49 protein-coding genes and 1 riboswitch (1 of these 50 running past the window's edge) are annotated in these 57,248 nt (G+C 72.4%); of the genes, 29 read left to right on the top strand and 20 right to left on the bottom strand.

Going from position 1 to position 57,248, the window contains the following annotated elements:
- Both ACWEGE_RS39015 and ACWEGE_RS39010 read right to left on the bottom strand, forming a co-directional pair.
- On the bottom strand, positions 1-1,195 hold the 5' portion of the coding sequence (locus ACWEGE_RS39015) for an ABC transporter ATP-binding protein (protein ID WP_449665508.1). The gene continues 539 nt to the left of window position 1, outside the view; 1,195 of the gene's 1,734 nt are visible here — the first part of the coding sequence; it begins with the start codon at positions 1,193-1,195; the stop codon falls past the left edge of the window.
- Positions 1,189-1,854: a TetR/AcrR family transcriptional regulator gene (locus ACWEGE_RS39010; RefSeq protein WP_449665507.1), complete on the bottom strand. Its 666-nt coding sequence runs from the start codon at positions 1,852-1,854 to the stop codon at positions 1,189-1,191. Before ACWEGE_RS39010 ends, ACWEGE_RS39015 begins: the two co-directional genes overlap by 7 nt.
- Before the next feature lie 372 nt (positions 1,855-2,226).
- On the opposite strand from ACWEGE_RS39010, the gene ACWEGE_RS39005 reads away from it, so the two are divergent.
- The 7 genes from ACWEGE_RS39005 (at position 2,227) to ACWEGE_RS38975 (ending at position 7,456) form a co-directional block, all read left to right on the top strand.
- Positions 2,227-3,468, top strand: a complete 1,242-nt coding sequence (locus ACWEGE_RS39005; protein ID WP_449665506.1) for a sensor histidine kinase — start codon at positions 2,227-2,229, stop codon at positions 3,466-3,468.
- Positions 3,465-3,902, top strand: coding sequence for a roadblock/LC7 domain-containing protein (locus ACWEGE_RS39000; protein WP_449665505.1), 438 nt, complete (start codon positions 3,465-3,467; stop codon positions 3,900-3,902). Before ACWEGE_RS39005 ends, ACWEGE_RS39000 begins: the two co-directional genes overlap by 4 nt.
- Positions 3,902-4,300 carry a DUF742 domain-containing protein gene (locus ACWEGE_RS38995; protein WP_449665504.1) on the top strand — a complete coding sequence of 133 codons (399 nt, stop codon included), beginning with the start codon at positions 3,902-3,904 and terminating at the stop codon, positions 4,298-4,300. The genes ACWEGE_RS39000 and ACWEGE_RS38995 overlap by 1 nt, the downstream gene beginning before the upstream one ends.
- A complete protein-coding gene (locus tag ACWEGE_RS38990) occupies positions 4,275-4,901 on the top strand; it encodes a GTP-binding protein (RefSeq protein ID WP_449665503.1) in 627 nt (208 codons plus the stop codon). The genes ACWEGE_RS38995 and ACWEGE_RS38990 overlap by 26 nt, the downstream gene beginning before the upstream one ends.
- 17 nt (positions 4,902-4,918) lie before the next feature.
- A complete protein-coding gene (locus tag ACWEGE_RS38985) occupies positions 4,919-6,145 on the top strand; it encodes a styrene monooxygenase/indole monooxygenase family protein (protein ID WP_449665502.1) in 1,227 nt (408 codons plus the stop codon).
- A 94-nt stretch (positions 6,146-6,239) separates the two neighbouring features.
- Positions 6,240-7,133 carry a non-homologous end joining protein Ku gene (gene ku, locus ACWEGE_RS38980; protein WP_449665501.1) on the top strand — a complete coding sequence of 298 codons (894 nt, stop codon included), beginning with the start codon at positions 6,240-6,242 and terminating at the stop codon, positions 7,131-7,133.
- 113 nt (positions 7,134-7,246) lie between these two features.
- The gene (locus ACWEGE_RS38975) at positions 7,247-7,456 is read left to right on the top strand and encodes a hypothetical protein (RefSeq protein ID WP_449665500.1); all 210 of its coding nucleotides are present in this window, start codon (positions 7,247-7,249) and stop codon (positions 7,454-7,456) included.
- A 383-nt stretch (positions 7,457-7,839) separates the two neighbouring features.
- Here ACWEGE_RS38975 and ACWEGE_RS38970 read toward each other — a convergent pair whose 3' ends face one another.
- The 5 genes from ACWEGE_RS38970 to ACWEGE_RS38950 form a co-directional block, all read right to left on the bottom strand.
- Positions 7,840-7,995: a hypothetical protein gene (locus ACWEGE_RS38970; RefSeq protein ID WP_004559113.1), complete on the bottom strand. Its 156-nt coding sequence runs from the start codon at positions 7,993-7,995 to the stop codon at positions 7,840-7,842.
- A gap of 122 nt (positions 7,996-8,117) precedes the next feature.
- Positions 8,118-9,578 (bottom strand): adenosylhomocysteinase, encoded by a 1,461-nt coding sequence (gene ahcY / locus ACWEGE_RS38965; RefSeq protein ID WP_449665499.1) that lies wholly within the window; start codon positions 9,576-9,578, stop codon positions 8,118-8,120.
- An 83-nt stretch (positions 9,579-9,661) separates the two neighbouring features.
- Positions 9,662-9,740, bottom strand: a riboswitch (S-adenosyl-L-homocysteine riboswitch).
- A 31-nt stretch (positions 9,741-9,771) separates the two neighbouring features.
- The gene (locus ACWEGE_RS38960) at positions 9,772-10,254 is read right to left on the bottom strand and encodes an N-acetyltransferase family protein (RefSeq protein WP_449665498.1); all 483 of its coding nucleotides are present in this window, start codon (positions 10,252-10,254) and stop codon (positions 9,772-9,774) included.
- Positions 10,251-10,931 (bottom strand): hypothetical protein, encoded by a 681-nt coding sequence (locus ACWEGE_RS38955; protein WP_449665497.1) that lies wholly within the window; start codon positions 10,929-10,931, stop codon positions 10,251-10,253. Before ACWEGE_RS38955 ends, ACWEGE_RS38960 begins: the two co-directional genes overlap by 4 nt.
- Before the next feature lie 82 nt (positions 10,932-11,013).
- Complete coding sequence (locus ACWEGE_RS38950) at positions 11,014-11,889, bottom strand: AurF N-oxygenase family protein (RefSeq protein ID WP_449665496.1); 876 nt, start codon at positions 11,887-11,889, stop codon at positions 11,014-11,016.
- An 87-nt stretch (positions 11,890-11,976) separates the two neighbouring features.
- Between ACWEGE_RS38950 and ACWEGE_RS38945 the strand changes: the two genes are divergently transcribed.
- On the top strand, positions 11,977-12,624 hold the full coding sequence (locus tag ACWEGE_RS38945; RefSeq protein ID WP_449665495.1) for a TetR/AcrR family transcriptional regulator: 648 nt from the start codon (positions 11,977-11,979) through the stop codon (positions 12,622-12,624).
- Positions 12,625-12,893: 269 nt separating this feature from the next.
- On the opposite strand, the gene ACWEGE_RS38940 is transcribed toward ACWEGE_RS38945, so the two are convergent.
- Entirely contained in the window at positions 12,894-13,922 is a 1,029-nt protein-coding gene (locus ACWEGE_RS38940) for a DNA polymerase IV (protein ID WP_449665494.1), read from the bottom strand.
- A gap of 14 nt (positions 13,923-13,936) precedes the next feature.
- Positions 13,937-14,200 carry a DUF3040 domain-containing protein gene (locus ACWEGE_RS38935; protein WP_449665493.1) on the bottom strand — a complete coding sequence of 88 codons (264 nt, stop codon included), beginning with the start codon at positions 14,198-14,200 and terminating at the stop codon, positions 13,937-13,939.
- A gap of 263 nt (positions 14,201-14,463) precedes the next feature.
- Here ACWEGE_RS38935 and ACWEGE_RS38930 point away from each other — a divergent pair, with 263 nt between their 5' ends.
- Positions 14,464-15,525: a cobalamin-independent methionine synthase II family protein gene (locus ACWEGE_RS38930; RefSeq protein ID WP_449665492.1), complete on the top strand. Its 1,062-nt coding sequence runs from the start codon at positions 14,464-14,466 to the stop codon at positions 15,523-15,525.
- 31 nt (positions 15,526-15,556) lie between these two features.
- Here the strand turns inward: ACWEGE_RS38930 and ACWEGE_RS38925 are convergent, their stop codons facing one another.
- Positions 15,557-16,189 carry a LysE family translocator gene (locus ACWEGE_RS38925; RefSeq protein ID WP_449665491.1) on the bottom strand — a complete coding sequence of 211 codons (633 nt, stop codon included), beginning with the start codon at positions 16,187-16,189 and terminating at the stop codon, positions 15,557-15,559.
- Between the two features lie 143 nt (positions 16,190-16,332).
- Between ACWEGE_RS38925 and ACWEGE_RS38920 the strand changes: the two genes are divergently transcribed.
- Entirely contained in the window at positions 16,333-16,944 is a 612-nt protein-coding gene (locus ACWEGE_RS38920; RefSeq protein ID WP_449665544.1) for a GTP cyclohydrolase II, read from the top strand.
- Between the two features lie 114 nt (positions 16,945-17,058).
- Here ACWEGE_RS38920 and ACWEGE_RS38915 read toward each other — a convergent pair whose 3' ends face one another.
- Positions 17,059-17,589: a MarR family winged helix-turn-helix transcriptional regulator gene (locus ACWEGE_RS38915; protein ID WP_449665490.1), complete on the bottom strand. Its 531-nt coding sequence runs from the start codon at positions 17,587-17,589 to the stop codon at positions 17,059-17,061.
- Positions 17,590-17,686: 97 nt separating this feature from the next.
- Between ACWEGE_RS38915 and ACWEGE_RS38910 the strand changes: the two genes are divergently transcribed.
- Positions 17,687-18,649, top strand: coding sequence for an MBL fold metallo-hydrolase (locus ACWEGE_RS38910; protein WP_449665489.1), 963 nt, complete (start codon positions 17,687-17,689; stop codon positions 18,647-18,649).
- A complete protein-coding gene (locus ACWEGE_RS38905) occupies positions 18,646-20,181 on the top strand; it encodes an FAD-dependent monooxygenase (RefSeq protein WP_449665488.1) in 1,536 nt (511 codons plus the stop codon). Before ACWEGE_RS38910 ends, ACWEGE_RS38905 begins: the two co-directional genes overlap by 4 nt.
- On the opposite strand, the gene ACWEGE_RS38900 is transcribed toward ACWEGE_RS38905, so the two are convergent.
- Positions 20,083-22,293, bottom strand: coding sequence for a discoidin domain-containing protein (locus ACWEGE_RS38900; RefSeq protein ID WP_449665487.1), 2,211 nt, complete (start codon positions 22,291-22,293; stop codon positions 20,083-20,085). The two genes, ACWEGE_RS38905 and ACWEGE_RS38900, sit on opposite strands and share 99 nt — an antisense overlap.
- 467 nt (positions 22,294-22,760) lie before the next feature.
- Here ACWEGE_RS38900 and ACWEGE_RS38895 point away from each other — a divergent pair, with 467 nt between their 5' ends.
- Together ACWEGE_RS38895 and ACWEGE_RS38890 are read left to right on the top strand one after the other, a co-directional pair.
- Entirely contained in the window at positions 22,761-24,455 is a 1,695-nt protein-coding gene (locus tag ACWEGE_RS38895; protein ID WP_449665486.1) for a discoidin domain-containing protein, read from the top strand.
- Entirely contained in the window at positions 24,452-27,373 is a 2,922-nt protein-coding gene (locus tag ACWEGE_RS38890; protein WP_449665485.1) for a glycoside hydrolase family 3 C-terminal domain-containing protein, read from the top strand. Before ACWEGE_RS38895 ends, ACWEGE_RS38890 begins: the two co-directional genes overlap by 4 nt.
- On the opposite strand, the gene ACWEGE_RS38885 is transcribed toward ACWEGE_RS38890, so the two are convergent.
- Positions 27,316-28,362: a LacI family DNA-binding transcriptional regulator gene (locus tag ACWEGE_RS38885; RefSeq protein ID WP_449665484.1), complete on the bottom strand. Its 1,047-nt coding sequence runs from the start codon at positions 28,360-28,362 to the stop codon at positions 27,316-27,318. The two genes, ACWEGE_RS38890 and ACWEGE_RS38885, sit on opposite strands and share 58 nt — an antisense overlap.
- A gap of 179 nt (positions 28,363-28,541) precedes the next feature.
- Positions 28,542-29,126, bottom strand: coding sequence for a dihydrofolate reductase family protein (locus ACWEGE_RS38880; protein WP_449665483.1), 585 nt, complete (start codon positions 29,124-29,126; stop codon positions 28,542-28,544).
- Between the two features lie 92 nt (positions 29,127-29,218).
- On the opposite strand from ACWEGE_RS38880, the gene ACWEGE_RS38875 reads away from it, so the two are divergent.
- The 13 genes from ACWEGE_RS38875 to ACWEGE_RS38815 all read left to right on the top strand — a co-directional run bounded on the left by ACWEGE_RS38875 (position 29,219) and on the right by ACWEGE_RS38815 (position 45,514).
- Entirely contained in the window at positions 29,219-29,974 is a 756-nt protein-coding gene (locus tag ACWEGE_RS38875; protein WP_449665482.1) for a sulfite exporter TauE/SafE family protein, read from the top strand.
- Between the two features lie 29 nt (positions 29,975-30,003).
- Complete coding sequence (locus tag ACWEGE_RS38870; protein ID WP_449665481.1) at positions 30,004-32,268, top strand: xanthine dehydrogenase family protein molybdopterin-binding subunit; 2,265 nt, start codon at positions 30,004-30,006, stop codon at positions 32,266-32,268.
- Entirely contained in the window at positions 32,265-32,735 is a 471-nt protein-coding gene (locus tag ACWEGE_RS38865) for a (2Fe-2S)-binding protein (RefSeq protein ID WP_449665480.1), read from the top strand. The genes ACWEGE_RS38870 and ACWEGE_RS38865 overlap by 4 nt, the downstream gene beginning before the upstream one ends.
- Complete coding sequence (locus tag ACWEGE_RS38860; protein WP_449665479.1) at positions 32,732-33,544, top strand: FAD binding domain-containing protein; 813 nt, start codon at positions 32,732-32,734, stop codon at positions 33,542-33,544. The genes ACWEGE_RS38865 and ACWEGE_RS38860 overlap by 4 nt, the downstream gene beginning before the upstream one ends.
- Before the next feature lie 100 nt (positions 33,545-33,644).
- Positions 33,645-34,304, top strand: coding sequence for a flavin reductase family protein (locus ACWEGE_RS38855; RefSeq protein WP_449665478.1), 660 nt, complete (start codon positions 33,645-33,647; stop codon positions 34,302-34,304).
- A 179-nt stretch (positions 34,305-34,483) separates the two neighbouring features.
- Positions 34,484-35,326 carry an ESX secretion-associated protein EspG gene (locus ACWEGE_RS38850; protein WP_449665477.1) on the top strand — a complete coding sequence of 281 codons (843 nt, stop codon included), beginning with the start codon at positions 34,484-34,486 and terminating at the stop codon, positions 35,324-35,326.
- Positions 35,327-35,345: 19 nt separating this feature from the next.
- Complete coding sequence (locus tag ACWEGE_RS38845) at positions 35,346-35,816, top strand: hypothetical protein (protein WP_449665476.1); 471 nt, start codon at positions 35,346-35,348, stop codon at positions 35,814-35,816.
- An 8-nt stretch (positions 35,817-35,824) separates the two neighbouring features.
- A complete protein-coding gene (locus ACWEGE_RS38840) occupies positions 35,825-37,795 on the top strand; it encodes a hypothetical protein (protein ID WP_449665475.1) in 1,971 nt (656 codons plus the stop codon).
- A gap of 5 nt (positions 37,796-37,800) precedes the next feature.
- Complete coding sequence (locus ACWEGE_RS38835; RefSeq protein ID WP_449665474.1) at positions 37,801-38,142, top strand: type VII secretion target; 342 nt, start codon at positions 37,801-37,803, stop codon at positions 38,140-38,142.
- Positions 38,139-38,705 carry a YbaB/EbfC family nucleoid-associated protein gene (locus ACWEGE_RS38830; protein WP_449665473.1) on the top strand — a complete coding sequence of 189 codons (567 nt, stop codon included), beginning with the start codon at positions 38,139-38,141 and terminating at the stop codon, positions 38,703-38,705. The genes ACWEGE_RS38835 and ACWEGE_RS38830 overlap by 4 nt, the downstream gene beginning before the upstream one ends.
- The gene (locus tag ACWEGE_RS38825; protein ID WP_449665472.1) at positions 38,699-43,618 is read left to right on the top strand and encodes an RHS repeat-associated core domain-containing protein; all 4,920 of its coding nucleotides are present in this window, start codon (positions 38,699-38,701) and stop codon (positions 43,616-43,618) included. Before ACWEGE_RS38830 ends, ACWEGE_RS38825 begins: the two co-directional genes overlap by 7 nt.
- Positions 43,619-43,661: 43 nt before the next feature.
- Entirely contained in the window at positions 43,662-44,210 is a 549-nt protein-coding gene (locus ACWEGE_RS38820; protein ID WP_449665471.1) for a GNAT family N-acetyltransferase, read from the top strand.
- Positions 44,207-45,514, top strand: coding sequence for an MFS transporter (locus ACWEGE_RS38815; RefSeq protein WP_449665470.1), 1,308 nt, complete (start codon positions 44,207-44,209; stop codon positions 45,512-45,514). The genes ACWEGE_RS38820 and ACWEGE_RS38815 overlap by 4 nt, the downstream gene beginning before the upstream one ends.
- On the opposite strand, the gene ACWEGE_RS38810 is transcribed toward ACWEGE_RS38815, so the two are convergent.
- The gene (locus tag ACWEGE_RS38810; protein WP_449665469.1) at positions 45,472-46,692 is read right to left on the bottom strand and encodes an SGNH/GDSL hydrolase family protein; all 1,221 of its coding nucleotides are present in this window, start codon (positions 46,690-46,692) and stop codon (positions 45,472-45,474) included. The two genes, ACWEGE_RS38815 and ACWEGE_RS38810, sit on opposite strands and share 43 nt — an antisense overlap.
- A 384-nt stretch (positions 46,693-47,076) precedes the next feature.
- Positions 47,077-47,343, bottom strand: a complete 267-nt coding sequence (locus tag ACWEGE_RS38805) for a hypothetical protein (RefSeq protein WP_449665468.1) — start codon at positions 47,341-47,343, stop codon at positions 47,077-47,079.
- A 292-nt stretch (positions 47,344-47,635) separates the two neighbouring features.
- On the opposite strand from ACWEGE_RS38805, the gene ACWEGE_RS38800 reads away from it, so the two are divergent.
- The gene (locus tag ACWEGE_RS38800) at positions 47,636-49,960 is read left to right on the top strand and encodes an alpha-L-fucosidase (RefSeq protein WP_449665467.1); all 2,325 of its coding nucleotides are present in this window, start codon (positions 47,636-47,638) and stop codon (positions 49,958-49,960) included.
- Here the strand turns inward: ACWEGE_RS38800 and ACWEGE_RS38795 are convergent.
- From ACWEGE_RS38795 to ACWEGE_RS38780, 4 genes are all read right to left on the bottom strand, one after another.
- Positions 49,941-51,926 (bottom strand): HelD family protein, encoded by a 1,986-nt coding sequence (locus ACWEGE_RS38795; RefSeq protein WP_449665466.1) that lies wholly within the window; start codon positions 51,924-51,926, stop codon positions 49,941-49,943. The genes ACWEGE_RS38800 and ACWEGE_RS38795 overlap by 20 nt on opposite strands.
- Before the next feature lie 68 nt (positions 51,927-51,994).
- Positions 51,995-53,179: a 4-hydroxybenzoate 3-monooxygenase gene (locus ACWEGE_RS38790; RefSeq protein WP_449665465.1), complete on the bottom strand. Its 1,185-nt coding sequence runs from the start codon at positions 53,177-53,179 to the stop codon at positions 51,995-51,997.
- A 21-nt stretch (positions 53,180-53,200) separates the two neighbouring features.
- A complete protein-coding gene (locus ACWEGE_RS38785; RefSeq protein ID WP_449665464.1) occupies positions 53,201-54,685 on the bottom strand; it encodes an ArnT family glycosyltransferase in 1,485 nt (494 codons plus the stop codon).
- Positions 54,686-54,725: 40 nt separating this feature from the next.
- Positions 54,726-56,054: a diaminopimelate decarboxylase gene (locus tag ACWEGE_RS38780; protein ID WP_449665463.1), complete on the bottom strand. Its 1,329-nt coding sequence runs from the start codon at positions 56,052-56,054 to the stop codon at positions 54,726-54,728.
- 81 nt (positions 56,055-56,135) lie between these two features.
- Between ACWEGE_RS38780 and ACWEGE_RS38775 the strand changes: the two genes are divergently transcribed.
- On the top strand, positions 56,136-57,023 hold the full coding sequence (locus ACWEGE_RS38775) for a LysR family transcriptional regulator (RefSeq protein ID WP_449665462.1): 888 nt from the start codon (positions 56,136-56,138) through the stop codon (positions 57,021-57,023).
- Positions 57,024-57,248 lie beyond the last annotated feature (225 nt).

Raw genomic sequence — 57,248 nt, 5'->3', positions numbered from 1 at the left:
CGTCGACGCCGTCGACCTTGACCGTGCCGGCGGTGGCGTCCATCAGCCGGGGGATCAGGTTCAGCAGGGTGGTCTTGCCGGTACCGGTCGACCCGATCACGGCCGTGGTCTCACCCGGGCGCCCGATCAGCGAAATGTCGCACAGCACCGGCTTTTCCGCGCCGGGGTAGCGGAACTCCACACCGGACAGCTCCAGGTGCCCGTGCACCGCGCCCGGGCGGATCGGCGACACCGGCGGGCGGACGCTGGACTCGGTGCCGAGCACCTCGCTGATCCGCTCGGCGCTGACCTCCGCGCGCGGCACCATCATGAACATGAACGTGGCCATCATGACGGCCATCAGGATCTGCAGCAGGTAGGACAGGAACGCCGTCATGGCGCCGATCTGCATGCTGCCGGAGTCGATCCGCTGGCCGCCGAACCACAGCACCGCGACGCTGGAGACGTTCATCACCAGCATCACGATCGGGAACATCAGCGCCATCAGCCGCCCGACCCGCAGCGAGACGGTCAGCAGTTCGTCGTTCGCGACGTCGAAGCGGGCCCGTTCGTGCTTGTCGCGCACGAACGCGCGGATCACCCGGATGCCCATGATCTGCTCGCGCAGGATCTGGTTGATCCGGTCGATCCGGACCTGCATCAGCCGGAACGCGGGGCGCATCTTGGCGATGATCACCCCGACCGAGACCGCGAGCACGGGCACGATCACCAGCAGCAGCGAGGAGAGCGGCACATCGAGGTTCAGCGCGAGGATGATGCCGCCGACGCACATGATCGGCGCGGACACCATCAGCGTCAGCGTCATCAGCACCAGCATCTGGACCTGCTGGACGTCGTTGGTGGTGCGGGTGATCAGCGACGGCGTGCCGAACTGGCCGACCTCGCGGGCCGAAAAGTCCTGCACCCGGTGGAAGACCCCGGCGCGGATGTCCCGGCCGATCGCCATCGCCGTGCGGGCGCCGAAGTAGACCGCGCCGATCGAGCCGGCGATCTGGGCCAGCGTGACGGCCAGCATCACCGCGCCGATCCGCAGGATGTAGCCCATGTCGCCCTTGATCAGGCCGTTGTCGACGATGTCGGCGTTCAGCGTCGGCAGGTAGAGCATGGCGATCGTCTGCACCAGCTGGAGCAGCACGATCACCCACAGCGTGCCCCGGTACGGGCGCAGGTGGCTGCGCAGGAGCTTGACTAGCACAACGATTCCCCCAGTGGAGTGGTGGTGGTGTTCGGTTCGGGTTTGCGTTCGGTGCCGCCGGTCAGGGTCGGCATCCCGGCGGCCAGCTCGTCCAGCAGCCGCTCCAGCGTCGGCAGGAGCGGTTCGCCTTCGGTGAACCAGTTCACGAAGGCGACGCGGACGGCACTTTCCACCGAGGAGGCCATCAGCCGGCACAGCAGGTGGTCCACACCGCCCACCCGTTTCGCGATCGTTTCGGCGAGGACCCGCTCGACCGCCGCGTGGGCGTTCAGGAACTCGCCCCGCAGCATGAGCTGGCCCATCAGCTCCCGGATACGCGCAACATACGCGCGATCCGGCTCGCCATCACGCGAATATTGCTCGAGCACCACGTGCTTGACCGACTGCCAGAGCGGTTCGCCCTCCGGCCGGTTGAGCAGGGCCTCGCGCATTCCTTCGTGCCGGTCGACGACGACCGCGCAGACCGCCTGCTCCTTGCTGGAGAAGTAGTTGTTGAACGTGCGGGGCGAGACACCCACCTCGGTGGCGATGTCCTCGACCCGGACGTTCTCCAGCCCCCGCTCCAGCGTCAGCCGCAGGGCGGCTTGCGCGAGGGCTCGCCGGGCCTCGCGCTTCTTCCGCTCGCGCAAGGTCAGCTTCGGTGGTTCTTCCGGCGGCATGAGCAGAGTGTAGCGAAAAACTTGCGCGGCCCGCAAAAAATTGCGTGGCGCGCAAGTTCGGGACGAATCGGGCACGGCCCGGCGAGTTCGCCGGCAGGGCCTGCCTCAGCTGCGGGTTCGCGGGCCGTGTGCGCTCCGTTGCGGACCGCAATTTGCAAAATTGCACCGAATGGCCTAACCCACTGCGCTCACCAGCAGCGACGCTCCGAAATCACGGTCACGCCCAGCGATCACGCGGGGACCGGCTGTGGACATCCCACGAACCTTTCTGCTTGCATGTCCCGCATCGCCGCCGGGGGTCGGCGAAGCACCGTCGTTCCGCAACAGTTCGTTGAGCACTGTCGCACCTGATCAAGGAAGAAGTGGGACCACATGGCGAGCCGGGCCCGGGAACTCCTGGATCGATCACGCGTCCTGCTGGACCGTTCGCGCGTCGCCGCCGCGCAGTACCTCACCGCGCCGCCGAAGCACCCCGGGTACCAGCCACCCTCGGGGCCGGCGTTCGTGGAGCTGACCCGGCCGGAACCGCCCGCCGCCCCCGGTGGCGAAGGCGTGCTGGCCGAGATCTGCGCCAGCGTCGCCCTGCGCGACCTCAACCTCCTCGACCAGCTCCTCGCGCGGCTGGAGGAGCTGGAGGCGGGGGAGGAGGACCACCACCGCCTGGCCGAGCTCTACCAGCTCGACCACCTCGCCACCCGGCTGCGGCGCAACGCCGAGAACCTGCGCGTGCTCGCCGGGCAGGACACCGCGGGCGACGCCGCCCGCGCGACCTCGGTGCTCGACCTCATGCGCGAGGCGATGTCGTCGATCAACCACTACGCCCGGATCACCATCGGCCGCGTGGTCAACCTCGGCGTCGTCGGCTTCGCCGCGGAGGACCTGGGCCGGGTGCTCGCGGAGCTGTTCGACAACGCCGCCAACCAGTCCTCTCCTAGCTCGCCGGTGCACGTGAGCGCGCACCTGACCGAGCAGGGCAGCGTGCTCGTCCGGATCGAGGACGAGGGCATCGGGATCCCCGCCGACCGCATCGGGGACCTCAACGCGCGGCTGGCCGCGGGCGGCGACCTCGACGACGCCGCGGCGCGGCACATGGGGCTCGCCGTGGTCGCCCGCCTGGCCGCCCGGCACGGTGTCACCGTCCGGCTGGACCGGCGCAGCCCGCACGGCACGGTCGCCACCGTGCTGCTGCCCACCGGCGTCGTCACCGAGCTCGCCGAGCACGCCTGGTCCGGCACCCGGACCGTCACGGTCGAACCGGCCAAGACCGGCGGCGAACCGGCCACCGTCGGCGGGCTGCCGCGCCGCCGCGCCGGCACCTTCCCCCGGGAGACGCCGGAGCCGCTCGCGCCGCGCAAGCCCAGCCCGCGGCCCCGCCCGGTCGACGGCACCGTCGGCGGGACGACGGCGAACGGCCTGCCGCGCCGCGTGCCCGGCAGCATCCGCGGGGCCGCGCCGGAACCGCCACCGCCCCCGCCGCCACCGGCCGGGGACGCCGCCGCGGCCGGGCACGAGCGGCTGCTCGCCGACCTCGGCGCCTTCGCCGACGGCGAGCAGGCCGCGCTCGCGGAGAACCGCACCCGGCAGGACGAAACGCCCGGAGGAACCACCCGGTGAGCGCCCCCCAGTCGGCCACGGCGAACTTCGCCTGGCTGCTCGACGACTTCGTGCGCAAGGTCCACGGTGTCAGCCACGCGCTGATCATGAGCGTGGACGGCTTCCCGCTCACGGCCTCGGACTCGGTCGGCGAGGCCGAGGCCGAACAGCTCGCCGCGATCGCCAGCGGCCTGCTCTCGCTGGCCGGCAACAGCGCGGCGCTGTTCGGGAAGGGGTCCTGCGAGCAGATCATCATCCGGCTCACCCACGGCTACTTCCTGTTCATGGGCATCGGCTCCGGTGCCGGGCTCGCGGTGCTGACCTCGGCCGAGGCGGACATGAAGGTGGTCGCCTACGAAATGACCCAGTTCATCACCAACGCCGGCCACGCGCTCACCCCCGAGGTGCGCGCCGAACTGCGCCAGGTGCTGACCGCGCGCCGGCCCCGGGGTTGATGGACGTGCCCGACAAGGATGTGACCCCCGTGTCCGAGCCGGCCACCGCCCTGCCGCGCCGGAGCCGCCGGATCCGGGCGTACGCGCTCACCGGCGGCCGGACCGGCACGCGCCACCAGCTGCTGGTCGAGACGCTGATTTCGGTGCCGCAGTACGACCCGGCGCTGAGCGACACGCTCATGCCGGAGTCGCGCTCGCTCTACGAACGCGCCCGGGTGCGCTGCTCGGTCGCCGAGCTGTCGGTCGGGCTGGACCTGCCGCTGGGCGTGGTGCGGGTGCTGCTCGGCGACCTCGCCACCCAGGGTGCGGTGTTCGTGCACCCCACCGCGCACGCCTACCACCACGACACCAACGTGCTCGAGAGGATCCTTGATGGGCTCAAGCGGCTCCCCGCCTGAGGGCGATCTGCTGACGATCTCCGCGAAGATCGTCATCGCCGGGGGATTCGGTGTCGGCAAGACCACCTTCGTCGGTGCGGTGTCGGAAGTGCCGCCGATGAGCAACGAAGCGTGGATGACCGAGGCCGGCGAAGGCATCGACGACATCCCGCCCGGCGGCAAGTCGACCACGACCGTGGCGATGGACTTCGGCCGGATCACCCTGCGTCCCGACCTGCTGCTGTACCTGTTCGGCACGCCGGGGCAGGCGCGGTTCTGGTTCCTGTGGGACGACCTGAGCCGCGGCGCGCTCGGCGCGGTGGTGCTGGTCGACACCAGCCGGATCGACGAGTCGTTCGCGGCGATCAACTACTTCGAGAACGACTCGGAGCTGCCGTTCGTCGTGGCGGTCAACCAGTTCGAGGGCAAACCGGTGCACGACCTCGACGAGGTGCGCGACGCACTCGCCCTCGACCCGGCCGTCCCGCTGGTCACCTGCGACGCCCGTGACCGCGCTTCGACGATCGCCACCCTGACCGAACTGGTCGGCCACACGCTGTCGCTGGCGGTGCTCTCCGGTCCGGCGGGCCGCGAGCTCGCCGGCAGCGCCCCGCACGCCTGAGAAGGAGAACGAGCTCCATGCGCAAGGTCCTGGTCGTGGGCGCCGGGCAGTCCGGCCTGCAGCTGGCCCTCGGGCTGCAGGCGAAGGACTACGACGTCACCGTGATGTCCGCGCGGACGCCGGAGGAGATCCGGTCCGGGCGGGTGATGTCGACGCAGTGCATGTTCCACGACGCGCTGCAGCACGAGCGCGACCTCGGGATCAACCTCTGGGAAGCCGAAACCGTCAACGTCGAAGGGCTCGGCGTCTCGGTGGCCGCGCCGGACGGCGGCCGCGCGCTCGACTGGTTCGCCGAACTCGACCACCCCGCGCAGTCGGTGGACCAGCGGGTGAAGATGGCCGGCTGGCTGGAGCTGTTCGAGGACCGGGGCGGCAAGCTCGTCATCCACGGCGTGATGACGTCCGAACTGGACGCGCTGGCCAGGCTCTACGACCTGGTGATCATCTCGGCCGGCAAGGGCGAGCTGGTCCAGCTGTTCGACCGCGTGCCGGAGCGGTCGCCGTACACGCGGCCGATGCGGGCGCTTTCCCTGGTCTACGCCCACGGCGTTGGCCGCCGTCCCGAGCACCCGGACAAGGTGGGGGTGCGGTTCAACATCGTCCCCGGCGTCGGCGAGCTGTTCATGATCCCGGCGTACACGCTGAGCGGGAACTGCGACATCCTGTTCTTCGAAGGCGTGCCCGGCGGGCCGCTGGACTGCTTCGACGACCACCCGGGGCCCGACGAGCACTTCAAGCGCGTGCTCGACCTCATGCGGCAGTACGTGCCGTGGGAGTACGACCGCTGCCGCGAGGCCGAGCTGACCGACGGGAAGGCGACCCTCGCGGGCGGGTACACGCCGGTGGTCCGCCACCCGGTCGGCACCCTGCCCGGCGGGGCGATCGTGCTGGGCATGGCCGACGTCGTCGTGGCGAACGACCCGATCACCGGGCAGGGCTCGAACAACGCGAGCCACTGCGCGGCGACCTACCTCGACGCGATCGTCGAGCGCGGCGACCGGCCGTTCGACACGGCCTGGATGGAAGCGACGTTCGAGCGCTACTGGGAGTACGCCCGGCACGTGACCGAATGGACGAACGCGCTCCTCCTGCCGCCGCCCCCGCACGTGCTGCAGATCCTCGGGGTGGCCGGGCAGAACCCGGCCGTCGCGAAGCGGTTCGTCAACGGGTTCATGGACCCGTCCGACTTCCAGCACTGGTTCATGGACCCCGCACTTTGGGAGAAGTACCTGGCAGAGGTCTAGATCGCCGCCGCCGCGCACTGTCGCCGGGGGACGTTTCGGGCTACGGTTGTCACGTAGCGTGAACGCGACGGTGTGGCATATCGGAGGTACTGGCATGCGGGCGATGTGGAAGGGCTCGGTGTCCTTCGGGCTGGTCAGCATCCCGATCCAGATGTACGCGGCCACCGAGAACAAGAACGTCTCCCTGCGCCAGGTGCACGAGGCCGACGGCGGCCGCATCCAGTACAAGCGGTTCTGCACGATCGACGGCCAGGAAGTGCCGTACGCCGAGATCGCCAAGGGCTACGAGCTGCCCGACGGCGAGATGGTGGTGATCACCGACGCCGAGATGGCCGAGCTGCCGCTGTCCACCCAGCGCACGATCGACGTGCTGGAGTTCGTGCCGCTCGAGTCGATCGACCCGATCCAGTACGACCGGACCTACTACCTGGAGCCGCAGAAGAACGCGGTGAAGCCGTACGTCGTGCTGCGGGACGCACTGCACAAGTCGAGCCAGGTGGCCGTCGCGAAGGTCGCGGTCCGCCAGCGGGAGAGCATGGCGGTGCTGCGCGTGCACGCCGACGTGCTGGTGATGACGACGATGCTGTGGCCGGACGAGGTCCGCGAGCCCGACTTCCCGTTCCTGCGCGACGACCCGCCGCAGATCCGGCCGCAGGAGCTCACCATGGCCGGGTCGCTGATCGACTCGCTCGCCGAGCCGGTGTTCGAGCCGGAGAAGTACCACGACCACTACCGCGAGGCCCTCGAGGAGATGATCGAGGCCAAGGTCGCCGGCGACGAGACGACCAAGCCTGCGGCGGTCACCGCCAAGGCCGACGTCGTCGACCTGATGGCGGCGCTGCAGGCCAGTGTGGACGCCGCGAAGAAGTCGCGTCAGTCCTCTTCGGAGGCGGCCGCGGCGTCCGAGGCGTCCGGTTCGTCCGATGAGGACGCCGGACCGGCGAAGAAGAAGCCGGCCGCCCGGAAGCGGTCGCCGAAGTCCGCCTGAGCCGCTCGGACGGGTGGTTGTGCCGACACGCCGCCCGGCTGCCGCGCCCGCGTGCTCCCCGGTCCTACCTTGGGGGTGCACGTCGTCCACGAGCGCGGAAAGGCGGTGCGGACATGGAGTGTGCTTCCTGTGACGCCGGGATCGACCACTGCCACGGCACGCTGGTGGTGCACCCGGAAGGCGGGTTCGCCGAGTGCACCGATCCGGTCTGTGTGGACGGTGACCGCGTGCGCCACGCGCTGATCGTCGACTGCCAGGGCGTCGGCGGCGGGTGCGGCTGTGCCGCCGCGCCGCGCAAACCCCTGCTGCGCCGAGCTTCCTGAGCCTCCCGCCAGGATCCGCGGGGGCCTTCCGGCCGGGTGCCCGCCCGCCGGGGAGGCCTTCACGGCGTTCGGAGTTCGTCAAGATGGTCACACGATCGTGTATGCAGCTGTGTACAGCGGCTTGGCGATGTGCTAACACTAACGAGGTCCTTCGGCTCTCCCTCCCCCTCGGAGCCGGAGGACTCTTTCATGCCCGGGTGCGCGCACCCTGTTTTCCTCTGCACGCTCACGATTCACGGGACCGGGGAAGTGGTCGGTGCGTTTTTCACCGCGCAAAAAGGCCGAACGGCCTGGCGCGGCCGGCATTGCTGCCGGTGCGCCAGGCCGTGGCGGAGTCTCTCCGGAACCAGCCCCGTTGCCGGTGGTGGTGGGGAGAAAGCGGATCAGTACCAGTGCGCCCGGCCACCGATCCGGCGGCCCGTGCCGCCCAGGATGGCCAGTGCCACGCCGGCCACCGCGAGAATGATACCGATGGTGTACAGCACCGGGATGCCCACGATGAACCCGATGACGAGGAGAATCACACCGAGAATGATCACTTGACACGCTCCTTCGCATGAGACCCGGCCCGGCTCCGTGCCGTCCGGGCGAATGCGCTCTCGCCGGGAGAATGGCCAGTTTGCGGATAACCCAAACTACGGCGAATGGAGCAATCTGCGGATCAGTACCGATAGTGATCGAGCTTGTACGGACCATCGACGTCGACGCCGATGTACTCGGCCTGCTGCTTCGTGAGCTTGGTGAGCTTCACCCCGAGCGCGTCCAGGTGCAGGCGGGCGACCTTTTCGTCGAGGTGCTTCGGCAGCCGGTGGACGTCGGTGGCGTACTCGCCGGGCTTGGCGAACAGCTCGATCTGGGCGATCGCCTGGTTGGTGAACGAGTTCGACATCACGAACGACGGGTGGCCGGTCGCGTTGCCGAGGTTCATCAGGCGGCCCTCGGAGAGCACGATGATCGCGTGGCCGTCCGGGAACGTCCACTCGTGCACCTGCGGCTTGATCTCCTTCTTCACGATCCCGGGCAGCTTCGCCAGCCCGGCCATGTCGATCTCGTTGTCGAAGTGCCCGACGTTCGCGACGATCGCGTTGTGCTTCATCCGGCTCATCTGGGCGGCCGAGATGATGCCGAAGTTGCCGGTGGTGGTGATGAAGATGTCGCCGTGGGCCACCACGTCGTCGAGTTCGACGACGTCGAGCCCGTCCATCGCCGCCTGCAGCGCGCAGATCGGGTCGATCTCGGTGACCGCGACCCGGGCACCCTGCCCGCGCAGCGCCTCGACCGCGCCCTTGCCGACGTCGCCGTAACCGCAGACGACCACGCGCTTGCCGCCGATCATCACGTCGGTGGCCCGGTTCAGGCCGTCCACAAGGGAGTGCCGGATGCCGTACTTGTTGTCGAACTTGGACTTCGTCACCGAGTCGTTGACGTTCATCGCCGGGAAGAGCAGCTCGCCGTCTTTGGCGAGCTTGTAGAGCCGCTTGACGCCGTTGGTGGTCTCCTCGGTGACGCCGCGGATCTCCTTGGCCATGGCGGTGAACCGGCCGCCGTCGGCGGCCAGGCTCGCGCGCAGGGTGTCGAGGATGATCCGGTACTCCTCCGGGTCCTCTTCGGACGGCTGCGGCACGGCGCCTGCCGCCTCGAACTCGACTCCCTTGTGGACCAGGAGGGTGGCGTCACCGCCGTCGTCGAGGATCATGTTCGGGGCCTGCCCGCCGGGGAAGGCGAAGAGCCGGTCGGTGCACCACCAGTACTCTTCGAGCGTTTCGCCCTTCCACGCGAACACCGAGGTGCCCGCCGGGGCCTCGACGGTGCCGTCCGGGCCGACGACGACCGCGGCGGCGGCCTCGTCCTGGGTGGAGAAGATGTTGCAGGACACCCAGCGCACCTCGGCGCCGAGCGCCACGAGGGTCTCGATGAGCACGGCGGTCTGCACGGTCATGTGCAGCGACCCGGCGATGCGGGCGCCCTTCAGCGGCTGCGCGGCGGCGTATTCGCGGCGGATCGCCATCAGGCCGGGCATTTCGTGCTCGGCCAGCCGCAGCTGCGTGCGGCCGGCGTCGGCCAGGGTGAGGTCGGCCACGGCGAAGTCGAGGCCGTTTCGCGTCTGCAGTTTGTCATTCATTCTCGGTGCACTCCGGAGTTCGTCGACGAAACGTTCGGGAGGCAGCACGAAAGTCCTCGCGGACAACGAAAAGGACACCTCCCGCACGGGAGGCGCCCTTGGAGTCGTGGTCTCGGGCCGAGCGTGGCGGAAGGGAGTTCCGTCGCAGCGCCTCTCGGCCCGAAGCCAGGATGGCAAAGCCGCGGCGAGGCTGTCAAGCGAGCGATCGGGCCATGAGAACGTCGTCGACGTCGGTGCCGTCGATGCGGAATTCGGCCCGCAGCACGCCTTCCACGGCGAACCCGCAGCGCTCGTAGACCCGGCGCGCGCCGGTGTTGGGCCCGAGCACCCGCAGCGTCACCTTGCGCGCGCCGCGGCGGCCCGCTTCGGCGACGGCCGCCTCGACGAGCTGCCGCGCGATGCCGAGCCGCTGCCGGTCCGGGTCGACGGCGAGCCCGTCGATCACCGCCACGTGCCGGTGGGCGGGGATGTCGAACCCCTCGCCGAGGCGCACGTACCCGGCGACCACGGCGTCGTGCTCGGCGACGAGCACGTCCCCGGGCCGGGTGCCGCCGTCGAAGAAGGGCGTGCCCGGCGGTGGCGCCGGGGCGGGGGAGACGTCCGGGGTCCAGGTGCGTTCGTCGATCTTCGCGAGTGCGGCTTCGTCGTCCTCGCGGGCGGCCCGGATCGTGATCACCGGCTCAGTATCGCCCACGCCTCTTCGACGAGGCCGGCCATTTCCCGCGGGTCGCGGTTGCCCTCGGAGCTCAGGCCCTTCAGGGTCACGGTCAGGTCGGTGCCGGTGCGCTGGCAGGTCCGCACGGCGGACCGATCGGGGTCGGGTGCCGACCCGGCGCTGACCGGGTCGTGCTGCACCAGGCACTGCACGTCCCCGAAGCGCACGAGTTCGGTGCCCGGGGCGGCCAGGCCCAGCGCCTCGGCGTCCTCGTACGGCGCGATGAGCCCCGGCGAGGGCGCCCGGACCGCGAGCAGCTGGACCGTGCGCCGGAGCTGATCGTCCTGGTACTGCTGGACGACCGCGCCGGCGCCGCCGTAGGCCGCCGACACGCGGGCCGCGGTCTCCCGGTCGGCCTTCCCGACCCGGTCGATGAGCGCCTGCCCCCGGTCTTTGCCGATCTTCGCGATCGCGTCCTGGGCGCGGCCGAGCCCGCCGAGGCTCGCCGGCGCGGTCAGCGGCCGTCCGCTCGGGCCGGCGAGCAGGCTGAGCACCAGCCACGGCACACCGACCAGCAGCGCGCCGGCCAGGAGGCCGAGCAGGCCGGTGACCGCCGGCCGCGCGAGCGGTGAGGGGCGGCGCGGCGCCGGGTCCGCGCCGGCTGCCCGGGTGCGGGTTCGAGCGGGAAGTCCTGCCACGGGCCCGGCGGGGGATCGGCGGTCATCCCACCAGCGTGGCGCGGTCCGGAACGTCGCGAAACGGTAATTCCACCCCCGGCGTTCAGAGCAGGTGCGCGCGCCGCCAGATGCCCTCGGAGCGGCCGCCGATCAGACCCGCGTCGCGCAGGAACGGCACGATCTTCTCCGCCATCCACCGGCGCGTCTCGTGGAAGTGCGGGTTGGCCAGCGCCGCGGCGCGGCCTTCGCGGGGGTCGATCCCGACGCTGCGGTAGATCCGCGCGTCGACCATGCTGTCGATCACCCCGAACGCGACCAGCGCGGTCCGCACCCGGTGCCGCCGCAGCGCCGCCGTCGACAGCTTCGGCGTCTCCCGCAGCACCTCCTCCTTGGCGAAGCGGACGTGCCGGGCCTCCTCCACCACGTGGATCCGGTTGACCGAGCGGATCAGGGGCTGGATGCCGTCGTCGTCCATCATCGACCGCTGGAGCCGGTCGGTGGTCTCCTCGGCGACCAGCACGCTGGCGAACATCGACGGCCCGGCCGCGGTCGCGCCGAACACCTTGGCGGCGCGGTGGACCACCTTCGGGACGCCGTACCGCGGGACGCCCAGCCGCTGCGCGGTGCGGGCGAACATCACCGAGTGCCGCGTTTCGTCGCCGATCTCGGTCATCGCGTACTGCGCGTGCTCGGTGCGCGCGTCGAGGTCGAAGACGTACCGGGCGAGCAGCTGCATCAGGACGATCTCGAACCACAGCCCGACGCTCATGATGCTGGCGATCTCGTGCTTGGAGAGCTCGATCCGCTGCTCCGGCGTCAGCCTCGCCCAGAGGTCCGTGCCGTAGAGGGAGACGCGCTCGAGCGGCATGTACGCCTTGCCTTCGGCGAGCGGCGCGTCCCAGTCGATGTCGACGTACGGGTCGTAGGAGTTCTTCGCGGAGCTCTTGAGCAGGCGAGCCGCGGTGGCGTCCCGGTGCATGGGGGCCTCCACAAGTAGGGGGTACGCGATGTACTAGCTACTTCGGCGAGCGTACACGGCCCCGGCGTGCCTGAGTAGGCTTTCGCCGTGACCAAGGTCGACGGGCGGGCAACGCGCTGGGCGGGCCAGCAGGAACGGCGGCGGGCGGAGTTCGTCGACGCCGCGCTGGCCGCCATCGCCGAGCACGGCCCGGACGTCTCGACCGAGCAGATCGCCGAACGCGCCGGCGTCGCCCGCACCCGCCTCTACCGCCACTTCGACGACGCGGCCGACCTGCGGCGCGCGATCGCGCGGCGGGCGGCCGAGCTGGTGACGGCCGACCTGGCCCCGCTCTGGCACCCCGAGGGTTCGCCGAACGAGATGATCTCCACGGTGATCTCGACGCACCTGCGCTGGCTGACCGAGCACGCCCACCTGCACCGCTACCTGGCCCGCGGCACCCCGGACGGCCCGGACGTCCGCGGCGCGATCGCCCGTCACCTCAGCGGCCTGTTCACCGGCTACCTGACGGCGTTCGGCCTCGACCCGGCCCCGGCGGACACGATGGCGTTCGGCCTGGTCGGCTACGTCGAATCGGCGACCACCCGCTGGCTCGACCACCCGGGAACGCTCACCCTGCGGCAGCTGACGGCCCAGCTCACGGGCACGATCTGGGCGATGCTGGACCACACGCTGCGGGCGGGCGGAGTGCGGCTCGACCCGGACCGGCCGTTGCCGCTGCCCGAGGGCCTCTAGCCTTCGCACGGGAATTCGGCGCGTACGCCCCGCAGCCGCGCCGCGCGGGTGCGTTCCGGTCGCTCTTGGGTCCGGTGGAGTGGCTGGGCTGCGGCTTCATCGGCGGGAGAGCGGGCGGTGGTCGCCGACGCGGCGACGGCTGTTCGTCGCGGCCGTCCTGGTCCGCGCGAGGGATTTCGGCTCGTGCGCGGCTCGGCGGGGTTGCGCGAACGGCCGGTGGCCGCCCGTCTCCGTCGGCGTGGTGGCGGCCCTCGGTGCGCCTGCCCGGTTCAGGCGTCCTCGCGCGGGAATTCGGCGCGCACGCCGAGCAGCCGCACCGCGCGGGTCAGCTCGAACAGCCCGAGCACCTCCTGCGCCGCGCGGTCGAGCTCCGCGGCGTCCGAGGACGGCTCCGGGAGCGTGATGCTGTGCGTGTGGGTCAGGAACGGCACGAACCGCACCTTCACCGCCACCCGCGCCGCCGGGCGGCCCTCTTCGAGCACGTCCTGGGCGACCCTCTTCGCCAGCGCCGAGACCTCGGCCGCCATCTCCGCCGGGTCCGTCAGGTCGCGCTGGAACGTCGTCTCCCGGCTGCGTGACCGGGCCACCCAGGGGGTGGCGCTCACCTCGGCGTCGCTGATGCCGCCGCCGAGCAGCCGCAGCCACGGGCCCGTCTTCGGGCCGAACCGGGCCGCCAGCTCCGCCGGGTCGGCGCCCGCCAGGTCGAGGACCGTTTCGATCCCCAGCGAGGCGAGCTTCTTCGCCGTCTTGCCGCCGATGCCCCACAGCGCGTCGGTCGGGCGGGCCGCCATCACCGCCCACCAGTTCTCCTGCGTCAGCCGGTAGATCCCGCCCGGCTTGCCGAACCCGGTGGCGAGCTTGGCCCGCAGCTTGTTGTCGCCGATCCCGACCGCGCACGAAAGGCCCGTCTCGCGCGCCACCGCCTCCTTGATCGCCACGGCCAGCGCCTCGGGATCGCCGGTCTCCGCGCCGACGAAGGCTTCGTCCCAGCCCAGGACCTCGACCACCACCGGCAGCTCCCGCACCGCGGCCATCACGCGGGCCGACACCTCGAGGTAGGCGTCCGGGTCACTGGGCAGGAAGACGGCCTCCGGGCAGCGCTTCGCGGCGATCCGCAGCGGCATGCCGGACTGGACGCCGAACTCGCGGGCTTCGTACGAAGCCGTCGCGACGACGGCGCGCTCGGTGGGGTCGCCGTTGCCGCCGACCACGACGGGCTTGCCGCGCAGCTCGGGGTGGCGGGCGATCTCGACCGCGGCGATGAACTGGTCGAGGTCGACGTGCAGGACCCACTTCACGCCGCAAGTCTGCCTTAAATCCGGTGCCTCGCCACGTGGGTCCAGACGGTGCCGGTGAGCGCGATGATCCCGCAGAGCGTCACGCCCGGATCGGGCAGCACCAGGCCCAGGACCAGCAGCGTCACGGCGGTGATGTCGAAGACGATCAGGACCGCGCTGCGGAGCGCGCGCGACTTCGGCCGTCGGCCGTCGCGCAGCGCGGCCGCCAGTGCCGGATCACTGAGCTCGAGACTGCGCTCGATCTTCTCGAGCTCGGTGCGGTCGTGATGACTGAGCATCGGGCCTCCTTCGGCGCCGAACCCGCCGTATCGCCGTAGCGAATACCCAATCGTCCTCCTCGCTAACCGCCGAATGCCTTCCGATTTCGTGCTTTTCTCTGGGCCGACCGGGTGATCCGCGCTCCGTGATCGGCTTCGGCCACGTTAAGTTGCCTCGAGAACGTGGCCGGTCACGGCCGGACGGTGGGTGGGGGCGGCCACGCGGCCACGTCCTGCCTTCGCGCCGGTGGCCGGTCGGGCCCTTCAAGCAGCGGAGGACATCGATGACCCTGCCCACTGAACCGATCGGCAGCATCCCCCGGCCCGCCTACCTCGTCGAAGGCCTCGGCGAGTTCGCGGCCGGCCGGATCGACGCCGCCGCGCTGGCCGAGCTGGAGAGCCGGGCGCTGGCCGACACGATCCGCCGGTTCGAAGAGACCGGCTCAACCGTGCTGACCGACGGGGAACAGGGCAAGCCGAGCTTCGTGACCTACCCGCTGGCCGGACTGGAAGCGCTGGCGCCCGACGGCGCCGTCATCCCGTTCGCCGACGGGCACACCCGGCAGCTGCCGCGGCTCACCGCGGGTCCCTTCCGCTACGCGACCAACGCCGCTTCGTACCTGACGCGCGCGAAAACGCTTACCGACCGGCCCGTCAAGCAGGCGGTGATCGCCGCGTCCGTCCTGTCGCTGATCTACCCGGCCGACGGCATCGAGGGGTACTCGCGGGAGCAGTTCGTCGCCGACCTGGTGAACGAGGCGGAGGCGGACATCCGCGGCAGCCTCGAGGCGGGCGCGGACAGCGTCCAGATCGACTTCACCGAGGGGCGGCTTTCGCTGAAGCTGGACCCGTCCGGCGGGCTGCTGCGGCAGTTCATCGAGCTCAACAACGCCGTGCTCGACCGGTTCACCGCCGAGGAGCGCGCGAAGATCGGCGTCCACACCTGCCCGGGTGGCGACCAGGACTCCGCGCACAGCCTCGACGTCGACTACGCGGGCCTGCTGCCGGCGCTGTTCGACCTCAGGGCCGGGCGGTTCTTCGTCCAGCTGGCCAGCGAAGCCGATCCGGAGCGGGCGCTGCGGGTGATCGCCGAGAACCTGAAGGCCGACCAGCGGGTGTTCGTCGGGGTCACCGACCCGATCGACCCGCGGGTGGAGACCGCGGAGGAGGTCCGGGACCGGGTGCTGACCGCGGCGAAGTACCTGCCGGCCGAGCGGCTCGGCACCTGCGACGACTGCGGGTTCTCGCCGTTCGCCGACGACACGTCGACCTCGCGCGACATCGCGTTCGCGAAGATCGCGGCCCGGGTCGAGGGCACGCGGCTGGCGGCGGAGAAACTCGGCTGACCCGCCGGCGGCGTGGGCCCGCGCGCCGGGCTCACGCCGTCTCGGCGGCGACCTTGACCCCGAGGGTGACGAGCACGGTGCCCAGGACGGCGTCGAGCACCCGGCGGACGCGGCCGGCGCTGAAGAACCGCTTCAGCGCCCCGACCACGACGGCGAGGGTGACGAACCACAGGACGGTGCCGGCGGTGGCGATCGCCGCCAGCTCCAGCGTTTGCAGGGTGGAGCCGTCGGCGGGCAGGAACTGGGGGAGCAGGGCCAGGAAGTACACGGCCACCTTGGGGTTGAGCAGGTTCGTCACCAGGCCCTGGCGGAACGCGGCCCCGGCCTTGAGCTGCCGGGTCTCGGCGGCCGGGGCGAGATCGCGGTACCCGCCGCGGCGCACGGCCAGCCACGCCTTGACACCGAGGAACACCAGGTAGGCCGCGCCGGCCAGCTTGACGACGGTGAACGCGACCGCCGACGCGGTCAGCACGGCGGCGACGCCCAGCGCGATCGCGACCACCCAGGCGAAGACGCCGAGCGCGATCCCGGTGCCCGCGGCGATCCCGGCCCGCCGTCCGCCGGCGAGCGCCGACCGCGTCACGACGACGAAGTCGGGCCCGGGCGACATCGCCCCGAGCACGACGACCAGCAGGAACGAGGCAGCGGTGGCACCGGGGACCATGGCCCGAGAATACGATCCGGCCGCCACCCCTTTTCCCGGCCGGTTCCCGCCCCGGAACGGTCGATCACGCCGCGGCGGGGTGGGGTGTTCGAATTTGAACTTCGTGTAGGGTCGATCTTGTGGGTGACTCCAGGGGCGAGGGCGTGACGGCCGAGGTGCGGACGCGGGTGCGGATCCCGCTGAGGCTCGACGGTGGTGTCGCGGTCGACGCCGAAGCCGTCACCTTCCGCGGCCTGGCCGACGGCGGCGAGCACCTGGCGTTCGTGCTGGGCACGCCCGGCGAGGTGCCGCTGGTGCGGCCGCATTCGGAATGCCTCACCGGTGACGTCTTCGGCTCGGCGCGCTGCGACTGCGGCCCGCAGCTGGCCGAGGCCGTCGCGCGGATCTCCGAGACCGGCGGGTACCTGCTGTACCTGCGCCAGGAGGGCCGGGGGATCGGGCTGTACAACAAGCTCGACGCGTACGCCCTGCAGGACGGCGGCCTCGACACCTACGCCGCGAACACCGCGCTCGGCCTGCCCGAAGACGCCCGCGACTACACGGTCGCCGCCCAGATGCTGGGTGCGCTCGGGGTGCACCGCGTGGACCTGCTGTCGAACAACCCGGACAAGGCGGCCCAGCTGCGCGCGGCGGGGATCGGGGTGCGCGACCGGGTGCCGACGGGGGTGTTCGCGACGGAGAGCAATGTGCGGTACCTGCGGGCGAAGGCCGAGCAGACCGGACACACGCTGAGGCTGCCGGGCCTGGCCAGCTGACCCGCGCGGGCACGTACCCGGGCGGACGACTCGCGTACCTGGGCGGACGACTCGCGTACCTGGGCGGACGACTCGCGTACCTGGGCGGACGACTCGCGTACCTGGAGGGTCGGGTCAGGTGAGGCGCTGGGCCGCCGCGGCGGCCGGGCTCGTGGTGAGTTTCTCCAGCAGGCCGATCAGGGTGGCCTGTTCCGCGGGGGTCAGGGACGCCACCCAGGCCTGCTCGCGCTTGTTGTGCTCCTGGTAGGCGTCGGACACCGCGGTGTGGCCCGCTTCGGTGAGGGCCAGGCGCACCGCGCGGCGGTCCTGGGGGACCGGGGTGCGGGTCACCAGATCGTCGCGCTCCAGGGTTTTGACCAGTGCCGACACCGCCGCGCGGCTCATCCCGGCGAGCCGGGCCACGTGGCGGGACTCCAGCGGGCCGGCCAGCCACAGCACGAACAGCACCCGGAAGCCGCCCCAGCTCCAGCCGCGGGGGCGGTGGACCGTCGACTCCCAGTCGTAGACCAGTGCACCGGCCAGCCGGTGCAGCGTCAGGCCGAGGCGCATCGCCACCGGGTCGGTCTCGGGCAGCTCGGCGCGGGTCTTCCCGATCGCGTAGTCGACGAACGAGAGGTAGTCGAGGTCGGCCGGTCGGTCGGTCATGCGGCCCAGGTTAGGGGACGGAGGGTTCCGCGCGGCGGCTCGGCGGGCTAGCCTGGCCCCGGGTAGTCAAACCTTTGACGATCAAGGAGCGCTCGCCGTGACGAAGAAAGCCTTCGCCTCTTCGGCCGACCTGGCGGAGAAAGCGCAGACCCTGGAGATCCTCGCGGACGGCGTCTACGCGCTGACCGCCGAGGGCGACCCGAACATCGGCGCGATCGAGGGCGAGGACTTCCTCGTCTGCTTCGAAGCGCTGGCCACGCCCGTCGCGGCCGCCGAGTGGCTCGCGAAACTGCGCGAGCACACCGACAAGCCGGTGCGGTACCTGGTGCTGAGCCACTACCACGCCGTGCGCGTGCTCGGCGCGTCCGCGTTCGACGCCGAGGTGATCGTCGCGCACGAGAACACCCGGGCCCTGGTCGCCGAGCGCGGCAAGGAGGACTGGGAAAGCGAGTTCGGCCGGATGCCGCGGCTGGCGAAGGGTGCGGACTCGGTGCCCGGGCTCACCTGGCCGACGCTGACCTTCTCCGACCGGCTCACGATCGACCTCGGCGGCGACCGCGGCGACCTCGTCCTGCAGTACTGCGGCCGCGGCCACACCGAAGGCGACCTCGTCGCCTGGCTGCCCCGTCACAAGATCCTCTACGCCGGCGACCTCGTCGAAGCCGAAGCCGCGCTGTACACCGGGGACGCGTTCCACCGCGACTGGGCGTCGTCCACGTTGGACCGGGTGGCCGCCTTCGGGGCCGAGACCCTGATCGGCGGCCGGGGCGGGGTCAGCCGCGGCCGGAACGAGGTCGACGCCGCCGTCGCGCAGACCCGGCACTTCCTCACCACGATGCTCCGCGAAGTCGGGGCGGTCCAGGCCGCGGGCGGCACGCTCAAGGAGGCGTTCGAACGCACGCACGCGGCGTTGACCGACCGGTACGGGCACTGGCCGATCTTCGAGCACTGCCTGCCCTTCGACGTTTCGCGCCTGTGGGACGAGCTGTCCGGGATCGAGCGGCCGGTGGTGTGGACGGCCGAGCGTGACCGCGAGGTCTGGGACCAGCTGCAGGGATGACGGTCGCCGTCCTCGGCAGCGGCCCGGTCGGCCAGACGGCCGCGCTGCTGCTCGCGCGCCGGGGCGTGCCGGTCGTGCTCGTCGACGAGCACGAGGTGCGCGACCCCGTGGGGTCCAAGGCCATCTGCCAGCAACGGGACACGTTGGACGTCTGGGCCTGGCTCGGCGCCGGGTGCCTCGCCGAGGAAGGGCTCACCTGGACGACCGCGCGGACGTTCCACCGGGACCGGGAGCTGTTCTCGCTGACGCTGCCGGACGCGGGCTCCGCGCTCCCGCCCTTCGTCAACCTGTCGCAGGCCCGTGTCGAAGAGGTGCTGGACGAGCTGATCGCGCGGCAGCCGCTGATCGACGTCCGCCGCGGGCACCGGGTCACCGGCCTGGCCCAGCCGGGCTGCGTCGAAATCCACTGCGCGACGAAGGACGGCCCGCGCCGGATCGAGGCCGACTACGCGATCGCCTGTGCCGGTGCGCGCGGCGACGCCGTGCGGAAGGCGCTCGGGCAGCACCTCGGCGGCATTTCCTTCCGGGACCTGTTCCTGATCTGCGACATCCACGCCGACCTGCCGGGCTGGGCGGCGGAACGGCGCTTCTACTTCGACCCGCCGTGGAACCCCGGCCGCCAGGTGCTGATCCACCCGTGCCCCGGCTCGCGGTTCCGGATCGACTGGCAGGTCCCCGACGGCTACGACCTCACGGCCGAAGAGACGGGCGGGGCGCTGGGCAGGCGGATCCGGGCGATCATCGGCGACCGGCCGTACGAGGTGGCCTGGCGGTCGGTGTACCGCTTCCACACGCGGCTCGTGGACCGGATGCGCGTCGGCCGGGTGCTGCTCGCCGGGGACTGCGCGCACCTCGTCGCGCCGTTCGGGGCGCGCGGGCTCAACTCCGGCGTCGCCGACGCGGAGAACGCCGCCTGGAAGCTGGCGGCCGTCCTGCGCGGCGACGCGGGGGAGGAGCTCCTGGAGAGCTACCACGCCGAGCGGCACGCGGCGGCGCTGGAGAACGCGGCCGTCACCACCGCGACGATGGACTTCCTGGTGCCCCAGGACGACGAGCGGCGTGCTCACCGGCTCGACGTCCTCACCCGCGCGGCGCACGACCCGGCCGCCTGCGCGCAGGTCGACTCGGGCCGGCTGGCGGAACCGTTCTGGTACGCGGATTCGCCGTTGACCACGCCCGATCCGGACCGGCCGTTCGCCGGGCGGCCGCCGCGGGGCGCGCTGCCGCCGCCGGGCCCGGGCGTGCTGCTGCCCGACGTCACCGTCGCAAGTGGACGGCTGCGGGATCTGGCCCGCCAGGGGTTCCTCGCGCTGACGACCCCGGGCGTTCGGGCCGAGGGGGTGCGGTCGGCGGAGATCCCGGTGGGCGGGGCGCTGGGTGCGCGTCCGGGCGAAGCCTGGCTGGTCCGCCCGGACGCGTACGTCGCCGCCGTGCTACGGGTAGGAGACGAGCGGGCTCACCTGGTGCCCGGTGTTCGCGGCGTCACCCGAGTCGTTGACGACGTGGGCGATCGTGCCCACGCCGCCGAGTGACACCGAGACGAGGTTGTGGAACCGCACCCCGCTGTTGTTCGGCACCTCGAACGAATGACTGGCCACAATGGCCGGATTCGTGTTGAAGAAGCAGTAGCTGCCAAGGCCCCACCCTTCGTGGCTGGTCACCGAGTCGGCCACCTTGTACGCCGCCCAGCCCTGCCGTCCGCCGCCGCTGGACCAGGACGCCTGGTCCGGCGGGTCGTAGGGCATCTCGTTCTGGAAGAAGTACGTCCGCCCGCCGTTGCCGTTCCAGAGCACTTCGTACTGCTGGTAGTGCTCGACGAACAGGCCGTACATGGTCACGTTGGCGCCGTTGACCACCAGGCCGTTGGCCGCGGTGTTGACGTTCCAGCCGACACCGTAGGAGTGGTCGCCGCGCCACAGCCACATGTGGTCGCCGATGACGTTGTTCGAGTTGACCACCAGCGTCTGCGTGGCCTTCCCGACGGCCGCGCCGCCGATCCGGAAGAACACGTCGTGCAGCGACGTCGGGTTCGCCGCGTGGTTCGCGGTCGAGCCCGGCTGGCCGACCTGCACGAGCACCGGCGAGTTCACCGCGCCCGCGTCGACCAGCAGTCCGGCGATCTTCACCCCGTCCACATCGGACGTCGTGATGGCCGCGTTGCCGTTGGTGGGCATCAGGGTCGCCAGGCCGAGGCCGAGCACCACGGTGTCCGGACGGGTGACGTTCAGCGCCTGGTCGAGGTGGTACACGCCCGGCGTCACCAGCAGGTTCTTACCCGCGGCCAGCGCGGCGTTGAGCGTCGCCGCCGAGTCGGACGGGTGGGCGACGTAGAACTCGCTGAGCGAGATCGATGTCCCGGCCGGGGTGCCGTGGCCCCAGCTCGTGCCCTGCGAGTTCTGCCGCAGGGCCGGGACGAACACGTTGTAGCTGCCGGAGCCGTCGACGTAGAGGAACGGCTTCTCGCGGATCACCGGCGTCTGGCCGACGACCGTCTCCGGCGGGTTCGGGAAGGACGCCGGCGGGGTGCCGGTCGAGCCGACGAACACCATGTTCCAGACGCCGCCCTGCCAGCCGCCCAGCTCGCTGTTGCGGGTGAGGAACTGCTGCTGGGAGCCGGAAACGGCGACGCCGTCGATCTTGCTGTCGGCGATCAGGCCGCCGCTGGCCCAGCCGTCGCCGCCGTTCCACAGCTGGATCTGGCTGCCCCGCAGGTGCATCCGCCGGTAGGGCGCGGCCTGCGCGACGGCCCAGCGTTCGACCTGGCCGGCCGGCAGCGTCACCGACAGGTTTTCCGCGGACCGCCAGAAGTTCTGCGTCGCGTTGCCCTTGTTGTTCGGGTTGTCGCCCTGCTGCAGCCAGTCCGCTTCGACGCGGACGTGGCCGTTGAGGTTGACGTCGTCCGGCGACAGGCCCAGGCCCGCGACCTGCTCGTAGAAGCCGAGGTTGACGTCGGCGCTGTAGGTGCCCGGCTTGAACAGCACGGCGTAGCGCTCGTTGCCGAACTGGTTGGTGTGCTGCTGGTCGGCGATCTGCGTCAGCCGGTTCTGGATCGTCGCGGCCGGGGTCGAGGGGTCGAACACCGACACGTTGGGCCCGAAGTCCGGGTTGCGCGGGTCGGTCGGCGGGACCGTGCTGCCGCCGGTGCCGTGCACGGCCACTTCCCACAGCGAATAGCCGTAGCCGGTCGCCCGCTGGGTGCCGTGGACGCGCAGGTAGCGCGCGGTGCCGGACAGCGGCACGGTCTGCGTGCCGCCGGTCCCGGTGGTGGTCGAGTACGCGCTGGTCCAGGTGTTCGCGTCCGAAGACAGCTGGACGCTGAACGCCTTCGCGTACGCGGCTTCCCAGGTCAGCACGACGTCGCAGAGCTGCTGGGCCGAGCCGAGGTCGACCTGTAGCCACTGCGGGTCGCTGAACGCGCTCGACCAGCGCGTGCCGGTGTTGCCGTCGACCGCGGCGGACGCGGGTGTCCCGCCGTTCTCGGTCGAGGACGCGGTCGCGGGGTGACCCTGCGCGAGGTTGGTGGTGCCGCACGCGGCGGCCTGGGCCGGCGCGGAGCCGACCACGGCCGCGGTGGTGACCGCGGTGACGAAGGTGGTGGCGATGACGAGGAGACGGTGGACGGGGGAGAGCGTCGTCGATCTCATGAGCCTGCCTGTGATCGGGGGGAGGACGTGCGAAAGCGGACCGGTGGAGCCCCACAGCTCGCGCCGGCGTCGGGTGGTGCGGCGGGTTCGCGCCCGGGTCCCCGCCCGGTGCCGTGAGCCGGAGGAGCGGTGCCGGAGCAGGGGTGAGCGCGGACCGGCCAGCCCGGACAGGTGCTGGTCGCGGCGGAGCCGTCCCGGTTGGCGGTCACGGAACCGGTTCCGTCGGTGAGCTCGCAGTTAACAGCGCGGAGTTCGCCCGCGTCAAGGGATCCGGCGCGGATTCGTTGCCGCGGCCCCCGTCCGGCGCAGCGGCGTTGACATTTTACAGCTCTTTATTTATATCTTGAACTAAGAGCGTGCCGCCGGCCGGGACCCACACCCGCGCCGGCGGCCACGTGGGCCGGACAGCACCGGGGCAAGGCCGCCCCGGCGCCGGTTCGCCGTGGAGGTGCCCCATGCAACGCCACATGCCGAGGACCCGGGTGCTCGCCGTCCTCGCCCTGACCCTGGCCGCCCTGCTCACCGCCCCGGTGGCCAGGGCCGCTCCCGTCCTGCTCTCCCGAGGCCGCCCGGTGACGGCGTCCTCGGCCGAGTCCGCCGCCTTCCCCGCCTCGGCCGCCGTCGACGGCGACCCCGGCACGCGCTGGTCCAGCGCGTTCGGCGACCCGCAGACCCTGCAGGTCGACCTCGGCTCGGCCCAGCAGCTCTCCCAGGTCGTGCTGAGCTGGGAAGCCGCCTACGCCAAGGCGTTCACGATCCAGGCGTCCGCCGACGGCGCCACCTGGACCACCCTCTACTCGACCACGACCGGGACCGGCGGGACGCAGACGCTGACCGTCGCCGGCAGCGGCCGGTACGTCCGGCTCACCGGAACGCAGCGGGCCACCCAGTACGGCTATTCGCTGTGGGAGTTCGAGGTCTACGGCGGCGGCGGGACGACCCAGCCCGGTGACGTCCTGCTGTCCTACGGCAAGCCCGGCACGGCGTCCTCGTACCAGGACGACGGGGCGTGCCCCGGCTGCCTCCCGGCGAAGGCGTTCGACCACGACCCGGCCACGCGCTGGGCGACCAGTGCGACCACCGGCTGGGTCGACCCGGGCTGGCTCACCGTCGACCTCGGCGCGCCCGCGGTCATCCACCAGGTCGTCCTGCAGTGGGACCCGGCCTACGCCGTCGCCTATCAGCTCCAGGTGTCGAACGACAACGCGAACTGGACCACCGTCTACTCGACCACGACCGGCAAGGGCTTCAAGGAAACGCTGACCGTGACCGGTTCCGGCCGGTACGTCCGGATGTACGGCACCGCCCGCTCCAACGGCTACGGCTACTCGCTGTGGGGCTTCGACGTCTACGGCACCGGCGGCAACCCGACGCCGCCGCCGGCCGCCCCGCCCGCCCCGCACTTCCCGGGCACGCTGGTCTGGAGCGACGAGTTCAACGGCCCCTCGGGCGCGGCTCCCGACGCGAGCAAGTGGACGGCCGAGACCGGGCCGGGCGTCAACAACGAACTCGAGTACTACACGAACAACAACAACGCCAAGCAGGACGGCCGCGGCAACCTCGTCATCCAGGTCCGCCGCGAAGCCACCCCGGGCAGCGCGTGCCCGGTCGACCCGGTCAGCGGCAGCGGCACCTGCCAGTACACCTCCGGCCGGATCAACACCGCGGGGAAGTTCAGCTTCACCTACGGGCACGTCGAGGCCAACATCAAGGTGTCCGGCACGCAGGGGCTGTGGCCGGCGTTCTGGCTGCTGGGCGCCAACTTCTTCAGCGGCACCCCGTGGCCGAACTGCGGCGAGATCGACATCATGGAACACGTCGGCAAGTCGCCGAACCTCGCCTACTCGACGATCCACGCCCCCGCGTACAACGGCGCCGGCGGCATCGGCGCGCCCCTCGACCTCGGTCAGGACGTCGCGGCGGGCTTCCACAAGTTCGGCCTCGACTGGGACGCGAACCACATGACCTTCTCCGTCGACGGCAACGCCTTCGAGACGATCAACCGGGACACCGTGGAGAGCACGCGCGGGCCGTGGGTGTACGACCACCCGTTCTTCCTGATCCTCAACAACGCCATCGGCGGCGACTTCCCCGGCCCGCCGGGAGCGGGGACCGTGCTGCCGCAGGACATGGTGATCGACTACGTGCGGGTGTACCAGTGAGGCGGCTCGCCCTCGGCGCGGTGGTGGCGGTGGGCTTGCTCACCGCCCCGCTGTTCACCGCCCAGGCCGCTCCGGCGCTGCTTTCGCAGGGGCGTGCGGTGACGGCGTCGTCCACCGAGAACGCCGCCTTCCCGGCGTCGGCGGCGGTCGACGGCGACCCCGGCACCCGGTGGTCCAGCCTGGCGGCCGACCCGCAGACGCTGCAGGTCGACCTCGGCGGGTCGCACCCGCTCGGCCAGGTCGTGCTGCAGTGGGAAGCGGCCTACGCCAAGGCGTTCACGATCCAGGCCTCGGCCGACGGCAGCCAGTGGTCCACTGTGTACTCGACGACGACGGGCACCGGCGGCACGCAGACGCTGCCGGTGTCCGGGAGCGGCCGGTACGTCCGCCTGACCACGACCCAGCGCGCGACCCAGTGGGGCGTGTCGCTGTGGGAGTTCCAGGTCTACGGCGACGGGTCGGCCCAGGCGTGCGGCAGCGCGAACGCGGCGCTGCGGCAACCGGCGACCGCCTCCAGCGTCCAGTCCGACGCCTTCCCGGCGTCCGCGGCCTTCGACGGCGACGGCGGCACACGGTGGTCGAGCCTGGCCGCGGACCCGCAGTGGATCCAGGTCGACCTGGGCAGCTCACGTCCGGTGTGCGGCGTCGACCTGACCTGGGAAGCGGCGTACGCGAGCGCGTACACGATCCAGCTGTCCACCAACGGCTCGTCGTGGACGACGGCGGCGACCGTGGCCGGCGCGGGCGGGACCGAACACCCGGCCGTGTCCGGGACCGCGCGGTACGTCCGGCTGAACGCCACGGCCAGGGCGACGCAGTGGGGTGTCTCGCTGTGGGAGTTCGCGGTGCACACCAGCGACAGCGCACCGCCGACGACCACGCCCACCAATCCGGGTGGCTGCCCGTGGGTGGGGTCCACCGCACCCGTCGCCGACCGCGTCAACCAGCTCATGGCCGTCATGACACCCCAGCAGAAGGTGAAGGTGCTGCACGGCAACGGCGCGACCGGGCCGTACATCGGCAACACCGACGCCGTGCCGGAGCTGTGCATCCCGGCGCTCGGGCTGCAGGACGGCCCGGCCGGGGTCGGCGACGGCCTCGACGGTGTCACCCAGTTCCCGGCGCCGGTGTCGGCCGCCGCGACCTGGGACACGGCGCTGCTGAACCGGTACGGCAGCGCGATGGGCGCCGAGTTCGCGGGCAAGGGCGTCGACATCGCCCTCGGCCCGACGATCAACCTGGTCCGCGACCCCCGGTGGGGCCGCAACTTCGAGACCTACGCCGAAGACCCCTACCTCGCCGGCGCGGCCGGGACCGCCACGATCCAGGGCATCCAGAGCCAGGGGGTGATGGCCCAGGCCAAGCACGCGGCCGCCTACAACGTCGAGGCCGGGGCGTCCCGCGGGACGCCGTCGGACAACGTCATCATCGACGACCGGACCCTGCACGAGCTGTACCTGCCGGCGTTCCAGCAGGTGGCGAGCCAGGGGCAGGTCGCCTCGATGATGTGCGCCTACAACCAGATCAACGGCGTCCCGGCGTGCCAGAACAGCGGCGTGCTCACCACGGCGATCAAGCAGGACGCGAACTGGGGCGGGTTCGTCGGCTCCGACTGGGGTTCGGCGACCGGCGGCCCGCGGCAGCTGGCCGACGGCGGGCTCGACATGGAGATGCCCGGCGGCGCGTTCTTCGGCCAGGGCCTGCTCGACGCCGTCTCCCGCGGCGAAGTCACGCAGGCGCGCGTCGACGACATGGTCCGGCGGGTGCTCACCCAGATGTTCCGGTTCGGCGTCTTCGACCGGGCCCGGCGGGGTTCGCCGGCTTCGGTGGTGACCAACGCGGCCAACGTGGCGACCGCGCGGGACGTCGCCGCGGCCGGGTCGGTGCTGCTCAAGAACACCGGGGTGCTGCCGTTGACGGCGGCGACGAAGTCGATCGCGCTGTCCGGCGGCGACGGCATCGACCCGCAGAACATCGGCGGCGGCAGCGCCAAGGTCAACCCGTCGCCGGCGTCGGTGAACCCGATCAACGGCATCAAGGCCAGAGCGGGCTCCGGCGTCACCGTGTCCTATGTGGACGGGGCAGGGGAGCACGTGCAGACGCCGGACATCCCGGGTGCGGTGGCGGCCGCGCGCACTGCGGAGGTCGCGATCGTGTTCGCCAGCTACGGCGAATCCGAAACCCAGGACCTCGACACGATCGACCTGCAGAACCAGCAGAACGACCTGATCGACGCGGTCGCGTCGGCCAACCCGCGCACGGTGGTCGTGCTCAACACGGGCTCGGCGGTGACCATGCCGTGGCTGGGCAAGGTCGCCGCGGTGATCGAGGGCTGGTACCCGGGCCAGGAGAACGGCAACGCGCTCGCGTCGCTGCTCTACGGCGACGTCAACCCGTCGGGCAAGCTGCCGATCAGCTTCCCGAAGCAGATCGCCGACCTGCCCACGGCGAACGTCCAGCAGTTCCCGGGCGCCAACGACCGGATCGAGTACTCCGAAGGGCTCAACGTCGGCTACCGCTGGTACGACAGCCGCAACATCGAGCCGCTGTTCCCGTTCGGCTTCGGGCTGTCGTACACGACGTTCGGGTTCTCGAACCTGGTCGTGACGCCGCAGGGAACGAACGGCACGGCGACCGTGACGGCCACGGTGACCAACACCGGCAGCCGCGCGGGCGCGGACGTCGTCCAGCTGTACGTCGGCCAGCCGGCCGACAACGGTGAGCCGCCGAAGCAGCTGAAGGGGTTCAAGAAGGTGCAGCTGAATCCCGGGCAGAGCACCCAGGTGTCGTTCCCGCTCACCCCGCGGGACCTGGCGCACTGGACCGGCTCGTGGACGGCGAACGCGGGCCAGTACCGCGTCTACGTCGGTGATTCCTCGCGCAACGTGCCGCTGTCGGGGACGCTGACCGTCTCCTGAGTCGACTCCCGGACGACCAGCTCGGTCGGGACGATCAGCGGGGCGTCCGGGGCCGGCGCGCCGGCCAGGCGGTCCAGCAGCAGCCCGGCCGCCGTCTCGCCCATCTGCCGCAGCGGCTGGCGGATCGTGGTGAGCGGCGGCTGGGTGTGCGCGGCCAGGGGGATGTCGTCGAAGCCGACCACGGCGACGTCCCCCGGCACCGCGCGGCCCGCCTTGCGGAGGCCGGCCAGCACGCCCGCCGCCGTCAGGTCGTTGTGCGCGAAGACCGCGTCGAACTCCGGGCCCGTTCCGAGGAGCTGGAGGATCGCCGCCTCGCCGCTCTCGCTCGTGAAGTCGCCTTCGATGATCAGTCGCGGATCGAGGGTGAGGCCCGCGTCGAGGACGGCCTCGTTGAAGCCGTTGAGGCGGTCGGTGGTGCAGCCGAAGTCGCGGGGCCCGGTCACGGTGGCCAGCCGGGTCCGGCCGGTTTCGAGGAGGTGGCGGGCCGCGGCCGCACCACCTTGCCGGTTGTCCGTGCCCACCGACGGGAACGCCGGGCGGCGGCCGCGGTCGTCGATCACCACCACCGGCAGCCCCGAGTCGTACAGCACGCGCAGGTGCCGCACCGCGTCGGGCGGTTCCACCAGCAGGAGGCCGTCGAACGCCTTCGCCGACACCTGCCGCGAGAACTCGCCGAGGGAGTCGGCGCCCCGGTTGGCGGTGGACAGCAGCAGGCCGTAGCCCTTCGACTCCACGACGTCGGCGACGCCCTGCAGCACCTCGCCCATCCACGGCCAGGTCAGCCCCGGTACCAGCATCCCGACCGTGCGGGTCACCCCGCGCGCCAGCCCGACCGCGCCGGCGCTGGGGATGTACCCGGTCGCGGCGATCACCTCGCGCACCCGGATCGCCGTCGCCGCGTCCACGTCGGCCTTGTTGTTGAGCACCCGCGACACGGTCGTCTTGCTCACCCGGGCGCGGCGGGCGACTTCGGCGATCGTGACGCGCATGCGTCCTCCCGATCGGGCGGTGGAAAGCTCCGGGTGCCAAGGTACTCGCCCCGCGGCCCGTCGCGCGGTCTCCGAGATCGATCAAGTGCGGACGACAACCGCGCCGCCGGGCCGCCGGTCCGCCCTCCGGTCCTATGTGGACACTGCGGACAGGGTGGGCACGGTTGGTGTATAACGCCCTATACCTGCCGCTCGTAGTGCGCGATCAGCACGCCCTTGGTGGTCGGGACGCAGCCGGTGAGCTCGAACCCGGTGAGCGGGCCGTCGCCGAAGAGCCAGGCTCCGGTGCCCAGCGTCAGCGGGTGGATCAGCAGGGTGTACCGGTCGACCAGGCCGGCGGCGTGCAGGTCCCGGACCAGCGACGCGCTGCCGACGACCGACAGGTCCCGGCCGGGCCGGGCCTTCAGTTCGGCCACCGTCGTCACGGCGTCGCCCCGCAGCAGGACCGAGTTCTCCCAGGCACCGGCGTCGCCGAGGGTGGTCGAGGCGACGTACTTGGTGGCGGCGTTCAGGTGCGTGGTGAACGGGTTCCCGTCGGTGCGCCGGCTCCAGGCGGTGGTGAAGTCCTGCCAGGTGCGGCGGCCGAACAGCATGTCGCCGGGCTTGCTCATGCCCCGGCCCATCTCCCGGGCCATGACGTCGTCCTGGTAGCGCGTGCCCCAGCCGCCGTGGGGGAAGCCGCCGCGCGTGTCCTCGTCGGGACGGCCGAGACCCTGCACGACGCCGTCGAGGGTGACGCTCATGGTGACGCTGATCGAACGCATGGGGATCCTTCCGCTGTGGTGGGCGTGTCGTGCCCCATACGAACGGCGGTGGCCCGGATCGACAGCGCGGGGCGGCGTGATGGGATGACAACGTGATCATCGACCCGTGGGTGCTGCTCCTGCTCGTGCTGGCCGGCGTCGGGGCCGGCCTGACCGGGGCGATCGCCGGGCTCGCGTCGCTGGTGTCCTACCCCGCGCTGCTCGCCGCCGGGCTGCCGCCGGTGACCGCCAACGTCACCAACACCGTCGCCATGCTGGGCACCACCGCGGGCGCCGCGGCCGGGGCCCGCCCCGAACTGGCCGGCCAGCGACGCCGTCTCCTCCCGCTCTGCGCCCTCACCACCGTCGGCGGCGCGTGCGGCGGCCTGATCCTGCTGCTGACGCCGTCCGACGCGTTCACCGTCATCGTGCCGTGGCTGATCGGCGGGGCGTCGCTGGTGCTGATGGCGGGTCCGCGGCTGCGGCGGCTGGCCGAAGGCGCCGAGCACCACGGCCTCAGCCCGGCGACCGGCGTGGTCGCCTTCCTCATCGGCGTCTACGGCGGCTACTTCGGCGCCGCGGCGGGCGTGCTCATGCTCGCGCTGCTGGTCACCGTCTGGAGCCAGCCGCTGGCCCGCACCAACGCGGCGAAGAACCTGGTCACCGGCTCGGCGAACCTGCTCGCCGCGATCGTCTTCGCGGTCACCGGCAAGGTCGTCTGGCCGGCCGCGCTCGCCGTCTGCCTCGGCTCCCTCGGCGGCTCTTGGCTGGGGTCCACGCTCGTGCGCCGGCTGCCGGCCACACCGCTGCGGATCGCCATCGGAATCGGCGGACTGGGCCTGGCGATCGTCCTCGGCATGCGGGCATGATCGGCGGATATCGGCGAGCAGGAGACCAGATGAGCATTGTCGGGACCAGGGTGGTCCGCCGGGAAGACCGGAGTCTGATCACCGCGGGCGGCACGTACGTGGACGATCTGCGGACGGAAGCGCTTTCCGGCGCCGCGCACGCGGTTTTCGTCCGAAGTCCGATCGCGCACGCGCGGATCGGCGGCATCGACGTGAGCGCGGCGAAGGAGGCGCCGGGCGTGCTCGGCGTGTTCACCGCCGCGGACCTCGGCCTCGCCCCGCACCCCGCGGGCCCGGTGCCGGAACCGTGGCTGGCCGGCGAGGTGGTGCGGTACGTCGGCGAACCGGTGGCGCTCGTCGTCACCGAAGAGCGCTACCAGCTGGCCGACGCGGCCGAGCTGGTCGACGTCGACTACGAGCCACTGGAGGCCGTCGCGACGATCGACGCGGCCCTGGCGGGCGAAACACTGCTGTTCCCCGACCGCGACAGCAACATCGTGCAGGTCAAGGGCGCGGCCGAGTTCGACGACGCGATCTTCGAGGACTGCGAAGTCGTCGTTACCGAGACCATCCTGAACCAGCGGGTCGCGCCCGCCCCGCTCGAAGTGCGCGGCGCGTCCTGCGTGTGGGGCGAGGACGGCAGGCTGACCGCCTGGCTGTCCACGCAGAACGCCCAGATGGCCCGCAGCCAGCTGGCCGGAAGCCTCGGCGTCGGCGAAGAGTCGGTGCGGGTGATCGCGCCGGACGTCGGCGGCGGGTTCGGCGCGAAGATCGGCGCGGACCCCGAGGCGACCGTGCTCGGCTGGGCCGCCAAGCAGCTCGGGCGCGGCGTGCGCTGGGTCGAGTCGCGCAGCGAGAACCTCACGGCCATGACGCACGGCCGCGCGCAGCGCAACACCGTGACCATCGGCGGGAAGCGCGACGGCACGGTGCTGGCCTACCGGCTCGACGTCGTCCAGGACGCCGGCGCGTACCCCCGGATGCTGCTGCTGCCGACGCTGACCGAGCTGATGGCCATCGGCGTGTACCGGTTCCCGCGGGTCGAAACCCGCAGCCGCGCGGTCGTCACCACCACGACGCCGATCGGGGCCTACCGCGGCGCCGGCCGCCCGGAGGCGACGGCCGCCGTCGAACGGGCGATGGACCGCTTCGCCACCGAGATCGGGCTGGACCCCGCCGAGGTCCGCCGGGTCAACTTCATCCGGCCGGAGGAGTTCCCGTACCAGTCGCCGACCGGGGCGTCCTACGACACGGGCGAGTACGCCGCGGCGCTGGACAAGGCCCTCGAAGCCGCCGGGTACGCGGAACTGCGGGCCGAGCAGCAGCGGCGGCGGGCCGCGGGCGACCCGGTTGAACTGGGCCTGGGCATCGCGGCCTACGTCGAGATCACCGGCGGCGACGGCGGCGGCGAGAGCGGCCGCGTCGACGTCCACCCGGACGGCTCGGTCGTCGCGTGGACCGGCAGCTCGCCGCACGGGCAGGGGCTCGGCACGTCGCTGGCGATGCTGCTGTCCGACCAGCTCGGCGTCCCGCTGGACAAGATCACCGTCCGGCACGGCGACACCGACGAGGTGCCCAAGGCGGTCGGCACGTTCGGCTCCCGGTCGCTGCAGCTGGGTGGCTCGGCGATCCGGCAGGCGGCCGAAGAGGTGATCGCGCAGGCCCGCGAGCTCGCGGCCGACCTGCTGGAGGCGGCTCCGGAAGACCTCGAACTGGACGCCGGGCGCGGCGTCTGGCAGGTCCGCGGCGCGCCGTCGAGCACGGTGCTCAGCTGGGCGCAGGTCGCCGAGACGGCCGGCGAGGGCAAGCTCTCGGCCGACGTCTGGTTCGGCGGCGGCGCGCCGACGTTCCCGTTCGGCGCGCACCTGGCGGTGGTTGAGGTCGACACCGAGACGGGCAAGGTCCGGCTGCGCCGGATCGTCGCCGTCGACGACGCCGGCCCGATCGTCAACCCGCTCACCTTCCGCGGCCAGCGCCACGGCGGCCTCGGCCAAGGCGCGGCGCAGGCGCTCATGGAGGTCGTCACCTACGACGACGACGGCAACCCGACGACCGCGAGCCTGGCGGACTACTCGTTCGTCACCGCGGCCGAGCTGCCGGACTTCGAGCTGGTGGACATGGCCACCCCGACCGACCGGAACCTGCTCGGCGTCAAGGGGATCGGCGAAGCCGCGACGATCGGTTCCACGCCGGCCGTGCACAACGCCGTGGTGGACGCCCTGTCGGCTCGCGGTGTCAAGCACCTGGACATGCCCACGACCCCGATCCGGGTCTGGGCCGCTCTCGAAGAAGCTGCGAAGGGAAGCGCGGAGTGAAGGTCTCGATCGAGGTCAACGGGCGGTCGCTGACCGAGGAGGTGCCGGACCGGACGCTGCTGGTGCACTTCCTGCGCGACACGGCCGGGCTCACCGGCACGAACGTCGGCTGCGACACGACGTCGTGCGGCGCCTGCACGGTGCTGCTCGACGGCGAGTCGGTCAAGTCGTGCACGGTGCTGGCGGCGCAGGCCGACGGCCACGCCGTCACCACCGTCGAGGGGCTGGCGGCCGAGGACGGTGCGCTGCACCCGGTGCAGCGGGCGTTCCAGGAGCAGCACGGCCTGCAGTGCGGGTTCTGCACGCCGGGGATGATCATGGCGTCGGTGTCGCTGCTGGCCGACAACCCGAAGCCGACGCGCGACGAGGTCCGTGCCGGGCTCGAGGGCAACCTGTGCCGCTGCACGGGCTACCACAACATCGTCAGCGCCGTGATCGACGCGTCGGGGCAGGAGGTGGACCGGTGATCCCCGCTTCGTTCCAGTACCTGCGGGCGTCCACAGTGGACGAGGCGCTGGCGCTGCTGTCCTCGCACGGCGACGACGCGAAGGTGCTGGCGGGCGGGCATTCCCTGCTGCCGCTGATGAAGCTGCGCCTGGCCGCGCCGGAGTACCTGGTGGACATCGCCCCGCTCGACGAGCTGCGGTTCGTGCGCCTGGAGAACGGCGAGGTCGTCATCGGGGCGTTGTCGCGCTACAGCTCGCTGGCGCAGGATCCGGTGCTGCTGGAGCACGCGCCGCTGCTGGCGCACGTGGCCGGCGAGGTCGGCGACCGCCAGGTCCGCCACCGCGGCACGATCGGCGGGTCGCTGGTGCACGCGGACGCGGCGGCGGACCTGCCGGCGGCGGTGCTGGCCTCGGACGCGGTCCTGGTGGCCCGCGGGCCGTCGGGGGAGCGCCGCATCCCGGCCGCGGAGTTCTTCCTCGGCCCGTTCACCACGCCGCTGGACCCGGCGGAACTGCTGACCGAGATCCGCCTCCCGGCCCAGACCGGGAAGGGCTGGGGCTTCGAGAAGTTCACCCGCCGCGCGATCGACTGGGCGATGGTCGGGGTGACGGTCGTCGACGGCCGCGTCGGCCTGGTGAACATGGGCGGGGTCCCGCTGCGGGCCACGGCCACGGAAGAGGCGCTGGCCGGGGGAGCCTCGATCGAGGAGGCGGCGGCGCTGGCGGCGTCGGGCACGAACCCGCCGGACGAGCCCCACGCGACGGCCGAGTACCGCCGTCACCTGGCCCGGGTGCTGACCCGGCGGGCGTTGGCGCAGGCCGCGCGGTGATTCCCCGGGGGCGGCACGGTCCACCGGTGCCGCCCCTCGGTGATCGCGACGGCCGATTCCCGCCAGCCCGGCGTCCCGTGTGGACGGCAGGATCGGCCGGGTGAAGACTGCTGCGCACACGGCCATCGAGCCGGGAATCCTGTACTTCGGCACGCCGGTGGTGCTGATCTCCAGCACCAACGAAGACGGTTCGGCCAACCTGGCCCCGATGTCGTCGGCCTTCTGGCTCGGGTGGCGGGCGGTGCTCGGGCTGGGGGTGCGTTCGCGGACGGCGCAGAACCTGGTGCGGACCGGGGAAGGCGTCCTGAACCTGCCCTCTTCGTCGATGGCGGCGGCGGTCGACCGGCTGGCGCTGACGACCGGGGTGGATCCGGTGCCCGCCGGGAAGCGGGAGCGCGGGTACTTCCACGTGGCGGACAAGTTCGGGCGGGCCGGGCTGACGGCGGTGGCGTCGTCGACCGTGGGGCCGCCGCGGGTCGCCGAGTGCCCGGTGGCCATGGAGGTCGTCGTCGAGGCGGTGCACCCGGTGGGGGACGACGGGGGAGTGGTGGCCTTCGAGGTGCGGGTGCAGCGGGTGTTCGTGCACGAGTCGATCCGGCTGCCGGGCAGCGAAGACCGCATCGACCCGGACGCCTGGCGGCCGCTGATCATGAGTTTCCAGAAGTTCTACGGATTGGGTTCCCAGGTTCATCCGTCGACGCTGGCCCGGATCCCGGAGCGGCTTTATCGCGGGCCGGATATCGAACGCGCGCGCCGGTGAGCCGGGGCTCTTCGCCGCCGTCACTCGTTCGGGCGGTTCCCTTCCTTGCCCGCCCGATCCAGGGGATCGTGGTCTTTCGGGCATCCGGGTGGCGGTGCCGACGCCCGCCGCGGCCGCACTGCTAATGTTCATCGGGGAACTTGCTTGAAGGTTTGACGAAAAGGATCCGGCGAGGGGAAATGGCGGAGCGGTTCGAGTTCGTCCTCGAGGTCTTCGAAGCACTCGTCGTCGGGCGGGCTACCGGGGGCGATGTCCGGCGGTACCCGCTCCGGGCCGGGAACCTGCCCACCGATCCGGTGCGGTTCGTGCGCGTCGCGCGGCAGGTTTACGACGCGCTCGAGGAGCGGCGGCTGTCGGTCTCCGGTGAGCTGCACCCCGGTGTCCGGACCGCCTTCGAGCTCCTCGCCGAACCCCGGATCTCCGTGGCCGTCAGCGGGATCGACGGGCTCGGCGCCGACGTGGCCGTTCTCGTCGTCAGCGACGGCGCGCAGGCCCTCGGGATCACGCAGGCCCCGGACACCGACGAACTGCTGTTCTCGCTGTTCGCCGACGAGGAGCTCGTCGAGGTCGTCACCGGGGTGCTTCCCCCGGCGCCCGCCGCCACCACCGGCAAGCACGTCGTCCACCGGGCCGCCGGGCGGGAGGTGTCCGCCATGACCGCGAAGCGGATCGCGGACGCCGAATTCGACGAAGAAGAAACCGATGCCTTCGGGATGATCGAGGTCAAGGCCGTCGTGCGGCCCGGGCGGCGGCCGCCGGCCCCGAAGTCCTCCGACGTCGCCGTGCTCGAACGGGTGCTGGCCGAACCCCGGCTGGGCGGGGGCCACATCGCCGTCAGCGCGCAGGGACGGCGGGGCGAGCGCCTGGCCGGCGAGCCGCTGAGCTGGCTCGACACCGCCGACGGCCGGTACCTCGTGCACACCCGCACCGGCGAAGGCGGGGAGCTGACCGCAGAATACGTGCCCGCCGGGCGGGCCGACCTCGCGCGCGCCATCCGCGACGCGATCGCTGCCGTCTACTGACCGGGGAGGACCAGTCCTGATGACGACCGAAGAGACCGCGGCGGTGGCCCAGGCCCTCCAGGCCACCAAGCAGATGGCGTCGACCGCCGACCCGCAGCTCAAGGCGATGGACGCGGTGCGCGTCGGCCTCGCCGGGGCGCAGCTGAAGCGGCTCGCCCAGACCGGTGGCTTCGCCATCGACGACACCACCGGCAACCAGCTGATCGAGGCACTGGAAGGCGTGCTCGAGTCGCTCGAACAACGCTGGGCCAACCTGCAGCGGCTGCACGACGCGCCGGCGATGGGCCGGACCGCCGCCGGGCAGTGGGTTTCGGCGCACATGGTCAGCACCGCCGCCGACGAGCACGGCCTCGTCACCCAGCTGCAGGCCGCGCGGCAGGAGTTCCCGACCTACATCGAAGCCATCAAGCTGGCGAAGAAGAACTACAAGTCCCGGGAAGAGACGACGCGCACGACGCTGACGTCGCTCCCGGCCGCCGACCAGAGCTGAGGGAGACCGTGGCACCCACCGCCGAGTCCGTCTCGGACCCGTCGTCCCCCGACTACGACCCGCGCAGTCCGCTCTACGACGTGACCGCCGATTCGTCGTCGAAGTACTACGTCGGGCCGCTGACCACGGACAACTCGCCTTCGGGCGACCAGATCCGCGAGATGGCCACCCAGCAGGTCGACGACGAGATCCGGGCCGGCTGGCTCGGCCCGGTCGTCGACCCGGTGCTGCGCGACAAGAAGATCCAGGAGCTCTACCAGCAGCACCTCAACGACGCCAAGCACGGCCTCGACGAGGGTCTCGCCATGCGTGAGAACGGCGGGGCGCCGCGCACGCTGTGGAACAACGCCAGCCACGAGCAGATGAACGAGGCCATCACGCAGGACGCCAACCCGGCGACCGTCGCGGAAACCTCGGAGGAATGGGTGCGCGTCGGCAACGACCTCGGCACCCACCAGAAGACGCTCGCCGACGCGATCAACGCCAGCACCAGCAACTGGCAGGGCGGCGCCGGTGACGCCGTCCGCGAGCACCTCGCCGGCGTCGGCAAGTGGCTGGGCGCGACCGCGCAGGGCGCCACCCTCGCCGGCCGCCAGCAGGAGATCCACTCCCAGGCGCTCAACGAAACCCAGCGGCAGATGGCCGCGAACCCGCCGGTCCAGTTCGACCTGCAGTCGACCAACCAGCGGCTGATGTCGATGACCGACCCGGTGCAGTACGCGGCGGCCGCGGGCGAGGCCATGCAGACCTACCGGGCGCAGCAGGCCGCGCGGGAGCACGCCGCGCAGATCATGACCTCCTACGACGAGACCATCGGCGGCGCCGTCGCCACCCCGCGGTTCCCGGCCCCGCCGAAGCTGCCCACCGCGACCGCGACCCGGCAGAGCGTCGTCGCGGGCGGCGGTGCCGGCGCGGGCAGCGCGCAGCAGCCGCTGCTGGCCCGGACCGCGATGGACGGCGTGACTCCGCAGACCCCGATCGACGCGAACGCGGCGGCACTGGGCGGCGGCGCCGGCGGCAGCGGCTCGGGCATCCCCGGCGACGGCTCGGGCGGCTGGGGTGGTTCGGGCTTCTCCGGGAGCGGTATCCCGGGTGCCGGTGGCTCCGGCAGCGGCTTTTCCGGCAGCGGCATCCCCGGTGGCGGCTCGGGCGGCTCCGGGTTCTCCGGCGCCGGCATCCCCGGCAGCGGGGGCGGTGCGGGTGGCGCGGGCTTCACCCCGCCGAACTTCGAGACGCCCGGCGGGCCGACCGGCGGGAACTTCAGCGGGGCCGGCATCCCCGGCTCGTCGCTGCCGCACTCCGGCGACTCGACGACGACGTCCGGCTTCACGCCATCGGGCATCCCCGGCGGCGGGGGCACCGGCGGCAGCGGGTTCACCCCGCCGTCGATCCCGGGCATCCCGGACGTCTCCGGCGGGGGCGGCGGCACCGTCCGCGGCGGCAGCCCGATCCCGGGCTTCACCCCGCCCGGCATCGACCCCATCACGGGCCTGCCCACCGGGACCGGCCCCGGCGGCATCCCCGGCGGCGGCAAGCTGCCGACCATCGGCCGCGGCGGCGGGATCAACGGCGAAAGCATCGCCAGCCGGCTGGGCGGCATCCCCGGCGGCGGTGGGGGCGGCGGCGGCTCGCTCGGCGGGATCGGCGGTTCCGGGGCCGGTGGCTCCGGGGTCGGCGGTTCGGGCGCCGGTGGTGCGGGCCTGCGCGGCGCGGGCAACCTCAGCGGCGGGGCCGCCTCGGGCGCGGCCGCGGAAGCCGAAGCGGCGGCGGCGCGCAACGCGATGTCGGGCCGCGGCGCGGCCGGTGCCGCGGGTGCCCCGGGCATGGGCGCCATGGGCGCCGGCAAGGGCAAGAAGGAAGACGACAAGGAACACAAGTCGGCCGACTACCTCGAAAGCGACGACCCCAACTTCTTCGCGGGCGAGCAGGCGGTCGCACCGCCGGTGATCGGTGACTGGAAGAACCAGGATTGGAAGTGACGCCCATGTCGGCTCCCGGTTTCGAGGTCGAACCGGACGACCTGGTCGCGCACGCGAGTCACGTCGAGAGCCTGGTGGACCGGCTCAACACGGCGAGCTCGGCGGCGGACACGGCGATGTCGGACCACGCCTACGGGCTGCTGTGCGCCTTCCTCCCGCCCATCATCCGGCCGACGAACGAGCAGGCGAAGGACGCGCTGACGGCGTCCGGGGAAGGCGTGCGCGGGCTGGCGGACAACGTCACGGCAGCCGCGAAGTCCTACCGCGAAGGCGAAGAGAACAACGCGCAGCCGTTCGAGCGTCAGCTCGCGGCATCCTCGCCCGCGGAAGCGAGGGTGCGGTCATGACCGGCCCCAACGGGCTGGGGGACCTGATGCGGGACCCCGACGAGGCGATCCGCCGGATGGACGACTGGGCGGCCGGGTTCGCGGCGAAGGCGCAGCGCTACCAGGCGGCCCAGGAGCAGACCGAACGGCTGCGGCTGACCGCGACCAGCTCCGACGGCGCGGTCAGCGTGACCGTCGGCGCGGACGGCACCGTCACCGACCTGACGTTCTCGAACAAGGTCAAGTCGTTCCCCCTCGACGAGCTGTCGCGGGCGATCCTGACCACGATGCGCCGGGCGCAGTCCGGCATCGCCGAACGCGTCGCCGGCGTGATGGCCGAGCAGCTCGGCGACGAGGACCGCGAAACCCGCAGCGTGCTGCTCGACAACCTGCGCGGGCGCTTCCCGGACCCGGACGAACCGGACGAGCAGCCGCCGGTGCCGCCCCCGCCCGCCCCCGCGGGTGGCGCGGCGTCCCCGCCCGCCCCCGGAACCCCGCCGCCCTTCGGCACTTCACAGCCCCCCGGCACGGCACAGCCGCGGCGGCCTGCCGCTCCCGATGACGAGGACAACAATCCGTGGTGAATCCGCTGGTCGCGGAGACGAAGGATTCGACGAAGGCGTATTCCGGCATTTCGCTGCTGGAATCGGCGAACGACCTGAAGTCGGCGATCGAGAGCGGTGACTGGGCTTCGGTCGCGCTGGGCGCGGTCGGGACGGCGCTGGACGCGCTGTCGATGGCGATGGACCCGTTCGGCGCCATCCTCGCGGCGGGCGTCGGCTGGCTGATGGAGCACGTCGGCCCGCTGAAGGAGGCCTTGAACGGGCTGACCGGCAACGCCGACGAGATCGCGGCCCAGTCGGAGACGTGGAAGAACATCGCGACCGAGCTGGGCAGCGTCGGCGAGGACCTGACCGGGATGGTCAAGGCCGACACGGTCTCCTGGACCGGGGCCGCCGCGGACACCTACCGGCAGCGGGCGCAGGACACCGTCACGTTGCTCGAGACCGCGCAGAAGGGCTGTGAAGGCGCCTCCAGCGGGGTCAAGACCGCCGGCGAGGTCGTCGCGGCGGTGCGGGCGCTGGTCCGCGACATCATCGCGGAGCTGGTCGGGCACCTGATCAGCTGGGCGCTGCAGGTGCTGTTCACCCTGGGGATCGGCATGACCTGGGTCGTGCCGCAGGTGATCAACGCGGTGGCGAAGACGGCGTCGAAGATCGCGGACCTGGTGAAGCGGCTGGTCACCGCGCTCAAGGCGCTGATGCCGCTGCTGAAGCGGGCCGGCGACCTGTTCTCGGACGCGGCGAAGGCGTTGCGGAAGATCAAGCCGGGCAAGACCGCGCCGCCGCCGAAGCACGCGGACATCAAGAGCGGCCCGAAGGACATCGGCGGCCCCAAGGGCAAGGGCGGCCCGGACGCGCCGCCCCCCAAGACCGATCCGCCGCCGAAGGGCGGCGACGGCACCACCACGTCCGGCGCCAAGGGCGACCCTCCGCCGAAGAGCGACCCGCCGCCCGCCTCGAAGGGGCCCGACGACACCCCGAAGAGCCCCGACCCGACCCCCGACGGCCCGACCACCCCCTCGGGCGCGGGCAAGGGCGGCGGTGGCGGCAAGAGCCCCGACACCACGAGCCCGTCGTCGAACAAGCCCGACACCCCGCGCGACCGCGGGGTCGGCGCCGACGACCGGGTCTGCAAGTCCGACCCGATCGACGTCGCGACCGGCGAGATGGTGCTGGCTCAGGCCGACGTCGACTTCCCGGGGCCGCTGGCGCTCGTGCTGGAGCGCACCCACGTGTCCTCCTACCGGGCGGGCAGGCTGTTCGGCGCCTCTTGGGCGTCCACAGTGGACCAGCGGCTGGAGCTGGACGACGAGCACGCCTGCTACTTCTCCCCGGACGGGATGATCCTGGTCTACCCGCTGCCCTCGCGCGGGGGCGATCCGGTGTTCCCGCTGGAGGGGCCGCGCTGGACACTGGCGATCGACGAGGAGACCGGCGCCTGGGTGCTGGACGACCCGGCGCAGCGGCGGACCCTCACCTTCGCCGCGCCGTCCGGCCCCGCCCCGGCCCGAGGCGTGCGCGTCCTGCCGCTGACCGGCATCGAAGGCGGGGACGGGCGGACGATCGACGTCACCCACGACGAGGACGGCCGCCCGGTCTCCTGGCGCCATTCCGACGGGTACCGGGTCGACCTGCGCGTCGAGGGCGGCCGCGTGCGCGAGCTGACCGTCGTCGACGCCGCCGGGACGTTGGCCGTGCCGGTCACGTCGTTCGGCTACGACGACCGCGGCCGGCTCGAGGCCGTCGTGAACTCGTCGGGCCGTCCGATGCGGTTCGACTACGACACCGAAGGCCGGATCACCGGCTGGCAGGACCGCACCGGTGCCTGGTACCGCTACGTCTACGACCAGGCGGGCCGCTGTGTCCGCACCGTCGGCGACCAGGGCTACCTGGACGGGAGCTTCGCGTACGAGCCCGGCGTCACCCGGCACACCGACTCCCTCGGCCACACCACGACGTTCGAGCTGAACGACCTGAACCAGGTGGTGCGCGAGACCGACCCGCTGGGGGCGGTGACCGAGTACGTCCACGACCGGTACGACCGGCTGCTCGCGCGTACCGACCCGCTGGGCCGCACGACGACCTACACCTACGACGCCTTCGGCAGGCCCACCACCGTCACCCGGCCCGACGGGTCCACTGTGGACCTCAACGTGGACCCGGCCCAGCCGCTGTTCGCCAGCTTCACCGACGGCGAGCGGACGTGGAACCGCGAGTACTCCGGCGAACTCGGCGAGGGTGTACCCGACCTGGCCACCGAGCAGATCGGGGTGGCGGGCGAGTTCGACTACGAGCGGCTGCTCGAGCGGCCGGAGGACGGCGGCGAAGACGTCCGCGACCTGTTCGGCAGGCCGCGGGTGCGCACCGACGTCTTCGGTGGCCAGGTGCGCTTCGACTGGACGGTGGAAGGCCTGCGCGCCGCGCGCACCGGCCGGACCGGCGAACGCGAGCAGTGGCGCTACGACGCCGAAGGCAACGAGATCGAGCACGTCGACCCGGTGGGGGCGGTCGAGCGCGCCGAATACGGCCCGTTCGGGCTGCGGACCGCGAGCGTCGACGCCGCCGGCGCCCGCACGGTGTACGGCTACGACACCGAGCTGCGCCTGACGTCGGTCACCAACCCGGTCGGCCTGACCTGGCACTACCGGTACGACGCGGTGGGCAGGCTGGTCGAGGAACGCGACTTCGACGGCCGGGTGCTGCGGTTCGCCTATGACGCGGCCGGGCAGCTGGTGCGGTCGGTCAACGGGCTCGGCGAAGCGGTCGACTACACCCACGACGCCCTCGGCAACGTGGTCCGGCGGCAGACGCCGACCGGGATCACCACCTACGCCTACGACCCCATGGGCCGGCTGGTGCGGGCGACCGGCGACGACGTCGTGCTCGAGTTCGAGCGGGATCCCGACGGCCGGGTGCTGCGGGAGACCGTCGACGGCCGCAGCGTGCTGTTCTCCTACGCCGACGACGGGACCGTGCTCGCGCGGCGCACCCCGTCCGGAGTGGACAGCCACTGGACGCAGGACGCCGCGGGGCACCCGGCGACCCTCGCCTTCGCCGGCCACGACGTCCGGTTCCAGCACGACGCGGCCGGCCGCGAGCTGCGCCGCTCGGTGGACGGCGCGCTGGAGCTGGCCCAGTCGTTCGACGCGGGTGACCGGCTGACCGGCCAGATCGTCTCCACGCCCACCGCCGGGACCGTGCAGCAGCGGCGGTACGACTACCGCGCGGACGGCTCGCTCGCCGCGGTCCGGGACGTGCTGACCGGCGTCACGCAGTACCGCTACGACGCGGCCGGGCGGGTCGTCGAGGTCGCGGCCGCCGACCACCGCGAGAACTTCCGCTACGACGCGGCGGGGAACCTCACCGAGACCGCGGTCGACGGCTCCTGGCCGGTCGACGCGGAGGTGGGCCCCCGCGGCTACACCGCCAACACCCTGACCGGCGCGGGCGCGGTGGCGTACGCCCACGACGCGCAGGGCCGGCTGGTCGCCCGGCACGTGCAGATCCCCGGCGGTGTCCTGACCTGGACGTTCACCTGGGACGCGGTCGACCGGCTGATCGGCGTGCGCACCCCGGACGGCACCCAGTGGCGTTACCGCTACGACCCGCTCGGCCGCCGGATCGCGAAGCTGCGGCTGACCGCCGACGTCCGCGTCGCCGAGCGCGTCGACTTCGTGTGGGCCGACACGCAGCTCGTCGAGCAGGTGCACACCGACGCCGAGGGCCGGCGGCGGGTGATGACCTGGGAGCGGCACCCCGACGACGACCGGCCGCTGGTGCAGGCCGAGCTCGTGGACGGGACCTGGCGGCTGCAGGCCGTGGTCACCGACCAGATCGGCGCCCCCGCGGAGCTGGTGGCGCCCGGCGGCACGCTGACCTGGCGGGCGCGGTCGGGCCTGTGGGGCAAGGTCGTCACGGCCGGGGGCACGCCGCTGCGCTTCCCCGGGCAGTACGCCGACCCCGAAACGGGCCTGCACTACAACGTCTACCGCTACTACGACCCGGTCACCGGGCGGTACCTCAGCCAGGACCCGCTGGGCCTCCGCCCGGCGCCGAACCCGGCGAGCTACGTGCCGAACCCGCTGGCCGCCGTCGACCCGCTGGGCCTGATGCTGACGTCGCCGTGCGGCAAGCCGCTCAGCGGTGGTGCGGGCGGCTCGCAACCGCCGAAGCGGCCGGGCGGCGGGCACGACCCGGGGCAGCTCGGCCGGCCGGCGAAGAAGCAGCGGACGTCCGCGTCGGGGCCGAGCCGCAGCACCAAGCAGGGCGGCGGCACGCAGGGTGGCCGCTGGGACGGCGATCGCCCGTACGGCAAGGGCGACTCCAACAACGCCCGGAACCCACCGCAGAAGGGGCACCTCACCGACGTCGAGGACCTCAACAAGGCGGCCGCGAACAAGCAGCTCAGCCCCGAACTCCAGAAGCACCTGGCCGACAACGGGATCAACCCGAAGGCGAAGTGGGTCAAGGGGCACCTGGAGAACGACAACATCGGCGGCCCCGGCACGTCGAGCAACATGACGCCGCTGAGCACCAAGGCCAACAGCGCGCACAAGAACGGCGTCGAAAACAGCGTCAAGGAACTGATCGGCCGCGCGAACAGCGACGCCTGGAAGCGGGAGGGGCTCGACGGGATCGGCATCAAGTACCACGTGCAGGTGAGCGACGAGCTCAAGTTCCCCAACTCGTCGAACCCGTTCGAGCGGTCGATCCGCGACCACCTGGTGATCAAGGCCGAGTACACCGGCATCGACCAGGCGGCGCTGGACAAGATGGCGCGCAACGGCATGTCGAGGCCGCCCGAGCTGCCGCCGATCGGCACGAAGATGGACACGGTCACGGGCGTGTTCACCACGCCGGACGGCAAGGTGTGGACGAAGGGGACGAAGGGACACGACTTCAGCGGAGCCGGCCTGGTCTGGAACGGCCGCTGAAACCCGGCTCGACAGACGGCTTCCGGGGGTCGACACTGAGCTGATGACCGGCCTGATCACCGGAAGCCGTGTCCGGCTGCGGCCAGCTGCCGCCCCGGACGCCGCCCGGTTCGAGGAGATCCTGTCGCACCCCGAAGTCGCCCGCTGGTGGGCCGACGCCGAGGAGCCGGTGGCCGCCCAGGTGTCCTACCTGCTGGACCCCGACGAAGGCACCACGACCTACGCCGTCGAGTACGACAACACCGTAATCGGCATCGAACTGGCCTTCGAGGAGGCCGATCCGCAGTACCGCCACGCCGGCATCGACATCGCGGTGCACCCGGACTTCCAGGGGCGCGGTCTCGGCTCGGACGCCATCCGCACGCTGGCCGAGCACCTGTTCACCGAGCGGGGACACCACCGGCTGGTGATCGACCCCGCGGCCGGCAACGAGGCGGCGATCCGGCTCTACTCCTCGCTCGGCTTCCGGCCGGTCGGCACGATGCGGTCCTACGAGCGCGGTCCCGACGGCAGCTGGCACGACGGGCTGCTGATGGACCTGCTCGTGGACGACCTGGTCGCTGCATCCGACCCAGCACTAGCCGGCTCGTGAGCGGCCGCGCGGTCGCGGCCCGGCCCTTGCGGCGGGTCGCCGTGGCGAGCGCGGTGGGGACCACCATCGAGTGGTACGACTACTTCATCTACAGCACGGCAACGGCGCTGGTGTTCGGCAAGCTGTTCTTCACGTCGCTGTCGCCCGCTTCCGGGACCCTCGCGGCCTTCGCGACGCTCGGCGTCGGGTTCCTGGCCCGCCCGGTCGGCGGGATCCTCTGGGGCCACTTCGGCGACCGCGTCGGCCGCAAGGCGATGCTGGTGCTGTCGCTGCTGCTGATGGGCTTCGCCACGGTCGGCGTCGGCCTGCTCCCGACGTACTCCGCGATCGGCGTCTGGGCGCCGGTCCTGCTGCTGGTCCTGCGGCTGCTGCAGGGCCTGAGCGCCGGTGGCGAATGGGGCGGGGCCGCGCTGATGGCGGTCGAGCACGCCCCCGAGGACCGCCGCGGCCGGTACGGCGCCTTCTCGCAGATCGGCGTCCCGGCCGGGTTGATCCTGGCGCAGCTGATGTTCTTCGTCCTCGGCCGCTCGCTGACCGACGCGCAGTTCGCCGCGTGGGGGTGGCGGGTACCGTTCCTGGCGAGCATCGTGCTCGTCGCCGTCGGCCTGGTGATCCGGCTGCGGATCGAGGAAAGCCCGGTGTTCTCGGCGTTGCGGGCGGCGGAGGAACGCAGCAACCGCCCGATGGCCGAGGTGCTGCGCGAGCGGCCGCGGGCGCTGCTGGTGGCGTCCGGCAGCTTCATCGCCAACACCGCGATCGGGTACATCTTCCTGGCCTACCTGCTGTCCTACGGCACCTCGGTGCTCAAGATCGACCGCACCACGCTGCTGGTCGTCGTGATCGTCGGCAGCGTGACGTGGCTGGTGAGCATCCTCGTCGCGGCGGCCTGGTCCGACCGGGTGGGCCGCAAACCGGTGTACCTGGCCGGATCGGTGCTCCTGGTGCTCTGGCCGATCCCGTTCTTCCTGCTCGTCGACACGAAGGCGACGGCGTGGCTGATCGTGGCGGTGGTCGTGCTCAACATCGGCCTCGGCGCCACTTACGGGCCGCAGTCGGCGTTGTTCGCGGAGCTGTTCGAGCCGCGCTACCGCTACAGCGGGGCTTCGTTCTCCTACGCCGTCGGTGCGGTGCTGGGCGGCGGGTTCGCGCCGTTGATCGCGACCGCGCTGCAGACCGCCACGGGCACTTCGCTTTCGGTGTCGCTCTACCTGGTGGCCGTGGCGGTGCTGAGCCTCGTCGCGGTGCTGTTCATCCCCCGTGGTCAGAGCCGGTCCAGCCGGACGACGGCGGCCATCCGCTCGTAACCGGCGTCGCCGGGGTGGAGGTGGTCGCCGGAGTCGTAGGCCGGGAGCAGGCGGAGCGGGTCGGCCGGGTCGCGCAGGGCCGCGTCGAAGTCGATGACGCCGTCGAAGACCCCGCCGGTGCGGATGACCGCGTTCACCGCCTGGCGGGTCGCTTCGAGGGTGTCGTCGTAGACCCGCCAGCCCTTGAACGGCGTGAGCGTGCCGCCGAGGACCCGGATCCCGCGCGCGTGCGCCTGCGCCACCAGCTGGCGGTAGGCCGTCGCGATGGCGCCGGGGTCGGTCTGGTGTGGGGTCTGCTGGATGTCGTTGATGCCCTCCAGCACGATGAGCGTCCGGACCCCGCCGACGCCGAGCACGTCGCGGTCGAACCGGGCGAGCGCGTTCTGGCCCGCGCTGGACCCGGGCACGTCGAGCAGCAGCCGGTTGGCGCTGATGCCGGCGTTGAGCACGCCGTAGCGGCCGTGCAGCCGGTCGGCGAGGTAGTCCGGCCAGCGGTGGTTGGCCCCGGGGACCGACCCGAAGCCGTCGGTGATCGAATCGCCGAGTGCCACGATCGTGGCTTCCGCGCCGCCCTGGACGTCGACACCGGAGACGTAGTGCCACACCGACGTCTGCTCGGTGTACGGGGTGCCGGACTCGCTGTCGGCGAAGTCGCCGGCCCGGGTGAAGTACGACGCCTGCGTCGCGAGCGGGTGGTAGGTCACCGGCCCGGACTTCGACGGCACGTAGGTCGTCACGAGCAGGTTGGCGTCGGCGGGGACCCGGAGGCCGACCGGGTCGCTCAGCGCTTCGGCACCGGCCGGGACCACGACGCCCGGGGCGCCGCCGAAGGTCAGGGACCGCAGGGTGCCCGGCACGGCGTCCGGCCCGGTGGCCTGCACCGCGACGGTGACGTGCCCGAACGTCAGGGGAGCGGTGCCGAAGGCGTTCGAGAGGTGGACCCGGGCGCGGGCACCGCCGGCGCTGGTGTGCACGACGTTGCGGATCGAGTAGCCCGGGTAGCCGTCGGGGGTGTTCGGCACGGCGGCCGCGGGTGCCGCGGCCCACGTGCCCACCCAGCCGCCGACGGCGTGCTGGGCGAACGCCGGGGTGGCACCCTCCGGATTGGCGCTGCCTGCGGTCGCGAGCAGTCCCAATCCCGCCAGGACGGCGGTGCCCACGGCCACGAAACGTCGCATCTCCCCACCGTCGCCCGCGGTCCGCGAGCCGGGGACCGCTGATCAGGTGAGGGATCGGACAAGACCCCGGACAGTCACCGCGGGGAAGGCCGGGGCGGGCCCGTCCGGGATTCTGGGGATGCCGGACGGGCCCGCGCGAGGTGGCCGTTGCCGCGACGGCCGCTCGCCGGGGTACCCGGTCCCGATCGGGCGGAGGCTGGCCCGGATCGTTGCGTCGTGGTGACCCCGGAGGGCGTGTGCGAGACGCCCTCACCCAAAGCACGGCCGCCGGAGCGGGGCGGTTCAGCGCAGTTTCGAGGTTCCCGGCCCGGGTGGGGCGCCGGAGCGCCGTGAAGGCCACCCGACGGGACGTCGGATGGCCTTCACGGCGCTCGAGCGGGAGGTTCAAGCCGCGGCGGCGGGAAATCCGTTCAGGGCGCGGTGACCGGCTTCGGTCAGTTCGGCGGGGGCCCATTGGCCGGGGGCGACGAGCCGGGTGGCTCTGATCAGCCCGGCGTGGGCGAGGTCGTGGGCGGTGTTCTGGTCACAGCAGGACAAGCCGTCGACGCGGAGGTCGGGTTCGCAGCTGCAGCGGAGCTCGGCACGGCCTTCGGCGACCGCCTTGAGCATGGCGATCGCGCGGCGGCTCAGCGCGTTCGGGAGGGTGGACATCGGTCTGGCCTTTCATCGCGGCTGGTTTCCGGTGCGAGTGCTGCAGCTCGTTACCCAGTGATACGCGGCGAACACGAGCACGGTTCACCTCAATCGCTCCGGTTGGCCCCTTGACAGGGCGAGGACGACCAAGCAGGGTCAGCCATCGGATGAATCAAGTTCCACTGGCGACAAGTGTGCCTCCTGGGGGTGAACTCTGCCGCCAATCCGCCGTAGTCATCCGATCCCTGGAGGTTCAGTGTCGTCCTCGCCGTCCTCGTCGTCCTCGCCGACCTTCCCTCGCCGACAAGCCTTGGGCATCGCCCTCGGTGGTGCCGTCGCGCTCAGCGCGGCAGGCCGGGCACCCGCCGGTGCCGCCACCCCCGTGGACGCCGTCGCCGACAGCGCCGGCACCCCGATCGTCCCGCCCCCGCCGCCCGTGCCGGTCGCCCTCGACCCGTGGTTCACCAACGACGGCATCGACAGCGCGTCGGCCGGCGGCGGTGACTTCGACGGCTCCGGCTACACCTTCCCCGCCGAGCACCTGCCGGCCGGGCAGACCGTCACCGCCGGCGGCGTCCCGTTCCGGCTCGGGTCCGCGGCCGCCGGCGCGAAGAACAACATCGCCGCGACCGGGCAGAAGATCGACCTGCCGAAGGGCCGCTACTTCGTCGCCTACTTCCTGGTCGCCGCCAGCTACGGCGCGGCGGGCGGCGCGGCGACCGTGCACTACGCCGACGGCACCACGAGCACCGGTGCGCTGTCCGGCCCCGACTGGTACACCGGGAGCGGCGCAATCGTCTCGCCGTTCCGCTACGGGCCGGGCGGGGTCGTCGACGACAACCCGGTTTCCGTGGCCACCGGCCAGGTCTGGATCGACCCCGCCCGCGAAGCCGTCGCGCTGACCCTGCCCACCACGGCGAACCCGGCGCCGAACGTCTCCAGCCTGCACGTCTTCGCGCTCACCCTCCAGCCGGTCGCCGTGGGCCGCTCGGCACTGGTCCTGGACGGCCGCTCGACGGCCAACCTGCTGACCGACGGCGGGCCGCAGGCCGCCGAAGCGACCATCGTCAACGCCGGGACCGTGTGGCTCGGCGCGGGTGACCGGGTGAGCGTCACCGTCGACGTCCCCGGCGGCCGGACGACCGTGCCCGCGGCCATCCGTGCACTGGCCCCGGGGGAGCAGGCGACGGTCCGGCTCGGCCTCGCGCCGAACGCGTCCGTGCCGCCCGGCACCACCGCGAACGGCCAGATCCGCGTCACCGCCGGCCGCGGCACCCTCGCCACCCAGCAGGTCCCGATCACCCTCGGCGTCCCGGACTTCCGCCCGGCCGACACCTCGCTTTCGACCCACCGGGCGCCCTATTGGTTCAACGACAGCAAGTTCGGCATCTTCATCCACTGGGGTGTGTACGCGGTGCCCGCGTGGGCGCCGGTGGGGCAGCAGTACGCGGAGTGGTACTGGCAGAACCAGCAGGACCCGAACGGCGCGACCTACGCCCACCACCGGCAGAAGTACGGCGAGGACTTCGCCTACGACGACTTCATCCCGCTGTTCACCGCGGCGAAGTTCGACCCGCGCACCTGGCTGGACCTGATCGCGGACGCGGGCGCGGAGTACTACGTCCTCACCTCCAAGCACCACGACGGCTTCGCGTTGTGGGACACCAAGGTCAGCGACCGCAACTCGGTGAAGCTCGGCCCTCGGCGGAACATCGTCGCGGAGCTGTTCGCCGCGTCCCGCAGGTACACCCCGCACCTGCGCAACGGCCTGTACTTCTCGCTGCCGGAATGGTTCAACCCGGACAACCCGTGGATGGGCCACGCGCCGCGCAACCCCTACACCGGCGCGCCGCTGCCCTACACCGGCTACACCGCGGGGAAGGACTTCGTCCGTGACTACCAGGCCCCGCAGGTCCTCGAGCTGGTCCGCGAGTTCGACCCCGACGTCCTGTGGTTCGACATCGGCGGCGTCAACGACAGCCGGACCGTGCTCACCGAGTACTTCAACCGCGCGAAGAACCGCAAGCGCCCCAAGGACGTCACCTACAACGACCGCGGCGGCATCCCCGACCACGACTTCACGACCCCGGAATACACGACGTACCCGAACACCGTGGTCGCGAAGTGGGAGGCGAGCCGCGGCCTCGACCCGTTCTCCTACGGCTACAACCGCGCGACCCCCGACGACCGGTACATGGCGGCGGAGGAGGTCGTCCGCACGCTCGTCGACATCGTTTCGAAGAACGGCAACTTCCTGCTCGACATCGGCCCGGACTTCGACGGCACGATCCCGGCCGTCATGCAGCGGCACCTGCGGGACGCGGGCGCGTGGCTGAAGGTCAACGGCGAAGCGATCTACGGCACCACGTACTGGTCCCGGATGGCCCAGCTCGGCGACCTGCGGTTCACGGTCAAGCAGAACGAGGCCTTCTACGTGCACTCGCTGACCGCACCGGGCAGCCGCCTGGTCGTGGACGCGCCGGTCCCGATCCGGAGGGGTGACCGGGTGACGTTGCTCGGGTACCGCGGGAACCTGCACTGGACCGTGGAGAACGGGGCGCTGGTGATCGAGGTCCCGGCCGCGGCCCGGCAGGCCGGTCGCCACACGTGGGTGTTCAAGATCGCCTGGAGCTGAGCGGCCGGTCCGCCAGCGAGCGCAGTTCCCGCGGCAGCGGCCCGGAGTGGACGACGCCGAGCGACCGGGTGGCGCGCGTCATCGCGACGTAGAGGTCGTTGGGTCCGTGCGGGCCGGCCGCGAGGACGGCGGCGGGGTCGGCGACCACCACCGCGTCGAACTCCAGTCCCTTGGCCTCGGCCGGGGTCAGCACCACGACGTCGTCCGCCGGGTCCGGCGGCCGCCGCAGGGCGAGGGCGGCCGCGATTTCGCCGGCCTCCGGCGCGATGACGGCCAGCTTCCCCCCGGTGTGCTCGCCGACGAGCTCGGCGAGCGCACCGGGCACGTCGCCGGTGGCCCACCGCCACGGCGGCTCGCCACTCGCCCGCACCGAGGTCGGCGGCCGCAGCGCCGGGTGGTGGACGGCCAGCACCTCCGCCGCGGCGTCCATGATTTCCCGCGGGGTCCGGTAGCCGACGGTCAGCTGTGCGAGCCGGTGCGGCCGCGGCACCCGGTCCCACGACGCGGCACCCGCCGCATTCCCGGTCTGCGCCAGGTCCCCGACGACGGTCATCGACCGGGACGGGCAGCGGCGGAGCAGCATCCGCCAGTCCATTTCGGACAGTTCCTGGGCCTCGTCGACCACCACGTGCCCGAACACCGGCACGCTCTCGCCGACCAGTGCGGCGACCTCGTCCAGCAACGGGACGTCCGCGGCGCTCCACGGCCCTTCGACCACCTCCGCCGGGGTCAGCGGCGGCCACAGCCCGTCGAGCACGTCCCGGACGCCGGGGTCGGCGAGCAGGGCCGTCCGCAACGCTTCCCGGTCCACCTCGTCGAGCAGCGTGCGCGGGCGGTCGTCGTCCTCCGGGCCGAGCACCACCCCGGCGGCCGCGAGGGCCCGGAGCTCGGTCTCACCGAGGCGGCCGTCCGCGCTGCCGCCGTCGAGCGCCTCGCCGCTCTCGGTGAACACCACCTCCTCCATCCGGGCGGCCAGTTCCCCGGCGAGCGTGGCGACGACCGCCCGGTGGAACACGTGCCGGGCCTGGTTGTGCGGCAGGCCGGTCTCCCTGGCCGTCCGCACCGCCCGGCGGAGCGCCGCCGGAGGCAGCCGCAGCACCTGCTGCTCGAACTCGACGTCCACGGCGTGCTCGGGAACGGTCACCGCGGCGCGGACCCGTTCGGCCAGCCGGGCCGCCATCTCCGCCCGGCCCTTGCGCGCGGCTTCCGCGGCGGTGTCGACCCGGGTGACCGCGACGCCGGGGACGAGGTCGGGCACCGTGGCCGTCACCACCCGGTTCTCGCCGAGGCCGGGCAGCACCTGGCCGATGTAGCCGAGGAACACCCGGCTCGGGCCGAGGACGAGCACGCCGCGGGTGCGCAGGTGTTCGTGGGTGTAGAGCAGGTAGGCGACCCGGTGCAGGGCGACGGCCGTCTTGCCGGTGCCGGGCCCGCCCTGCACGACCAGGACACCCCGGGCGTCGTCGCGGACGATCCGGTCCTGCTCGGCCTGCAGCGTCGTGACGATGTCCCGCATCCGCCCGGTGCGCTCGGCCGTCACCGCGGCGAGCAGCGCGGCTTCGCCGACCAGCCCGTCGCGCGGGGCGTCCGGGTCGAGCAGTTCGTCGTCGAGGGCCACGACGGTCCGGCCGCGGGTGGTGATCCGCCGCCGCCGGACGACGTCGCCCGGCTCGGCGGCGGTGGCGGTGTAGAACGGCCGGGCGGCGGGCGCGCGCCAGTCCACCAGCAGGGGTTCGTCGTCGCCGGTGAACAGCCCGATCCGTCCGATGTGGACCCGTCGGCCGCCGGTCAGGTCCAGCCGGCCGAAGCACAGCCCGTCCTCGGCCGCGGCCAGCCGGGCCACCTCGGCTTGCCAGACGTCCGGCGCGTGACCACGGGCGAGCGCGGCGGCGGCCTCCGCCCGCAGTGCGTCGAGGCGGGCGTAGAGGATGTTCAGGTGGTCCTGTTCGGCGGCGAGTTCGGGCATGCCGGAGAGCGTGCCCGCGAATCCGCGGAAAGTGCAGTCTTGTTCTTCTTGACAGCGTCAGCCGTGCCTCAGAAATCGGCGTTCTTGCCGATGTACAGCTCCGCGAACGCCGCCGCGGCCGCGGGCGAACCGAGCAGGCGGCGCAGCCGGGCCTCCGCGATGCGCGCCGCGAACGGGTTCTCGCCCGCGGCCGCCGTGTGGTGGAAGATGTCCGACAGCCACAGCGAGAACTCCTGGTACTGCCACACCAGCGGCAGGCACGCGGCCGAGTAGCCGGCCAGCGGCGCCGGGTCGCCCGCGTAGTGCGCCTGGAGCGCGTCGGTGAGCAGGAACGCGTCGTGCAGGGCGAGGTTCATGCCCTTGGCCGCGATCGGGGCGACCAGGTGCGCGGACTCGCCCGCGAGGTGCAGCCGGCCGTGCGACATCGGTTCGACGACGTGGTTGTGCATGTCGAGGATCCGCTTCTCGAACAGCTTCCCCTCGATGATTTCGCCGCCGGGCACGGTGAGCCGCGCGTGCAGTTCCTCCCACACGCGCTCGTCGGGCCAGTCCGCCTCGGTCTCGCCCGGCGCGGTCTGCAGGTAGAACCGCGTCACCGCCGGGGTGCGGGCCATGTGCGCGGCGAACCCGCGCGGGTGGATGCCGAACAGCACGCCGTCGGCGGACGGCGGAGCCTCGGCGAGCAGGGCCAGCCAGCCGATTCCGTAGTCGTGGTGGGCCTTCACCGTCGATTCCGCCGGCAGGTAGCTCTGGCACACGCCGCGGGCGCCGTCGCAGCCGGCGACGAAGCCGCAGTCGATGCGGTGTTCGGCGCCGCCGGCCCGGAAGGTGACGGCGGGGGAGTCCGACGTCAGGTCGTGCAGCTCGACGTCCGCGACCTCGAAGACCGCTTCACCGCCCGCGTCGGTGTACTGCGCGACCAGGTCGGTCACCAGGAGCTGTTGCGGGTACACGAAATGCCGCTGGCCGGTGACGTCGCCGTAGCGGAAGACGTGCCGCTGCCCGGCGAACCGGAACTCGAACTTCTCGTGCCGCGGTGCCTTCGCGACGAGCTGCTCGCCGAGCCCCCGCCGTTCGAGCTCGCGGACCGCCCACTCCTCGATGAACCCGGCCCGCGGCCGCTGTTCGATGAACGCCCGGCTCTGCGCTTCCAGCAGCACGCAGGGAATTCCCGCACGCCGCAGCAGGTTCGCCACCGTGAGTCCGGCCGGGCCCGCCCCCACCACGGCCACCGCCGTGCGCCTCGCCACCATGCGCCCGAGGGTAGCGCGCGCTCAGTAGTAGTGCCGCAGCCGAGACCACGCCTCGGACCACGGCCGCGTCAGCGTGCACAGCGAGAGCACGACGCCGTCCTCGTCGTTGTCGACGCCTTCGGCGGTGTGGTGCTTGGCGACCGTGCGGCACCCGGTGATCAGCCCGGCCGCGGGCGAGCCGGGCCGGACCCGCCCGATCAGCAGCACCGGGCCGACCAGCCGGTCCGGTGGCGGTCCCCAGTCCGCGTACGACATGTGCGGCGAATACGGCTGCGGCAGGCCGAGTGCGGGACCGTAGCGCTCGATCGCCCCGGCCTCGCCGTAGTTCCCGGCGAGGATCACCGCGGTGTCCCGCTCGGCAGCCGGGATGCGCTGCCAGGCACCCGCCACGGTGCCCGCGAAGCCCGGCCAGCCGACCTGCTCGCCCGGCTCCTTGTTCATCGCCAGCAGCGGGCCGTTCAGCGCCGGCGCCGGCACCACCGGGAGTCCGATGAGGACGGACACCACCGCGCACACCGCGGCGGCCGCGCCGCTCAGCGCCCGCCGGACGGTCCCGCCCCGGCCCAGCCACCGCAGCACCGGTTCGGCGCCCAGTGCCACCAGCGGCAGCAGCAGCGGCACCGAGTAGTACGGCTTGCCGCCGAGGACCAGGAGCTCGACGCAGACGACCGGGTAGGTGATCGCGAGTGCGCGGGCCCAGCGCAGCGCGGGGTCGCGCCACGGCCGCAGGAGCCCGGCGACCCACACCGGCACCAGCACCGGCGAGAGCAGGACCAGCTGCATCGGCACGAACAGGAGGCGGTTCTCGGCGCCGTCGTCCTCGCTGATCCCGCCGGCCACGGTGAGCATCGGCCAGCCGTGCGCCGCCTGCCAGAGCACCACCGGCGCGGCCAGGACGGCGGCGAGCCCGGCGCCGGCCGGAAGCCACCAGGACCGCAGCACCCGGCGTGGCCCGGCCACCGCGACGCCGACGCCGAGCCCGGACAGCAGGAGCAGCACGAGCCACTTGTTCGCCAGGCCGAGCCCCGCGGCGGCGCCGACGGCGAGCCACCACCGGCCGTCGCCGGTGCGCAGCAGCCGCAGGCCGAAGAGCGCGATCAGCGACCACACCAGCACGTCCGCGGAGTTGGTCGCCAGCATGTGCGACACGACCAGGACGTAGGAGGACAACGCCGTCGCGATCGCGGTGAACAGCTGGACACCGCGGCCGCCGCCGGATTCGCGGGCGATCAGCGCGACGACCACCACGGTCGCCATCCCGAGCAGGGTCGCGACCACCCGCAGGCCGCTCGGCGTTTCGCCGAACACCGCCGTCGACGCCCGCGCGAGCCACGGGGTGATCGGCGGGTTGTCGACGTAACCCCAGTCGGGCCGTCGGCCCGCCGCGACGAAGTACAGCTCGTCGCGGTGGAAGCCGTAGCGCCCGGACAGCGCCGTCAGCACGACGGCCTGCACGGCGACGACGATCCCGACCGGCAGCGCGGCGAACCGCGGTGGTGCCCCCATGACAGCCTCCCCTCGGCTGCCCGGGATCGTACGCGGCCGATCACGCCGCCGGGAGCGCTCCGAGGAATTCGCCGCCCGCGTCGGCGACCAGTTCGGCCAGGGTCTGCGCGCGGCGCAGCGGCGTGAACCCGACGTCACCGCGCGGCGACACGGTGAACCCGTACACCGCCGGGCGCGGCAGCGTGTTGTACGCGTAGTGCGCGCCGAAGTAGTACGCGCCGGTGTCGTGCGCGACGACGAGGTCGCCCGGTGCCAGCAACGGCAGCGGCCGCTCCCGGGCGAGGAGGTCGCCGGCGAAGCACAGCGGACCGGCGATGTCCTGCGGCACTTCGGGACCGGTCTTCGGGACGCCGACGGCGTCGAACGCGCCGATCCGCAGCGGCCAGTGCGCCGGCTGGAGCACCGTGCGCGCCGCCACCTGCGCGCCCGCGTGCGTCACCGCGATGTGCCGCCCACCGGAGACCTTCGTGTACTCCACCGTGCTGACGAGAAAACCGCTCTTCGCCAGCAGGGACCGGCCGAATTCGGTGACGAACGCGTAGCGGCCGTCGGCCAGCGACGGGACCCGGGCCAGCAGCGTCGCGACGTAATCCGCGTAGGCCGGGCCGGGGTCGTCGGAGGCGAAGTCGACCGGCAGCCCGCCGCCGAGGTCGAGGCTGGTCACCTGCCGGTACCCGGCTTCGGCGTTGATCTCCCCGGCGAGCTCGTGCACCGCGGCGACGCCGTCGGCCATCAGCTCCGGCGGGCAGCCCTGCGAGCCGACGTGGACGTGCAGCCGCGTCAGCCACGGCCGGCGCGCGAAAGCCTCGCGCAGCAGCGCGCGGTTTCCGTTGTCCCGCAACGGGATGCCGAACTTCGACCGGGCGGTCGCGGTGCTGGTGTCGCCGATCCGGCCCGCCCCGACCTGCGGGTTGATCCGCAGGCCCAGCACCGACCGCGGCGGGTTCGCGCCGACCAGCGCGTCGAGCCTGGCGAGTTCCTGGAAGTTGTCGGCGTTGACCGCCGTGCCCTCGGCCAGTGCGTGCGCGAGCTCGGCGGTGGTCTTGGCGGGGGAGTCGAGGACCAGCCGCGGGCCGCGCAGGCCCGCGGCTTCGGCGACCGCCGTCTCGCCCGGGCTCGCGACCTCGGCGTCGATCCCGAGGTCGCCGAGGAACCGCAGCAGCGGCGCGAGGCCGCACGCCTTGGCGGCGACGGTGTGCTGGACGCGCCCGAGCGGCGCGAACGCCGTCGTGAGGTCCTCGACGGCTTCCCGGACGGCGGTGAGGTCGACGAACCCGGCCATCGGGGCGGTGAGCCGCCGGTCCGCGGCGGCGGCGATGGCGAGCAGCTTGCGGTCGGTGCGGCTCAGGGGCGCGCGGGTCGTGGTCACCGGTCCAGGACAGCAGCGGGCGGCGCGTCCGGTCCAAGACTTCGTCCCGATCAAGTCATAAGCTCGACCTATAATCGCTGGGTGGACCTGCGTCGATGGCACTACTTCGCCGTGCTCGCCGAGGAGATGCACTTCACGAAGGCGGCGGCCCGGCTGTTCGTGTCCCAGCCTTCGCTGAGCCAGCAGATCCGTGCTTTCGAGGCGGATCTGGGGGCCGCACTGCTCGACCGCACGGGGCCGCGCTTCACGTTGACCGACGCCGGGCGCGTGGCCGCCGCCGAAGCACGCGACCTGCTCGACCGGCTGGACCGGGCCCGCGGTGCCGTGGCGGCCGCGGGCCGGGGCGACACCGGCCGGCTGCGGATCGCCTACACGCGGTCGGCACCCGGCCCGCCGGCCGGCGACCTGGTCGCGGCGTACCGCACGCGGTTCCCCGACGTCGAACTGGCCCTCGAGACGGGCTGGACCAGCCTGAACCTGGCCCGGCTGGCGGCGGGCGAGATCGACGTCGGGTTCGTGCGGCCACCGGTCACCGCCGCCGGGATCGAGGTCACGGTGGTCGGGTCGGAGGAGGTCCTGCTCGCACTGCCCTCGGGCCACCCGCTCGCCCGCCGCCGCGGCCGGCTCCGGCGGGCCGCGATCGCCGCCGAGCCGGTGGTGTTCTGGCCGCGCGAGAACGGCCCGGGCCAGTACGACGCGATCAGCGGCCAGGCCTGGCCGGGCGGGCTCCCGCCGATCGTCCGCGAGGAGCCGGAGGACGAGCAGCTGATGCGCGCGGTCGCGGAGGGAGCGGGCCTCGCGGCGGTCCCGGAACACCGCGCCCGCGCCCTCCGGCGACCGGGCGTGGCGCTGCGCCGGCTGGAGGACCCGCCGCCGAGGATCGACCTGGGCCTGGCCTGGCGGGCCGGCTCGGTGTCCCCGGTGGTGCGGGCCTTCGTGGATCTCGCGGCCCCGGGGCTAGACGAGTAAAGCGTGATTCGGTTGGTGACCGGGTGCTGCCCTCAGATCACGGAGCTGGGTGGTCATCCCGTCGCCTGAGGCCGTCAAATCACTTTGAGCCGGGCCCGCAACCCGAAGACCAACGCGAGATGACAGCGCAAGCTTGCGGGCCCGGCTCAAAGTGATAGGCCTCAATCAGGCGACGGGATGACCACCCAGCGGCCCACCTCCAGAACGTAAGGTGGCAGCGGTAGT

The sequence above is a fragment of the Amycolatopsis sp. NPDC004747 genome, from assembly GCF_053601335.1.
This window is presented reverse-complemented; position numbering and strand designations above follow the sequence as displayed.

Coding starts and splice junctions, on each gene's coding strand:
- ACWEGE_RS38820 (WP_449665471.1), top strand. CDS start 43,662: ATGACCGGCCTGATCACCGGAAGCCGTGTCCGGCTGCGGCCAGCTGCC.
- ACWEGE_RS38950 (WP_449665496.1), bottom strand. CDS start 11,889: ATGCACCGGGACGCCACCGCGGCTCGCCTGCTCAAGAGCTCCGCGAAG.
- ACWEGE_RS38870 (WP_449665481.1), top strand. CDS start 30,004: ATGAGCATTGTCGGGACCAGGGTGGTCCGCCGGGAAGACCGGAGTCTG.
- ku (WP_449665501.1), top strand. CDS start 6,240: ATGCGGGCGATGTGGAAGGGCTCGGTGTCCTTCGGGCTGGTCAGCATC.
- ACWEGE_RS38805 (WP_449665468.1), bottom strand. CDS start 47,343: ATGTCCACCCTCCCGAACGCGCTGAGCCGCCGCGCGATCGCCATGCTC.
- ahcY (WP_449665499.1), bottom strand. CDS start 9,578: ATGAATGACAAACTGCAGACGCGAAACGGCCTCGACTTCGCCGTGGCC.
- ACWEGE_RS38785 (WP_449665464.1), bottom strand. CDS start 54,685: ATGGGGGCACCACCGCGGTTCGCCGCGCTGCCGGTCGGGATCGTCGTC.
- ACWEGE_RS38915 (WP_449665490.1), bottom strand. CDS start 17,589: ATGACCGACCGACCGGCCGACCTCGACTACCTCTCGTTCGTCGACTAC.
- ACWEGE_RS38795 (WP_449665466.1), bottom strand. CDS start 51,926: ATGCCCGAACTCGCCGCCGAACAGGACCACCTGAACATCCTCTACGCC.
- ACWEGE_RS38990 (WP_449665503.1), top strand. CDS start 4,275: ATGGGCTCAAGCGGCTCCCCGCCTGAGGGCGATCTGCTGACGATCTCC.
- ACWEGE_RS39010 (WP_449665507.1), bottom strand. CDS start 1,854: ATGCCGCCGGAAGAACCACCGAAGCTGACCTTGCGCGAGCGGAAGAAG.
- ACWEGE_RS38885 (WP_449665484.1), bottom strand. CDS start 28,362: ATGCGCGTCACGATCGCCGAAGTCGCCCGCCGCGCCCGGGTGAGCAAG.
- ACWEGE_RS38900 (WP_449665487.1), bottom strand. CDS start 22,293: ATGAGATCGACGACGCTCTCCCCCGTCCACCGTCTCCTCGTCATCGCC.
- ACWEGE_RS38895 (WP_449665486.1), top strand. CDS start 22,761: ATGCCGAGGACCCGGGTGCTCGCCGTCCTCGCCCTGACCCTGGCCGCC.
- ACWEGE_RS38835 (WP_449665474.1), top strand. CDS start 37,801: ATGTCGGCTCCCGGTTTCGAGGTCGAACCGGACGACCTGGTCGCGCAC.
- ACWEGE_RS38925 (WP_449665491.1), bottom strand. CDS start 16,189: ATGGTCCCCGGTGCCACCGCTGCCTCGTTCCTGCTGGTCGTCGTGCTC.
- ACWEGE_RS38845 (WP_449665476.1), top strand. CDS start 35,346: ATGACGACCGAAGAGACCGCGGCGGTGGCCCAGGCCCTCCAGGCCACC.
- ACWEGE_RS38850 (WP_449665477.1), top strand. CDS start 34,484: ATGGCGGAGCGGTTCGAGTTCGTCCTCGAGGTCTTCGAAGCACTCGTC.
- ACWEGE_RS38930 (WP_449665492.1), top strand. CDS start 14,464: ATGACCCTGCCCACTGAACCGATCGGCAGCATCCCCCGGCCCGCCTAC.
- ACWEGE_RS38995 (WP_449665504.1), top strand. CDS start 3,902: ATGGACGTGCCCGACAAGGATGTGACCCCCGTGTCCGAGCCGGCCACC.
- ACWEGE_RS38905 (WP_449665488.1), top strand. CDS start 18,646: ATGACGGTCGCCGTCCTCGGCAGCGGCCCGGTCGGCCAGACGGCCGCG.
- ACWEGE_RS39005 (WP_449665506.1), top strand. CDS start 2,227: ATGGCGAGCCGGGCCCGGGAACTCCTGGATCGATCACGCGTCCTGCTG.
- ACWEGE_RS38790 (WP_449665465.1), bottom strand. CDS start 53,179: ATGGTGGCGAGGCGCACGGCGGTGGCCGTGGTGGGGGCGGGCCCGGCC.
- ACWEGE_RS38810 (WP_449665469.1), bottom strand. CDS start 46,692: ATGCGACGTTTCGTGGCCGTGGGCACCGCCGTCCTGGCGGGATTGGGA.
- ACWEGE_RS38830 (WP_449665473.1), top strand. CDS start 38,139: ATGACCGGCCCCAACGGGCTGGGGGACCTGATGCGGGACCCCGACGAG.
- ACWEGE_RS38975 (WP_449665500.1), top strand. CDS start 7,247: ATGGAGTGTGCTTCCTGTGACGCCGGGATCGACCACTGCCACGGCACG.
- ACWEGE_RS38935 (WP_449665493.1), bottom strand. CDS start 14,200: ATGCTCAGTCATCACGACCGCACCGAGCTCGAGAAGATCGAGCGCAGT.
- ACWEGE_RS38985 (WP_449665502.1), top strand. CDS start 4,919: ATGCGCAAGGTCCTGGTCGTGGGCGCCGGGCAGTCCGGCCTGCAGCTG.
- ACWEGE_RS38880 (WP_449665483.1), bottom strand. CDS start 29,126: ATGCGTTCGATCAGCGTCACCATGAGCGTCACCCTCGACGGCGTCGTG.